56 protein-coding genes and 1 rRNA gene are annotated in these 57671 nt (G+C 50.3%); 40 read left to right on the forward strand and 17 right to left on the reverse strand.

The features are described 5' to 3' along the window. The first annotated feature begins 7 nt into the window (after nt 1-7). The 5 genes from rrf (at nt 8) to tsaD (ending at nt 2780) form a co-directional block, all read left to right on the forward strand. Nucleotides 8-122 (forward strand): 5S ribosomal RNA (gene rrf, locus LLU09_RS09215). A 107-nt stretch (nt 123-229) separates the two neighbouring features. Next, complete coding sequence (tsaE, locus tag LLU09_RS09220; protein WP_228311489.1) at nt 230-697, forward strand: tRNA (adenosine(37)-N6)-threonylcarbamoyltransferase complex ATPase subunit type 1 TsaE; 468 nt, start codon at nt 230-232, stop codon at nt 695-697. Continuing rightward, nucleotides 678-1334, forward strand: coding sequence for a tRNA (adenosine(37)-N6)-threonylcarbamoyltransferase complex dimerization subunit type 1 TsaB (gene tsaB / locus LLU09_RS09225; RefSeq protein ID WP_228311490.1), 657 nt, complete (start codon nt 678-680; stop codon nt 1332-1334). Before tsaE ends, tsaB begins: the two co-directional genes overlap by 20 nt. 5 nt (nt 1335-1339) lie before the next feature. Beyond that, entirely contained in the window at nt 1340-1765 is a 426-nt protein-coding gene (rimI, locus tag LLU09_RS09230) for a ribosomal protein S18-alanine N-acetyltransferase (RefSeq protein WP_228311491.1), read from the forward strand. Next, entirely contained in the window at nt 1758-2780 is a 1023-nt protein-coding gene (gene tsaD, locus LLU09_RS09235; RefSeq protein WP_228311492.1) for a tRNA (adenosine(37)-N6)-threonylcarbamoyltransferase complex transferase subunit TsaD, read from the forward strand. Before rimI ends, tsaD begins: the two co-directional genes overlap by 8 nt. A 293-nt stretch (nt 2781-3073) precedes the next feature. Here tsaD and LLU09_RS09240 read toward each other — a convergent pair whose 3' ends face one another. Then, nucleotides 3074-4987 carry an ABC-F family ATP-binding cassette domain-containing protein gene (locus tag LLU09_RS09240; protein ID WP_228311493.1) on the reverse strand — a complete coding sequence of 638 codons (1914 nt, stop codon included), beginning with the start codon at nt 4985-4987 and terminating at the stop codon, nt 3074-3076. Nucleotides 4988-5124: 137 nt separating this feature from the next. On the opposite strand from LLU09_RS09240, the gene LLU09_RS09245 reads away from it, so the two are divergent. The 6 genes from LLU09_RS09245 (at nt 5125) to LLU09_RS09270 (ending at nt 10849) form a co-directional block, all read left to right on the forward strand. After that, the gene (locus LLU09_RS09245; RefSeq protein ID WP_228311494.1) at nt 5125-5757 is read left to right on the forward strand and encodes a redox-sensing transcriptional repressor Rex; all 633 of its coding nucleotides are present in this window, start codon (nt 5125-5127) and stop codon (nt 5755-5757) included. A 40-nt stretch (nt 5758-5797) separates the two neighbouring features. Beyond that, a complete protein-coding gene (locus LLU09_RS09250) occupies nt 5798-6031 on the forward strand; it encodes a twin-arginine translocase TatA/TatE family subunit (RefSeq protein ID WP_228311755.1) in 234 nt (77 codons plus the stop codon). Nucleotides 6032-6090: 59 nt separating this feature from the next. Then, nucleotides 6091-6852 (forward strand): twin-arginine translocase subunit TatC, encoded by a 762-nt coding sequence (tatC, locus tag LLU09_RS09255; RefSeq protein WP_222999399.1) that lies wholly within the window; start codon nt 6091-6093, stop codon nt 6850-6852. Between the two features lie 13 nt (nt 6853-6865). Beyond that, on the forward strand, nt 6866-8341 hold the full coding sequence (locus tag LLU09_RS09260; protein ID WP_228311495.1) for a glycoside hydrolase family 32 protein: 1476 nt from the start codon (nt 6866-6868) through the stop codon (nt 8339-8341). A 113-nt stretch (nt 8342-8454) separates the two neighbouring features. Then, on the forward strand, nt 8455-9291 hold the full coding sequence (locus tag LLU09_RS09265; protein ID WP_228311496.1) for a MurR/RpiR family transcriptional regulator: 837 nt from the start codon (nt 8455-8457) through the stop codon (nt 9289-9291). Between the two features lie 211 nt (nt 9292-9502). After that, complete coding sequence (locus LLU09_RS09270; protein WP_228311497.1) at nt 9503-10849, forward strand: hypothetical protein; 1347 nt, start codon at nt 9503-9505, stop codon at nt 10847-10849. Nucleotides 10850-10883: 34 nt separating this feature from the next. Here the strand turns inward: LLU09_RS09270 and LLU09_RS09275 are convergent, their stop codons facing one another. Beyond that, complete coding sequence (locus LLU09_RS09275) at nt 10884-12584, reverse strand: M3 family oligoendopeptidase (protein ID WP_228311498.1); 1701 nt, start codon at nt 12582-12584, stop codon at nt 10884-10886. A 134-nt stretch (nt 12585-12718) separates the two neighbouring features. On the opposite strand from LLU09_RS09275, the gene LLU09_RS09280 reads away from it, so the two are divergent. Together LLU09_RS09280 and LLU09_RS09290 are read left to right on the forward strand one after the other, a co-directional pair. Further along, nucleotides 12719-14149, forward strand: coding sequence for a phosphate--AMP phosphotransferase (locus LLU09_RS09280; RefSeq protein WP_228311499.1), 1431 nt, complete (start codon nt 12719-12721; stop codon nt 14147-14149). A 138-nt stretch (nt 14150-14287) separates the two neighbouring features. Then, the gene (locus LLU09_RS09290; protein WP_304612938.1) at nt 14288-17920 is read left to right on the forward strand and encodes a S8 family serine peptidase; all 3633 of its coding nucleotides are present in this window, start codon (nt 14288-14290) and stop codon (nt 17918-17920) included. A 338-nt stretch (nt 17921-18258) separates the two neighbouring features. Here the strand turns inward: LLU09_RS09290 and LLU09_RS09295 are convergent, their stop codons facing one another. Beyond that, complete coding sequence (locus tag LLU09_RS09295; RefSeq protein ID WP_228311500.1) at nt 18259-19011, reverse strand: CPBP family intramembrane glutamic endopeptidase; 753 nt, start codon at nt 19009-19011, stop codon at nt 18259-18261. Between the two features lie 174 nt (nt 19012-19185). Between LLU09_RS09295 and groES the strand changes: the two genes are divergently transcribed. From groES to LLU09_RS09315, 4 genes are all read left to right on the forward strand, one after another. Beyond that, nucleotides 19186-19470 (forward strand): co-chaperone GroES, encoded by a 285-nt coding sequence (gene groES, locus LLU09_RS09300; RefSeq protein ID WP_094907359.1) that lies wholly within the window; start codon nt 19186-19188, stop codon nt 19468-19470. Between the two features lie 61 nt (nt 19471-19531). After that, nucleotides 19532-21157 (forward strand): chaperonin GroEL, encoded by a 1626-nt coding sequence (gene groL / locus LLU09_RS09305; protein WP_228311501.1) that lies wholly within the window; start codon nt 19532-19534, stop codon nt 21155-21157. A 311-nt stretch (nt 21158-21468) separates the two neighbouring features. Continuing rightward, nucleotides 21469-23097: a sodium:solute symporter family protein gene (locus tag LLU09_RS09310; protein ID WP_228311502.1), complete on the forward strand. Its 1629-nt coding sequence runs from the start codon at nt 21469-21471 to the stop codon at nt 23095-23097. Nucleotides 23098-23128: 31 nt separating this feature from the next. Continuing rightward, the gene (locus tag LLU09_RS09315; protein ID WP_094906973.1) at nt 23129-23554 is read left to right on the forward strand and encodes an OsmC family protein; all 426 of its coding nucleotides are present in this window, start codon (nt 23129-23131) and stop codon (nt 23552-23554) included. A gap of 67 nt (nt 23555-23621) precedes the next feature. On the opposite strand, the gene LLU09_RS09320 is transcribed toward LLU09_RS09315, so the two are convergent. Both LLU09_RS09320 and LLU09_RS09325 read right to left on the reverse strand, forming a co-directional pair. Next, on the reverse strand, nt 23622-23861 hold the full coding sequence (locus LLU09_RS09320; RefSeq protein ID WP_040105771.1) for a ferredoxin family protein: 240 nt from the start codon (nt 23859-23861) through the stop codon (nt 23622-23624). A 225-nt stretch (nt 23862-24086) separates the two neighbouring features. Further along, nucleotides 24087-24848 carry an NRDE family protein gene (locus tag LLU09_RS09325; protein WP_094906955.1) on the reverse strand — a complete coding sequence of 254 codons (762 nt, stop codon included), beginning with the start codon at nt 24846-24848 and terminating at the stop codon, nt 24087-24089. A 126-nt stretch (nt 24849-24974) separates the two neighbouring features. On the opposite strand from LLU09_RS09325, the gene LLU09_RS09330 reads away from it, so the two are divergent. The 3 genes from LLU09_RS09330 (at nt 24975) to LLU09_RS09340 (ending at nt 29252) form a co-directional block, all read left to right on the forward strand. After that, nucleotides 24975-26972, forward strand: a complete 1998-nt coding sequence (locus LLU09_RS09330) for a penicillin-binding transpeptidase domain-containing protein (protein ID WP_228311503.1) — start codon at nt 24975-24977, stop codon at nt 26970-26972. A gap of 172 nt (nt 26973-27144) precedes the next feature. Next, the gene (proB, locus tag LLU09_RS09335; RefSeq protein WP_228311504.1) at nt 27145-27981 is read left to right on the forward strand and encodes a glutamate 5-kinase; all 837 of its coding nucleotides are present in this window, start codon (nt 27145-27147) and stop codon (nt 27979-27981) included. Continuing rightward, nucleotides 27981-29252 carry a glutamate-5-semialdehyde dehydrogenase gene (locus LLU09_RS09340; RefSeq protein WP_304612939.1) on the forward strand — a complete coding sequence of 424 codons (1272 nt, stop codon included), beginning with the start codon at nt 27981-27983 and terminating at the stop codon, nt 29250-29252. Before proB ends, LLU09_RS09340 begins: the two co-directional genes overlap by 1 nt. Nucleotides 29253-29413: 161 nt before the next feature. Here LLU09_RS09340 and LLU09_RS09345 read toward each other — a convergent pair whose 3' ends face one another. Together LLU09_RS09345 and LLU09_RS09350 are read right to left on the reverse strand one after the other, a co-directional pair. Beyond that, entirely contained in the window at nt 29414-29614 is a 201-nt protein-coding gene (locus tag LLU09_RS09345; RefSeq protein ID WP_031546097.1) for a cold-shock protein, read from the reverse strand. Nucleotides 29615-29863: 249 nt separating this feature from the next. Next, complete coding sequence (locus tag LLU09_RS09350; protein WP_228311505.1) at nt 29864-30754, reverse strand: fructose bisphosphate aldolase; 891 nt, start codon at nt 30752-30754, stop codon at nt 29864-29866. Between the two features lie 245 nt (nt 30755-30999). Here LLU09_RS09350 and LLU09_RS09355 point away from each other — a divergent pair, with 245 nt between their 5' ends. From LLU09_RS09355 to LLU09_RS09390, 8 genes are all read left to right on the forward strand, one after another. Next, nucleotides 31000-32004, forward strand: a complete 1005-nt coding sequence (locus LLU09_RS09355; protein WP_228311506.1) for a LacI family DNA-binding transcriptional regulator — start codon at nt 31000-31002, stop codon at nt 32002-32004. After that, nucleotides 31991-32539: a 6-phospho-3-hexuloisomerase gene (hxlB, locus tag LLU09_RS09360; RefSeq protein ID WP_040105776.1), complete on the forward strand. Its 549-nt coding sequence runs from the start codon at nt 31991-31993 to the stop codon at nt 32537-32539. The genes LLU09_RS09355 and hxlB overlap by 14 nt, the downstream gene beginning before the upstream one ends. Nucleotides 32540-32552: 13 nt before the next feature. Continuing rightward, nucleotides 32553-33572, forward strand: a complete 1020-nt coding sequence (locus tag LLU09_RS09365; protein WP_228311507.1) for a TRAP transporter substrate-binding protein — start codon at nt 32553-32555, stop codon at nt 33570-33572. 27 nt (nt 33573-33599) lie between these two features. Then, a complete protein-coding gene (locus LLU09_RS09370; RefSeq protein ID WP_228311508.1) occupies nt 33600-34094 on the forward strand; it encodes a TRAP transporter small permease in 495 nt (164 codons plus the stop codon). Then, a complete protein-coding gene (locus LLU09_RS09375) occupies nt 34094-35377 on the forward strand; it encodes a TRAP transporter large permease (RefSeq protein ID WP_040105779.1) in 1284 nt (427 codons plus the stop codon). Before LLU09_RS09370 ends, LLU09_RS09375 begins: the two co-directional genes overlap by 1 nt. A gap of 7 nt (nt 35378-35384) precedes the next feature. Next, on the forward strand, nt 35385-36050 hold the full coding sequence (gene rpiA / locus LLU09_RS09380; RefSeq protein ID WP_228311509.1) for a ribose 5-phosphate isomerase A: 666 nt from the start codon (nt 35385-35387) through the stop codon (nt 36048-36050). 10 nt (nt 36051-36060) lie between these two features. Beyond that, nucleotides 36061-36678: a 3-hexulose-6-phosphate synthase gene (gene hxlA / locus LLU09_RS09385; RefSeq protein ID WP_228311510.1), complete on the forward strand. Its 618-nt coding sequence runs from the start codon at nt 36061-36063 to the stop codon at nt 36676-36678. A gap of 283 nt (nt 36679-36961) precedes the next feature. Next, nucleotides 36962-37729 (forward strand): glycerophosphodiester phosphodiesterase, encoded by a 768-nt coding sequence (locus tag LLU09_RS09390; protein WP_228311511.1) that lies wholly within the window; start codon nt 36962-36964, stop codon nt 37727-37729. A gap of 7 nt (nt 37730-37736) precedes the next feature. Here LLU09_RS09390 and LLU09_RS09395 read toward each other — a convergent pair whose 3' ends face one another. Next, a complete protein-coding gene (locus LLU09_RS09395) occupies nt 37737-38087 on the reverse strand; it encodes a DoxX family protein (RefSeq protein ID WP_200887922.1) in 351 nt (116 codons plus the stop codon). Between the two features lie 121 nt (nt 38088-38208). Between LLU09_RS09395 and LLU09_RS09400 the strand changes: the two genes are divergently transcribed. Then, the gene (locus LLU09_RS09400) at nt 38209-38616 is read left to right on the forward strand and encodes a DUF805 domain-containing protein (RefSeq protein WP_228311512.1); all 408 of its coding nucleotides are present in this window, start codon (nt 38209-38211) and stop codon (nt 38614-38616) included. 226 nt (nt 38617-38842) lie between these two features. On the opposite strand, the gene LLU09_RS09405 is transcribed toward LLU09_RS09400, so the two are convergent. Then, nucleotides 38843-39763, reverse strand: a complete 921-nt coding sequence (locus tag LLU09_RS09405) for a DMT family transporter (protein ID WP_228311513.1) — start codon at nt 39761-39763, stop codon at nt 38843-38845. 119 nt (nt 39764-39882) lie between these two features. Between LLU09_RS09405 and LLU09_RS09410 the strand changes: the two genes are divergently transcribed. The 3 genes from LLU09_RS09410 to LLU09_RS09420 all read left to right on the forward strand — a co-directional run bounded on the left by LLU09_RS09410 (nt 39883) and on the right by LLU09_RS09420 (nt 43901). Next, nucleotides 39883-40461 carry a nitroreductase family protein gene (locus LLU09_RS09410; protein ID WP_228311514.1) on the forward strand — a complete coding sequence of 193 codons (579 nt, stop codon included), beginning with the start codon at nt 39883-39885 and terminating at the stop codon, nt 40459-40461. 187 nt (nt 40462-40648) lie between these two features. Then, nucleotides 40649-40804, forward strand: a complete 156-nt coding sequence (locus LLU09_RS09415; protein ID WP_228311515.1) for a hypothetical protein — start codon at nt 40649-40651, stop codon at nt 40802-40804. An 85-nt stretch (nt 40805-40889) separates the two neighbouring features. After that, nucleotides 40890-43901 (forward strand): efflux RND transporter permease subunit, encoded by a 3012-nt coding sequence (locus LLU09_RS09420; protein WP_228311516.1) that lies wholly within the window; start codon nt 40890-40892, stop codon nt 43899-43901. 40 nt (nt 43902-43941) lie between these two features. Here the strand turns inward: LLU09_RS09420 and LLU09_RS09425 are convergent, their stop codons facing one another. Beyond that, nucleotides 43942-44838, reverse strand: coding sequence for a cation diffusion facilitator family transporter (locus LLU09_RS09425; RefSeq protein ID WP_228311517.1), 897 nt, complete (start codon nt 44836-44838; stop codon nt 43942-43944). Between the two features lie 57 nt (nt 44839-44895). After that, on the reverse strand, nt 44896-45747 hold the full coding sequence (locus LLU09_RS09430; protein WP_228311518.1) for a prephenate dehydratase: 852 nt from the start codon (nt 45745-45747) through the stop codon (nt 44896-44898). A gap of 454 nt (nt 45748-46201) precedes the next feature. Here LLU09_RS09430 and LLU09_RS09435 point away from each other — a divergent pair, with 454 nt between their 5' ends. Then, nucleotides 46202-47263: a D-alanine--D-alanine ligase family protein gene (locus LLU09_RS09435; RefSeq protein WP_228311519.1), complete on the forward strand. Its 1062-nt coding sequence runs from the start codon at nt 46202-46204 to the stop codon at nt 47261-47263. 21 nt (nt 47264-47284) lie between these two features. Further along, on the forward strand, nt 47285-47797 hold the full coding sequence (locus tag LLU09_RS09440; RefSeq protein WP_228311520.1) for a GNAT family N-acetyltransferase: 513 nt from the start codon (nt 47285-47287) through the stop codon (nt 47795-47797). A gap of 47 nt (nt 47798-47844) precedes the next feature. Here the strand turns inward: LLU09_RS09440 and LLU09_RS09445 are convergent, their stop codons facing one another. Then, the gene (locus LLU09_RS09445; RefSeq protein WP_228311521.1) at nt 47845-48891 is read right to left on the reverse strand and encodes an LLM class flavin-dependent oxidoreductase; all 1047 of its coding nucleotides are present in this window, start codon (nt 48889-48891) and stop codon (nt 47845-47847) included. 111 nt (nt 48892-49002) lie between these two features. Here LLU09_RS09445 and pepT point away from each other — a divergent pair, with 111 nt between their 5' ends. Next, a complete protein-coding gene (gene pepT, locus LLU09_RS09450; protein WP_228311522.1) occupies nt 49003-50229 on the forward strand; it encodes a peptidase T in 1227 nt (408 codons plus the stop codon). A 92-nt stretch (nt 50230-50321) separates the two neighbouring features. Continuing rightward, nucleotides 50322-51719 carry a DHA2 family efflux MFS transporter permease subunit gene (locus tag LLU09_RS09455; RefSeq protein WP_228311523.1) on the forward strand — a complete coding sequence of 466 codons (1398 nt, stop codon included), beginning with the start codon at nt 50322-50324 and terminating at the stop codon, nt 51717-51719. Nucleotides 51720-51756: 37 nt separating this feature from the next. Here the strand turns inward: LLU09_RS09455 and LLU09_RS09460 are convergent, their stop codons facing one another. Both LLU09_RS09460 and LLU09_RS09465 read right to left on the reverse strand, forming a co-directional pair. Then, nucleotides 51757-53226: a DHA2 family efflux MFS transporter permease subunit gene (locus LLU09_RS09460; RefSeq protein ID WP_228311524.1), complete on the reverse strand. Its 1470-nt coding sequence runs from the start codon at nt 53224-53226 to the stop codon at nt 51757-51759. Between the two features lie 80 nt (nt 53227-53306). Then, nucleotides 53307-53480 (reverse strand): hypothetical protein, encoded by a 174-nt coding sequence (locus LLU09_RS09465; RefSeq protein WP_170156411.1) that lies wholly within the window; start codon nt 53478-53480, stop codon nt 53307-53309. A 153-nt stretch (nt 53481-53633) separates the two neighbouring features. On the opposite strand from LLU09_RS09465, the gene LLU09_RS09470 reads away from it, so the two are divergent. Beyond that, nucleotides 53634-54095: a DinB family protein gene (locus LLU09_RS09470; RefSeq protein WP_228311525.1), complete on the forward strand. Its 462-nt coding sequence runs from the start codon at nt 53634-53636 to the stop codon at nt 54093-54095. Nucleotides 54096-54218: 123 nt separating this feature from the next. On the opposite strand, the gene LLU09_RS09475 is transcribed toward LLU09_RS09470, so the two are convergent. Next, nucleotides 54219-54884 carry a type 1 glutamine amidotransferase domain-containing protein gene (locus LLU09_RS09475; RefSeq protein ID WP_094906937.1) on the reverse strand — a complete coding sequence of 222 codons (666 nt, stop codon included), beginning with the start codon at nt 54882-54884 and terminating at the stop codon, nt 54219-54221. Nucleotides 54885-55009: 125 nt separating this feature from the next. On the opposite strand from LLU09_RS09475, the gene LLU09_RS09480 reads away from it, so the two are divergent. From LLU09_RS09480 to LLU09_RS09490, 3 genes are all read left to right on the forward strand, one after another. Further along, the gene (locus LLU09_RS09480; RefSeq protein WP_228311526.1) at nt 55010-55810 is read left to right on the forward strand and encodes a class I SAM-dependent methyltransferase; all 801 of its coding nucleotides are present in this window, start codon (nt 55010-55012) and stop codon (nt 55808-55810) included. A 127-nt stretch (nt 55811-55937) separates the two neighbouring features. Then, complete coding sequence (locus LLU09_RS09485; protein ID WP_228311527.1) at nt 55938-56576, forward strand: FMN-dependent NADH-azoreductase; 639 nt, start codon at nt 55938-55940, stop codon at nt 56574-56576. Between the two features lie 76 nt (nt 56577-56652). Then, entirely contained in the window at nt 56653-57084 is a 432-nt protein-coding gene (locus tag LLU09_RS09490; RefSeq protein ID WP_228311528.1) for a GNAT family N-acetyltransferase, read from the forward strand. Between the two features lie 14 nt (nt 57085-57098). Here the strand turns inward: LLU09_RS09490 and LLU09_RS09495 are convergent, their stop codons facing one another. Together LLU09_RS09495 and LLU09_RS09500 are read right to left on the reverse strand one after the other, a co-directional pair. After that, entirely contained in the window at nt 57099-57368 is a 270-nt protein-coding gene (locus LLU09_RS09495; protein WP_228311529.1) for a hypothetical protein, read from the reverse strand. Nucleotides 57369-57444: 76 nt separating this feature from the next. Then, complete coding sequence (locus LLU09_RS09500; protein ID WP_228311530.1) at nt 57445-57651, reverse strand: hypothetical protein; 207 nt, start codon at nt 57649-57651, stop codon at nt 57445-57447. Nucleotides 57652-57671: the final 20 nt, after the last annotated feature.

Genomic DNA, 57671 nt, shown 5'->3' on the forward strand with positions numbered 1-57671 from the left:
AATATTGTCCGGTGGCAATGGCGGAGAGGCCCCACCTGTTCCCATGCCGAACACAGCAGTTAAGCTCTCCAGCGCCGATGGTAGTTGGACTGACGTCCCGTGAGAGTAGGACGCCGCCGGGCAGTATCAATACATAATAAAATTATGGATGCGATGAGCCGCATTGAGACCTTTACAGGTCTCTTTTTTTGTATAATGGCATTATAAATGTAATGAAGGTGGTTGGAACATGAAATACAGTATTGAAGTCACCGGCCTATCTGAGACGGAAAGACTTGCGAATGCATTGGAAAAGAATATTGAACCGGGTACTGTCATTCTGCTTTCCGGAGATCTTGGTGCAGGAAAGACGACCTTCACCCAATTTTTAGGGAGGGCTCTTGGAGTCAAACGCAGGATGAGTTCCCCCACCTTCAATATCATCAAGAGCTATTCCGGCAAGTATACGATCCATCATATGGATTGTTATCGACTTGAGGAAAGTGACGAGGACCTTGGATTCGACGAGTATTTCAATGAAGACGATATATCGATTGTGGAATGGCCGATCTATATAGAGGAATTTCTACCGGAGGAGCATCTGGCCATTCAGATAGAAACGCTTGATGATGAAAGACGCTGTTTCAGCTTTGCTGCAAAGGGGACCGCATACACTAGAATACTGGAGGCTCTTGAAAATGATTTCCCTTCTGATTGATACTTCCAACAGGCCATTATCCGTCGCAATCAACAAGGATGGGTATTGCCAGGCAGAAATTAATACCGCTGTGAAAAAGACCCATTCTGCTACATTGATGGTATACATCAATGAACTATTTAAAATGACGGACTACAAGCGTGAGGACATTGACCGCATCATCGTTGCGCGGGGGCCAGGCTCCTACACGGGGGTGCGTATCGGTGTAACCATCGCCAAGACGCTGGCACATTCATTGAATATACCCCTTTATTCCGTTTCTTCTCTTGCTGTCATAGCAGCTTCATCAGGCAGGGAAGGAATCACGGCACCAATGTTTGATGGCCGGAGGGGCAATGTCTACACAGCAATCTATCAACTGGAAGGCAGCACATTGGAAGAAGTGATGGATGCAGGGTATATGAAGCTTGAAACGGTGCTTGATTCATTGAAGGCACATGATGGGGGCGTCGTACTTGCAGATGCCGATGAGAAGTTCAGCAGCGGCCTTGAGACATTTACACACGCCGTCCCACGCATCAGTTCTGTAGAGAAGTACACATCCATTCTACGCCAGGAGGATGTACATCAGATGGTGCCTGAATATTTAAAAGTATCGGAGGCTGAGAAAAATTGGATGGAGCGCACACAGTCATAAGAAGAATGGAAGTTGATGATCTGGAAGCTGTATATGAAATCGAATCAGCCTCATTTCCGAATACATCATGGAACATCGAATCTTTTCTCAGGGAACTGACAGCAAATCAGTTTGCCTATTATTTCGTCCTCGAAAAGGAAGGCAGGATAGTGGGCTACTGTGGCGTATGGCTCGTCATAGATCAGAGTCAGATCACCACAATTGCCGTGGACAGAAGAGAACAGGGCAATGGCTATGGCCGTCAGCTTCTTCAGCATGCAAAGGAATATGCGGGTGAATCTGCAGATATACTTTCATTGGAAGTGAGCATAGACAATCATAGGGCCATGAAGCTGTATGAAAAGGAAGGATTCCTCTATGGGGGAATACGGAAGGACTATTATGGACCGGGAAAGGATGCACATGTCATGTGGGTGAGCCTGAATGAATGAAGAAGTGATCATACTGAGCATTGAGACGAGCTGTGATGAAACAGCGTGCAGCATCGTGAAAAATGGGAATGAAATACTGTCGAATGTGGTCGTCAGCCAGATAGAAAGCCATAAGCGTTTCGGTGGTGTGGTACCGGAAGTGGCTTCAAGGCACCATGTTGAAACCATCACAGTAGTGATTGAGCAGGCGTTGGAGGAAGCAGAACTCCTCCCGTCAGACCTTTCCGCCGTAGCAGTAACGGAAGGGCCGGGATTGATCGGCGCATTGCTGGTCGGCATCAATGCCGCCAAGGCATTCAGTTTTGCACATGACCTGCCCCTCATTCCCGTACATCATATCGCAGGCCACATATATGCAAACCAGTTGGAGGAGGAACTTGAATTTCCCCTCATCTCCCTCATTGTTTCTGGAGGGCATACGGAGCTGATTTATATGAAGGATCACATGTCTTTCGAGGTCATCGGGGAAACAAGGGACGATGCAGTGGGTGAAGCATATGACAAGGTAGCGAGAGTCATCGGTCTGCCTTATCCTGGCGGCCCCCATATCGACCGTCTGAGCAGGGAAGGGGAAGATACTTTCAACTTTCCAAGACCCTACCTGGAACCGGACAGCTATGATTTCAGTTTCAGCGGACTGAAGTCCTCAGTCATCAACACACTTCACAATTACAGGCAGAAGGAACTTGCCATAGACAAGGCGGATGTGGCGAGAAGCTTCCAGGAGAGCGTCGTTGATGTGCTGACGAAAAAGACCATGATGGCTGTTGGAAACTACGGAGTGGACCACCTGATCATTGCAGGAGGCGTCGCCGCCAACAGTGGATTGAGGTCCCGCTTTGAAATGCTCTGCCAGGAGCAGGGAATAAAGCTCAGCATACCCCAGCTGAAGTATTGTACCGACAATGCAGCGATGATCGGCGCTGCAGCCTATCATCTCTATAATAATAATGCCTTCGGTACACTCGATCTGAATGGCAGGAACTTCATCGATATAGAAGAATACAGTATATAGAAAGCCATGTCCCTTGATTTTGGGACATGGCTTTCTTGTATCATCCTTGATTGTCAATACGGAACATTTGTTTTAAACAGCTTGTGGATAACTTGTTGATAAAAATGCGAAAAGCTGTTTAAACGTCGCGGGTACTGGGGATATAAATGTGCACAACTATGTGTATAACTTATTCCTCCTGTGGATGGACCGCTGCATTATGCAGTGCTGTGCACTTTCAGATGTGAATAAAAATGTGGTTAAGTCCATTTCCCGTCATCTCCATTAAAATGGAACCTGTGTTCGCAATAGGTTTATATCTCTTCCAGCTGTTCCTCCAATGCAGCCCATTCGATCATCAGTTCATCGAGCTGTGCCTTCTGGGCATTCAGCTGCTCATTGTACTCTGAAGCCTTCTCATAGTCCCCGTAAACTTCAGGTTCGGCAAGTTTTTGTTCGGTCGCTGCAATTTCCTCTTCGAGCGCCTGGATGCGTTCTTCCATCCTGCTTGTGCTGCGCTTCAGCTTCTGCATCTCGTTCCTTTTCTGCTTCTGCTGTTCATAATCCGTGCCGTTCGGCCCTTTGTCCTCCTGCTTCTCCACTTGGATTGCGAGGGAAGCCTGTTCTTCCTTCTTATGACGATAGTAGCTATAGTCCCCGTTGTAGGTCTGGAGATGCTGAAGATCCATCTCCACTATCTTGGTGGCGATGCGGTCGATGAAATACCGATCATGGGAGACGAATAGTATGGTGCCGGGGAAGTTCTGGAGCGCCTCCTCCAGCACTTCCTTGCTGTCGATGTCCAGGTGGTTGGTGGGCTCGTCAAGAATGAGCAGGTTATTCTTCTCAAGCATCAGTTTAGCCAGCTGGATGCGGGCTTTTTCCCCACCGCTCAGATCGTTGACACTCTTCATCACTTCATCCTGCGTAAACAGGAAACGCCCCAGCACTTTGCGGACATCACTTTCATTCATGTTCGGATATTCATGCCACAGTTCTTCGAGGACATTCCTGTTGGAGGTGAATTCGGCCTGCTTCTGGTCATAGTAGCCGATGGAGACATTCGTGCCGTAGATGATTTCTCCCGCATGACGGGGCAGTTTCTTCGCAATGGTTTTGACGAGCGTGGATTTTCCGATACCATTCGGACCGATGATCGCCAGACGGTCCCCCTTATCGACGTTCAGGGTGATGCCGCTGTTCAGCGTCTCTTCATATCCGATGTCGAGGCTCTTGATACGGAGGACATCGTTTCCACTCTCCCTTTTTATATCGAAGGAGAAACGTGCACTTTTTCTGTCGATCTGCGGCGTATCCATCCGGTCCATCTGCTCAAGCTTCTTGCGGCGGCTTTTTGCCATATTGCTCGTCGAAGCCCGTGCGATGTTCTTTTCGACGAAGGTTTCGAGCTGTTTGATCTCCTTCTGCTGATGTTCGTAGGCTTTCATGCGAAGGCTGTAGTTCTTTTCCTTTTCCTTCACGTACTTTGTATAGTTCGAGTGATAGAGTGTCCCACGGTTCATCTCCACTTCAAAGATCTTATCGACCGTGCGGTCGAGGAAGTAGCGGTCATGGCTGATGATTGCGATTGCACCTGTAAAACTGTTCAGGTACTGTTCAAGCCAAGCCACGGTGTCCATGTCCAGGTGGTTGGTCGGTTCATCGAGAAGGAGCAGGTCCGGCTTTGACAGCAGCATCTGGCCCAGGGCGAGGCGTGTCTTCTGGCCGCCCGAGAATGCATCGACGTTGCGGTCGAGGTCGTCCTTGGTGAAATTGAGTCCGGTGATGACCGTCTTGATCTGTGCATCGATCGTGTACCCTCCCTGGGACTCGAATGAATTCTGCAGGGTATCATAACGTTCCACCTGCTCGCTGTAGGCAGGATCGTCGTAGTCATGTTCTGCCAGCCAAGTCGTTACTTTCTGCATCTCCTCCTGGATGTGGAGCAGGTGCGAGAACGGCCGCATCATTTCATCCTGCACAGTCTGGGAGGATTCCAGTGTCATCTGCTGGGTCAGGTAGCCGATGGAGATGCCTTTCGGAGTGGTGATCTGCCCCTCATCAAGCCCAAGTTCGCCTGCCATCATTTTCATGAGCGTGGTCTTTCCGGCACCGTTCTTCCCCACGATGCCGACGGTTTCGCCCTTTTTTATTTCAAGATTTATATTTTCAAAAATCATGTCTGTACCGAATGATTTCTTTACATTTCCCAACTGCATCACTATCATATTCATTACCTCACTTTCTTCAAGTCTACAATAAATAAATAAAAAAAACGATGAAATTAAACGACGTTGACTACACTATGAAAATCGAGATATGCTATAATATATCAACAGAGTGTAATAAACGAGGTGTGGGACATTTGAACAGTAAAAAGAAAATCCCAAATGCAACTATGAAACGTCTCCCTTTATACTATAGATTTTTTAAGAACGCTGAAAAATCCGGTGTGGACAGAGTCTCATCCAGAGAGATCAGTGAGGCATTGGATATTGACTCTGCCACTATAAGGCGAGACTTCTCCTATTTTGGGGAGCTTGGTAGAAAAGGGTACGGCTACAATGTCAAAAGCCTTCTGAACTTCTTCATGGAACACATCCAGGGGAATGAAGTGAAGAATGTTGCGATCATTGGTGCCGGCAATCTGGGCAGCGCGTTATTAAACTACAAATTCAGTAATATAAATGATAGAATGAACGTAGTTGCCGCCTTTGACAGCAATGATGAAATTGTTGGAACATCCATCAACGATACATTAGTATATCATCCAGATGAACTTGAAGATATGGTCAGTAGACATAACATAGACGTTGCGATACTCACCCTGCCGGCAGAGGTCAGCCAGGCGATGGCTGAACGGCTTGTAGATGCGGGCATCAAGGGTATACTCAACTTCACGCCTATCAGATTGGACGTAAATGATGGAATCTATGTACACAATATAGATTTGAGTGTTGAATTGCAGGCGCTATTCTTTTATATGAAACATATCTAGGAGGGGTAATATGCTTGAAATGTTTATGCCGGGGACACTTATGGCAGTAGGGCCGACAAGTATGATTGTAATCGCTGTGGTAGCATTGATCATATTCGGACCCAAGAAGCTTCCTCAGTTCGGACGCGCAATGGGCTCCACTTTAAAGGAATTTAAAGACGCAACCAAGGGCCTTGCTACGGATGATGATGACGAAGAAGAACTCGAGAGAAAAAAGCAGCCGAAGAAAATTGAAGCGGTTGAAGTTGAAAAAGCTGAAGAAACAAAAGTATAAAGATTTGGAGGTGGCGAAAGCCACCTTTTTTTAAAGAGTTTAAAGAGGTGAAAAGTAAGATGACAGACTCGGAAAAAAAAGAATTTACCGAGCACCTGGAAGAGTTGAGGAAGCGTCTGCTCATTGTCATGTATTTCTTTGTCGGCGCGTTGATTATAGGGTTTTTCCTCTCCAAGCCACTGATATACCAGATGCAGAATGCCCCATGGGCAGAGTCGATCCAAATGCACGCATTCCAGGTCACGGACCCGTTGAAGATCTATCTGCTCGTGATCGTCATAATCGGTCTTGTAGTGGTGTTGCCGGTCATCATGTATCAGCTTTGGGCATTTGTGGCACCGGGGTTGTATGGCAATGAACGGAAGTTGACGCTGAGCTACATCCCGATCGTCATGATCCTCATGCTGATCGGCATGGCTTTCGGCTACTTCGTTCTCGTACCCTATATCATCCAGTTCACTTTCGATCTTTCGGAAGACATGGGGATCGAGACGACCATCGGCATCAACCAGTATTTCGGGTTCCTCTTCAGGACGGTCCTGCCATTCGGCGTCATCTTCCAGATGCCGATCCTGGTGCTTTTCCTGACACAGCTTGGCCTGTTGACGCCGATGTTCCTCAAGAAGAACAGAAAGTATGCCTATTTCATCCTTCTGGTGATTGCGGCGCTCATTGCCCCGCCAGATCTGATGACGCATATCATGCTGACGATACCAATGATCGTACTATACGAAATCAGCATATACATCTCAAAAATCGGCTATCGGAGGCATTTGAAGGCAGAACAGAAGGCAATAGAAGAATCTTTGGATTCCGACTAGGGAGGTATTCAGGGTGAAATTCGATTCGAACACTGAAGCGTTTAAAACGTTGGGAGAAGCGGACAATGACTCATTGAATGAACGGCTTGAACAGGCACAGGATGACCAGTGGAGGCAGAAATACCATGTACAGCCCATTGCCGGCAGCATGAATTCGATTGCCGGATTCGTCCACCACGAGGGTATGTACCATATCTTCTATCAATGGTCCCCCTTTGCCGACAAAAGAACGAGATGCCTATATCATGTGACTTCGGGTGACCTTGTTTATTTTGAGAACAGGGGAATAGTAAAGATGTTGTCGGACGGAGCCTATTCAGGCTCCGCTTTTGTAATGGAAGAAGATATCCACCTCTACCACACTGAAGTGCGTTCGAACACGGTGTATCAGCAATATACCCCCTTAAAGATACAGGCGGGCATCCTCCATCCGGACAGGGCCGTACCCATCATCAAAGGCGTACCGCCCGAGTACGGCTGGTTGATGAAGGACCCGAAAGTCTGGTACGAGAATGGCAGGTGTTTCATGCTGCTCGGGGCGACTTCATCAGAAGAGTACGGGCGCCTCCTCGTCTTTGCCGGGGAAACACCTTCAGCATTCGAGTACAGGGGGGAATTGAAGACAGAACTCGACCAGTTCGGCTTCATGTGGGAAGCACCGGATTATTTTGAATTGGATGGCCACCAGGTATTCATGTTCTGTCCCCAGGGGCTCGACAAGTACAGGAACAGCTATTGGAACATATATCAGTCGGGATATATCATCGGGGAGTCGGATTGTGAAGCATTGACGCTCGACCATGGTTCGTTCCATGAATTGGACCATGGATTCGATTTCTATGCACCGCAGACGGTCCTCAACGGGGATGGGGAACGGCTGATGATCGGCTGGATGGGGATGAAGGAGACGGTTTATCCAACTGGGGATGCCTGGTCGCACTGCCTGACGCTTCCCCGCGAACTGTCTATTGAGGCGGGGCGGTTGAAGCAGAGGCCGGCTGCGTCACTCAGGAAACTGAGGGAAGCGGAGATGACGGCTGAAGGGTATTTCAACCACCGTCCAAAAAAAGTGAGGGATTTCTATGGGGACAACTACGAACTCGTCATGGATATCCTTGAGAATGACGCGACCCGCATCCATATCGACCTGAGGGTGAGCAGGAGGGAGCAGACGAGCCTGATCTATGAAACGGATACTCAGACGCTTATTCTGGATACTGCCTTCAGCGGTGCAATGCCCGAGAATGTGGATGGAACAGAGAGGAAGGTTGTACTTGATGCTCCGCTTACAAGCCTTCATATATTCGTTGATGTCTCAAGCATCGAAATCTTCGCCAATGACGGGGAAGCGGTAATGACAGCACGCATCTTCCCCTCCGATAGGGCGACGGGCATGGAGGTCTCCACGGAAATCGGCAGCTGTCATGTCAAGATGACCAGATACAGTTTGAAGCAGCTATCTTCGAAACAGGTACTCGATCAAGGGTAGAGTAAACGTAATTTCAATATTCAAACATAGATTAATTTCAATTCTGCTTATAATTGATTGATTATTTTGTTATTATTAATCTACACAAGCTAGGGTGAGAGGAGAGGGAAGACATGTTTTCGGTATTGAGCCAGATTCGTAAACGTTTTGAATATATGACCCCAGTGGAGCAGCGCATTGCAAATTTCATGCTGGACAACCCCACGAAAGTGATCAACATGCCGGTGAAGGATATTGCGAGGAACAGCGACACCAGTGACGCGGCCATCGTCAGGTTTTCCAAGAGGATCGGACTTGCAGGCATCAAGGAATTGAAGGTGGAGCTTGCGAAGGAACTCCATACACTTGAGAAGGAGAACATATCCAGGGTCATCGATCTTGAACAGGATACACACAAGGATATTTTTGATAAAGTATTCAAAAATACCATTCAGGCACTCTATAATACTGAAAAGATCGTCAACAGGAAGGCGATGAAGGAGGCCGCCCATCTTTTCGCCAAATCGGACAACACCTTCATATTCGGGGTGGGGGATTCGGCGAATGTTGGAAATGAACTCGAACAGAAGCTACATAGGGTCAATATAAACGCCTTCTTCACCGCTGATAAGTACCTGTGCATGACGCGGTTGTCCAATGCGAAAGAGAATGATGTGCTCTTCCTCATCACTTTATCAGGCAAGACGAAAGAAGTAGTGGAAGTTGTGAAACTGGCCAAGAAGCTCGGGGTTAAAACGATCATCCTGACGCAGAATCACGCTTCCATTGCAAAAAGGAACGCTGATATCGCGATAGAAATCACTGAGGAAGAGACGAACATACAATATATGAACATGACAAGCCGCATCGCGCAGCTGGTCATCTGTGATGTGCTGTTCTTCTATATCTGCCGGGAACTCGGCGCCTCTGCATATGATACGATCATCAAGACATACGACGTCACCCACTGATCATTCCCCTTCAATTATGAAGGGGTTTTTTAATGTGGTGGAAATGCCACTTCAGCCTTTACCATATTGAAACATTATTGAAATATTCATCCCGAATCCCGTCCCTATATTAAGGTTATGTAACAAGATGGAAAATTGGTGGATACCTCTGCTGCCTTCAAATATAATGGGGATATTGTTAAATGGTGGCATAGCCGATGGGGGAATTATTTTGAAAGAAAAACTGATGAAATCAAGTATCGCATCCCTTCTGATTGCATCTGCAATATTCACATATAATATGGATTCAGTAATAGAAGCTGATGAAACAGATGCTGTTTCGAACACAGAGGAAAGTACAGAAGCATCTGCAGAATCGGTTTCCAATGAAGAAAATGCCGAAGCAGTCACTGAAGAAGCAGCAGAGCAGGAACTGCTGGTAGAATCGTCGCCGGAGAGTGCCCCCGAAAGGGAAGTCCAGCAGCAGGCCATCTCAGAGTACAACACTGAAGAAGCAACGGGTGAGACATCATCTGCGGATGAAAGCCAGACAGCAGAGCCTGCTTCTGAGGAGAGTGGCACTCTCGAACCTGCCCCAGAACAAACATTGGAGGAAACTTCTGAAGTACCAGCGGAAGAACCAACTCAGGAGGAGACGGTCCAGGAACCGACGACTGAAGCACCGATGGAGACGACTGAGTCTTCCACGGAAGCATCAGCAGAAGAGGAGTCGGTGGAGTCTGAAGAGGCACCGGTCTCAGAACCGACGGGAGAACCAACTCAGGAAGAGACTGTACAGGAGCCGACGGCTGAAGTACCGATGGAGACGACTGAACCTTCCACGGAAGCATCAGCAGAAGAGGAATCGGTGGAGGTGGAAGAGGCACCGGCCTCAGAACCAACTCAGGAAGAGACTGTGCAGGAGCCGACGGCTGAAGCACCGATGGAGACGACTGAGCCTTCCACGGAAACGCCAGCAGAAGAGCCGACAGCGGAGCTTACTCCTGAAGAGACGGTCCAGCAACCTGCTGAGACAGTGACATCTGAAGATGCGACTGCAGAACCTTCGGATGAAATGGATGATACCAGGAAAGAAGTGACACCCGAGCCATCTGCTGAAACGTCAGTCGCGAATCCAGCCGGTGAAGATGCAGAGTATGGGAAGAACGCATCTTCAGATGAACAGCAGCGCTCTGGAGAGCCTGAAGCAACGACGCAGGTTCCTGATGATCGAAGTGGGAGTGTCCAAAAGTACTATCGTTATGATCATGGCAATATTCTGGAAGGCATTTCGCTCAACCCAGGTGCTTCTGAGGAGCAGTTGAACCTCCTTGATAAGAGGGTCAATCGTCTAATGTCATCGAAAATCATGCCTGAAGAAGATGTAGATGAATCGGACATCATTGAAATTGAAGAGGAAATCAAAAATGAAGAGGGTGTGACGGCCTCGACAGACCGCACATCACTCCCGGATACGGGAGAGACGGACTATACCATCCTGTATGGCACGACGCTTCTGATAGCAGGAGCGATACTGCTCTTCATTACAAGAAGACCAAACAGCAAAAAATGCAAATAACAGAAAATCCCCATTCCTCAGAATGGGGATTTTTCTATAGTGCTTTATCGTCTATGGAATTCAAGTAGTCTTTAACTTCACCGACGACGGATTCAAGGCAGCCGTCGTCGAATGGGGAGGTCAGGTTCGCAGATCTTGCGAGCGCGTTGAATGGCAGTGAGCCTCCCAATTTACACAGCTCAACATAGTCAGCCCAGGCTGCTCCAAAGTCTTCATTCGCACGCTTCCAGAACTGCAGGGCACAGACCTGGGCAAGTGTATAGTCGATATAATAGAATGGAACGCCGAAGACATGACCCTGGCGGTGCCAGAATGACCCGCTGGAGAGGGGTTCTATGCCATCATAATCGCGGTGGGGCAGGTATTTATCCTCAAGCTTCTTCCACTCCTGACGCCGCTCTTCAGGAGTCAGTTCCGGATTCTCATAGACGATGTGCTGGAATTCATCGATGGCCACACCGTAGGGGAGGAAGGATATGTTGTCCGCCATATGTGTGAACTTGAATTTGTCCGTATCCTCCTTGAAGAAGAGTTCCATCCAAGGATAGGTGAAGTACTCCATGCTCATCGAATGGATTTCAGCCGCTTCAAGCGTCGGGAACTGGTATTCCGGTACTTCGAATCCCCGGGACATGTAACTCTGGAAAGCATGCCCGGCTTCATGTGTAAGTACGGTGACATCATCCAGTGTGCCGTTGAAGTTCGAGAAGATGAACGGGGATGCATGCTCGGGAATGAACGTGCAGTATCCGCCGCCTTCCTTGCCCTTCTTCGCTTCGACATCAAACAGGTCGCGTTCCCTCATGAATGTATAGAACTCATCCGTTTCGGGAGAAAGTTCCCTGTACATCTTTTCACCATTTTTGAGGATTTCTTCCGTCCCGCCTTTTGGCGTGGCATTACCGGTGATGAAGTCGAAGGATTCATCATACGACTTAAGTTCGGAAAGGCCGATCCTTTTGCGCTGCCGTTCCTTGAGTTCCGTCACAAGCGGTACGACATGCTCCGCCACCTGGCGCCTGAAATTCTCGACCATATCCCGATCATAATCGATGCGGTTCATCCGGATGTACCCGAGTTCTACGAAATCCTTGTACCCGAGTTCCCGGGCAATCTCATGACGGGTCTTGACGAGGTCGTCGAATATTTGGTCTATCTTCTCCAGGTGCTTACCCATGAAGCCCTGGACCGCTTCGGTGGCCCCTTTTCTCATGTCCCGGTCGGTATGCTGCGCGTATGGTCCGAATTCCGAGAGGTTGAGCACCTTGCCATCGAATTCGATTTCTGCAGAAGCCAACAGTTTGGAGTATTCGGAGTCGAGCCTGTTCTCCTTCTGGAGGAGGGACTTCACTTTTGGATCGAACCCTTTGATGGCATTCTCGGCAAGGGCGAACAGCTGTTTCCCATAGCGTTCTTCAAGTGCTTCTTTGTATGGGCTTGAGGAGATCGCCTCATAGTATTTATGGTCGATCTCCTGTATTGCAGGGCCATATTCGTCGAAGAAATCCCTTTCCTTATCATAGAATGCATCCTTTGTATCAATGGATGCCCGTATGTAGGCAAGCGTGCTCATCGTGGAAAGGTGATTGAAATGCTTATTCAGTTCATCGATGACCTTTCCCTGCTCTTCAGCAGTTGTCTTTGTCTTGAAATCGTTGAGCAGGTCGTCCACCTCGGAAGAGATTTTATCGAGGTCGGGTCTTTCATATTTATAATCCTTAAAAGTAAGTGCCATTATACATCCCCCTAAACATTTGTTCAGTTATATTTTACCACATGGGATAAATGGACAGCCAAATTTTTAATATGTTCAGATTATTTGATTTATGGGTAGTGTAGGATAAAGAAGGATAAAAAGGAGAGAATTGTATGGTAGATGTGGATGAAGCATTGGAAACAAGAATTGGGGAGATGGCCAGGAAAACGAAGGAGATGGGCATCCCCCTCATGATAGTGATCGAAGGGCCGCCGGCTTCCGGGAAATCACGACTGTCAAACGCCCTCTATATGGCACTGGACGCCAAATATACAGACTTCATGGCGACCCGTCCCCCAAGGGACATCGACCTGAGGTATCCTTTCCTGCAAAGATATTGGAACCACCTGCCGAAAAATGGGGATATCAATATCCATTTCAGAAGCTGGTATGCCCAATACATCGATTATAAGACACGGAATATACAGGAAAATGTCAGGACGGAGTATGTCGACATCAAGCAGGATATCGACAACTTTGAAGAAATGCTGATGAACAATGGCTATGAGATCATCAAGTTCTACGTGCATACGAGTGAGGAAGTGAGGCGCCGGCATATCGAAAAGCTCAAGAGCAATCCGATACTGAAGTGGAAGGCGGAGGAGTTCGAAGAACAGCTCGATGAGACGGACTATGAAAATGAAATGAAGCATTTCCTTGACGCGCCGACCGGGTGCCCATGGACCGTGATCGACTTTGAAGACAAGGGAGAAGCGATCAATACTTTATACTCGACCATCATAGATCGCCTGGAAGCGCGTGTAGAGGATGAGGAGCAGGCAGATGAACCTGAGGTGGATGGTGCCTTCTCCGAGGACTATGAAGCTGAATTCTTCGACTTCGATTTTGAAAAGGAGAAGATAAAGAAGAAGGAATACAAGAAGATACTCCCCGGGCTCCAGGAAAGGATGCGCGAGATACAGTTCCAGCTCTATGAGAAAAAGATCCCTCTGGTGATCGTCTATGAAGGCATGGATGCTGCCGGAAAGGGCGGCAACATCAAGCGGATCAGGGAAAAGCTTGACCCGACGGGCTATACGGTCAATGCGACGGGGGCGCCGACGGACATTGAACTGGCGCATCACTATCTTTGGCGCTTCGCAACCGACGTGCCAAGAAGCGGTCACATCGGCTTCTATGACCGGAGCTGGTATGGCAGGGTGCTCGTGGAGCGCATCGAAGGATTTGCATCCAATAAGGAATGGAACCAGGCATATGAAGAGATAAACGATTTTGAGAAATCCCTGTACAACTCCGGAGCAATCATCCTGAAGTTCTTCCTTTCCCTGGACAAGGATGAGCAGCTTGAACGTTTCGAAGACCGTCAGGAAGACCCGGACAAGCAGTGGAAGCTGACAGATGAAGACTGGCGGAACCGGGAGAAGTGGGACTTGTATGTCGAAGCGAGTGAAGATATGATACGCAGGACGCACACTGCCCATGCACCATGGCACGTCGTGGCGGGCAACAATAAGAAATACGCCAGAATCACCGCGCTCAAGAAAGTCATCGAAGCGTGCGAAGCGCGTCTGGAAAAGGAATAGAAACCGGCTTCGGCCGGTTTTTTTTTACGGAATTCGAAATAATTCTTGCAGCTTTCCCCGAAAATGTATATCCTATAAATGGCAACTATTTATTTTTGAATATTTTAAATAGTTGAAAACATAAAGGGGGAAGAATAGATGCAGTCAGCCAAACGGATATTTCTTCTGTTTGCCGTCATGCTCATGATATTCAGTACTTTTAGTTCCGAAGTGCTTGCAAATGAGCTCGGTAAACCGCAGCGGTCGCCATCATTGGATGAATCGCACCTGGAGAAATATGAGAATGTAGAGGCCCAGATGGAAGTATTGACCGGGCCAGCCCAACTTGGGGAAAGCCTGAGGGACAAGTCGGGGAACGTGAATGTCATTGTACATTTCAGGGAACCTTCCGTCGGACTCCAAAAAGGCATTGTCCAGTCGCAGGGGAAGAAATGGTCCAACCTTGATACTGGAAAGATCAAGGAGAAGATAGAGAAGCAGCAGCAGCAGGCAGAACACAGCATGAGAAATAAGAACATCAACTTTTCCAAAGGGAGTACATATAATACTGTGCTGAATGCCCAGTCCATGACTGTTGCAGCAGAAGATCTCGACAAGCTGCTTGAAGTTGAGGAAGTGGCACTCGTCGAAGAGGACTTCTATGTCCAGCTGGATCCTGAGACGGGAAATGGACATGGTGAGGACATAGAAGGCCTTACGGATGTGTCGGATGAAGATATATCACCAAACTATATCAAAGGCATCACACATCTCGGCATTCCAAAGGTGTGGGAACTCGGCAACAGGGGGCAGGGCGTCAAAGTCGGTGTCATCGATACGGGCATAGACTATAACCACCCTGACCTTGCCGGTGTATACAAGGGCGGCAGGAACTATGTAAACGGCCCGGACTACAATACGGAGCGTCCCGCAGATGACCCGTATGAAACAAAACCGGAGGAGCGCCCGGAAGGATTGCCTGAATATAACCAGAATGGCAGCTCCTACTGGACGACCCATGGGACGCACGTCGCGGGTACGATCGCAGCTCAGGGCAACAACGACTATGGCATGATCGGTGTGGCACCTGCCGTCGATCTGTATGCTTATCGCGTGCTCGGCGCATACGGCAGCGGCTATACATCATGGATCGTCGGGGGTGTCGAAGGTGCAGTGGAGGATGGCATGGATGTCATCAACCTCTCACTCGGTAATACGCTGAGCGACGAAAGCCAGGCGAACTCATTTGCATTGAACAATGCGATGATGCTTGGCACCGTGTCCCTTGCCGCGACAGGGAACTCCGGTCCTGAGCGTTCGACGGTCGGTGGACCGGCGACAAGTACAATGGCGATCAGCGTCGGCAATACGACATTGCCTGAACAGCGTGTCGCTTCCAATGTCACGCTTGAAGCGGAAGGGTTTACAGAGACGCTCGATGCCAACTTCATGGCATTCATGATGGGTACACACCCTGAAACGCAGCTCGACACAGCGATGGAAGTGGTCAATGTACCGGGCATCGGCGCACCTGAAGACTTTGAAGGTGTGGATGTCGAAGGCAGGATTGCGCTGATCCAGCGCGGGGAGATCGCATTTGTCGACAAGATATGGAATGCGCGTGATAATGGCGCCCGAGGTGTCATCATCTACAACTCGGCAGATGGCTCAAATGCACCGGGGCCGGTGGATATATTCCTCGGTACGGCATTCGACTATATCCCGACATTGGATATCTCACATACAGTCGGCGCTGAATTTGCCGCTGCATTGGAATCCGGAAACGGGCAGGTTACGTTCAACAGCTTCGAGGATACAATGACAGCAGGAGATCAGGTGAATGCATCCTCTTCAAGGGGACCATCGACACCAAACTTCGACATCAAGCCGGACATCGCAGCACCTGGAACGAACATCCTTTCAACGGTTCCGGAGTTTGCATCTTCCGGAGATGGCTATGAGAAAGCATACGCCCAGTACACGGGTACTTCAATGGCGACACCACATGCTGCCGGAATTGCAGCGCTGATACTGGAACTGAATCCTGAGTGGGGTCCATTCGATGTCAAATCCGCAATGAGCAACACGGCAAAAGTGCTGGACACTTCAGCATTCGATGTGTTTGCCCAAGGGGCCGGACTTGTCCAGCCATACGCGGCAGCAACGACGGATACACTGATCAAAGTGCCGCATGAATCCACGATGGATGGCACGACGCATGCCCATACTCGGGGTACGATGTCATTCGGATATGAAAGTCCCGGAGATGCTGCCAGGACGGTGACGAAGGATCTGATCATCGAGAGCGGGTCCGGAGGCACATACAGTTTTGAAGTCGTTACGACCAAGGCACCGACAGGCGCCATGGCAGGTGCTACCCTGACACCGAGCATGAACTCGGTGACGGTGAACGGCAGCCAGACTGTGGAATTCACACTGGATATCCCTGCAGGAACAGCAGAGCCGGGTAATGAATTCCTGGGCTACATCAACGTCTCCAGCGGATCCGGTACGTATTCCGTACCATTTGCTGTCGGATTCGGGGAACCGCTGAAGCAAGGATTTGCAGAGTTCGCACTGAATGACTACCATATGTCACCAAATGGGGACGGCGTACAGGATGAAACATCCGTATATGCCGCATTCCACAACCCGCAGGAAATGACACAGTTCAGCTGGTTCGATCTGCTGAATCCGTCAGCCGGTCCTGCAGCTGACGGCTATATCGGGGACTTCGCCTTCGAAACGGGTATCCAGTCCGACATCACGGTCCCGATCGACGGTACGATGTACAATATCGAAAATGACGAGTATGTCTATTCCGACGTGCCGGACGGCGTCTACACCATCGATGCCATTTCACTGCATGAGGGCGGCATAGAACTCGAGTATGACGGCCCGCTGTTCGTCAAACGTGAAGCCACACAAGTTGCAGAGCCGGCAGTTGCATCCGGAATCATCACTGCGGATGTCACAGACCTGTATATCGAAGCATTGCCTTCATTGCAGGAGATGTACGGCATGAGCTATCATCCGAACGACATGATCAACGCAACCTACTTGCTTTCAAATGGCACGGCGGAAGAGGAAGGAGCAGTGGAACTCAATGCCGATGGAAGTCTGGCAATGGACTTCACAGGCTATACCGGCACATATCATCTGACGCTTGAATTCGCAGATGCTGCCGGAAACAGTGCTTCCTATCCTTACACGGTCGATTTTGACGCAGGTGTGATCACTGAAGGCCAGGACGAGCTTCCAGGAGGAGAGACGCCTGTTGAAGCCTATGCAGTCACTGAAGCGGATATCGGGGACGGCATCACAAGGAATGACATTAAGGATATCCATGTGAACATACCGGAAGCATACGTGGATGAAGGCTCAGCAACCATCAGTCTTTCCAATACACTGATTTCCCAGTTTGCTGAAATGCGTCCGAACAAGACGGTTGTGCTCAATGTCGACGGTTCCGCCGTCCAGCTGACAGTCGGAAACTTCCAGCAGTTTGCCCAATACGACAGTGTGGAAGTTACGCTAATGCGTTCCAAGTCATCCGAACCGAATCATGTCAGCGACATCCATGAAGTCATACTGACGGGCATCAGTGGAGAAGCAGAAGAAACCATCACGCAGCTCGATTCTGCGATGAGCGTCATGATCGAAGCACCAGGTAGACACTTTGATGTGTATGATATTGCGGCAGAAACAGTCGTCAAATCAAAATACAACAAGAAGCAGCAGGTGATAGAGACGACGGTGCCATCATCATATGTAGTGGTTGAACAGAACTGAAGGTATTGAAAAACGGATTCCATGGGATATGCTTCATGGAATCCGTTTTATTTTGAAGAGGTGGCTGTTAATTCACCGTCGCAGACGAAACGATGGCAAGTTGGCGGTCTAATTCACCATCGCAGGCGAAACGACGGCGAGTTGGAGGCTTAATTCACCATCGCAGGCGAAACGACGGCGAGTTGGAGGCTTAATTCACCGTCGCAGGCAAAACGACTGCAAGTTGGCGGTCCAATTCACAGTCGCAGGCGAAACGACGGCAAGTTGAACCCCCATTTACACAATAAAGCAAAAAAACGAACGGGTGCAGGAGCACTCCGTTCGTTATGCGTGTATAACTACATCAGCAGTCGGATGATCACGCCAAGGCCATTCTGTATATCTTCCATCTGCTCGATATAATCCTGGAACATCAGCTGCAGCAATACGACCAGCCCGTTCATGAGCATATGAACCATAATCGGTACGAGCAGCCTGCCGGTGATGACGTACAGGAAGCTGAACGTATAGGCCATGACGACATATATGAGGATGTGCGTGAAGTCCCAATGGGCGACGGCGAAGATGAGTCCGCTGACGAGTCCGGCGACAAGAAAGGCAACGACTTTCGGTCCGGGCACGACTTCATATATCTCCCCGAATATGGCACGGCGGAATACGTATTCCTCCAGGATGGGACCGAGCAATGCAACGACAAGTATCATGAATGGGGCGGATTGTATCATATCTATGATTCCAGCAGTATTTTCACTTTCCATCGGATTGCCAAGTACATAGACGTTCACCAGTCCGGCAATCACTTGCGTAGCATAGGCGAGGACGACACCGCCGACAATCCATGCGATTGTTACGGGAATGTCCGCCTGACGCCCGCGCTCGATCCGGTTCTTGTTCTTGTGCAGCTGTCCGATTATGATGACTGCTATCACTCCGATGGCGAAGGCGATTGCCTGATATGGCAACACCTGATCAAGAAGCTGATCTTCGGTGATAGAAGGATTGACTGCAGCCATGATGATGGAAACCGGCACGACGGCAAATTGTACTGCTAAAAAAATTACGATGATCAATGCACTATATAACTGTCTCAAGATAAACCCTCCATTTTCCAATACAGCTATTCTACCCTAAAAATTTATGGTGATAAAGCAAAGAGAAAATACTTGCAATATTGACCAACTTTGATTATTATTTAATTGTTAGCACTTCGAATGCATGAGTGCTAAATCTAATGATGTTTGTACTATATAAAGGAGGGCTTTCACGTGTTGAAACCATTAGGCAACAGAGTCGTCATCGATTTGACTCAAAAGGAAGAAACTACAAAAAGCGGTATCATTCTGACTGAATCCGCCAAGGAGAAACCACAGGAGGGTACAGTGGTTGCAGTAGGTCCAGGAAGAGTATTGGATAACGGAACCCGCGTCGAGCTTGAAGTCAAAGAGGGAGATCGCGTCGTCTATTCCAAGTTTGCTGGTACTGAACTGAAACACGATGATAAAGACTATCTCGTCCTTGCCGATACTGACATTCTTGCAGTCATCGAATAGGCATCCAAAAATTAAAGCGCAAAGCATTAGATTTAGATTCGTATAGGAGGAATGATTGATAATGGCTAAAGAACTGAAATTCTCTGAAGATGCACGCCAGTCCATGCTCGCTGGTGTAGATAAATTGGCAAATGCTGTGAAAGTCACGCTTGGACCAAAGGGACGTAATGTTGTTCTTGATAAGTCCTTCACTTCACCGCTCATCACAAATGACGGCGTGACGATTGCAAAGGAAATCGAACTCGAAGATGCATATGAAAACATGGGTGCAAAGCTTGTCGCAGAAGTGGCGAACCAGACGAACGAAATCGCTGGTGACGGTACGACGACTGCAACGGTACTTGCACAGGCAATGATCCAGGAAGGCCTCAAGAACGTGACAAGCGGTGCCAACCCTGTAGGCATCAGATCTGGTATCTCCAAAGCGGTGGAAGTTGCGGTGGAAGAGCTGCAGAACATTTCCCGTCCTGTACAGGACAAGGAATCCATTGCACAGGTCGGTGCAATTTCAGCAGACGATCCGGAAGTTGGGGAATACATTTCCGAAGCAATGGAGAAGGTCGGAAACGACGGTGTCATCACAATTGAAGAATCCCGCGGGTTCAAGACTGAACTCGAAGTCGTGGAAGGTATGCAGTTCGACCGTGGCTATACTTCACCTTACATGGTGACGGATTCCGAGAAGATGGTAGCGGATCTCGATAACCCTTATATTCTTATCACGGATAAGAAGATTTCCAACTTCCAGGATGTACTGCCACTGCTCGAGCAGATCGTGCAGCAGTCCCGTCCGATCCTCATCATCGCTGATGATGTCGAAGGCGACGCAATGGCGAACATGGTACTCAACAAACTGCGCGGTACATTCACTGCAATCGCAGTCAAAGCACCTGGATTCGGCGACCGCCGCAAAGCGATGCTCGAAGATATCGCAGTACTGACAGGTGGCCAGGTCATCACTGAAGACCTCGGACTCGACCTGAAAGACGCGACTGTCGACATGCTCGGTACAGCGTCCAAAGTCAATGTGACAAAAGACGATACGACAATCGTTGAAGGTGCTGGAGAGAAGAACAACATCGAAGCACGCATCGGCCAGATCAAATCCCAGATCGAAGAGACTTCTTCAAGCTTCGACAAGGAAAAACTTCAGGAGCGTCTTGCGAAACTTTCCGGTGGTGTTGCAGTCATCAAAGTCGGTGCAGCAACTGAAACGGAAATGAAAGAGCGTAAGCTCCGCATCGAAGATGCACTCAACTCCACACGCGCTGCCGTGGAAGAAGGCATCGTAGCCGGTGGGGGAACTGCACTGGTCAACATCTTCAACAAAGTTTCCGAAATCGAAGCCGAAGGCGATGTGAAGACAGGCATCAACATCGTACTGAAGGCACTCGAAGCACCAATCCGTCAGATTGTGGAAAACGCTGGTCTTGAAGGTTCCGTTATCGTGGAACGCCTCAAGACACAGGATGTTGGCATCGGGTACAATGCGGCAACTGACGAATGGGTGAACATGATCGATGCAGGTATCGTGGACCCTACAAAAGTTACACGTTCTGCACTGCAGAATGCTGGATCCGTTGCAGCAATGTTCCTCACTACAGAAGCGGTAGTTGCTGACATTCCGGAAGAGAATGGCGGCGGAGATCCAGGCGGCGGCATGGGTGGCATGCCAGGAATGATGTAATAGAGGCTTCTCTCACACGTGAGGCTGTCTGTATTGAAAAATTTGAAGACTACCTCCTGAAATATTTCAGGAGGTAGTTTTTTTGTATTCCAACTTAAACATTCCCGTTTAGTTCTTCATCAGTGGCTATAGCCTAAAACTATAATTGGAGATAGATATTAAGTGTTACTTCATATCCATTTTCCTATGCTATACTTATTCCCATCAAAAAAGTAAGATATCCCACACAATCTTTCGATAGGAGCTAAGGTGTGGAATATTGGATCTGCAGACATAAGAATCATAAATAAATTGACGGGGAGGCGACAGCCATGAATGAATACGGCATATGGATATTGGCATTGGCAGTGGGCTATACACTGATACTGATAGGTGCCGGGCAGCTGGCACAACGTAAATTAAGCAGCAAGGACAGCTACTTTGTAGCAGGAAGGAACTTCAATAAATGGATTGTGGCTTTCTGCATCACGGGTCTCTTCTCTGGTTCGACATACATATCCATTCTGGAATTATCCTATCTGACAGGCGTTTCCGCAATCTGGTACGGTGTGGCGGAAATGGTGCAGATCTTCATCATCGCCTTTCTGATCATCCGTTCATTCAGGAAAAAGATGATGGTGACGGTGACGGGGATGATTGGGGAGAAATTCGGACGGAAAGCCCTCGGTATATCGAGTCTGATTACAGCCTTTGCTTTCCCGATGTGGTCGGTCGCGACGGCGATTGCGTTCGCTTCAGCGATCCACGTATTTACAGGCATCTCATTGACGCTTTCGGTTGCCATAACGGCACTGCTCCTTTTCGTCTATCTGCAGGGGGGCGGCATGTGGTCGGTTGCATTCACACAGACGATCAATATGGTGCTCTTTGCAGCGATGTTCATCATCGGTCTCATCGCCTTCTTCATCAATCCTGGCGTTGAAGGTCTTGTGGCCTATGCTACAGAAAGGCCGGTGATGATGGACTTCGGCGGTGTCGGAATTCAGGTGATCGTGGCCTGGTTCGGTACATTCCTGGTTAACGTCATACTTGCGCAGGCGGCATTCCAGATGGCGCTTTCCTCACAGACGCCCGAGGAGGGACAGAAGGGGATGGTTCTGGCGGGATTCATGGCAATTCCCTTCATCGTCTGTGGGGTATTGTTCGGTATTGCGACTGCAGTGGTCATTCCGAATGCACAGGCAGGATTGATCGCGATTCCGCAGTATTTGATGGAAGTATTGCCGGCGCCACTGGTCGGCATCTTCTTCCTTGGTGTATGGGCATGTGCGCTTGGCTGGGGAGCCCCATGCCAGTTCTCGGGCGCAACAAGCCTCGGACGCGACTTTGGCCGGGCCGTCCGTCCACTGGCGACAGAGGCGCAACTCGTGAAGTATACGAAATACTCACTGCTGCTGCTGACATTCCTGATGATCGGGTTCGGCATGCTGCGTACAGAACAGTCTGCATGGTGGAACGTGCTGGCCTGGACGATCAGGAACAGCGCCACCTTCGCTCCGGTATTGGCAGCCCTTTTCTGGCCGGTGGTGACGAATAAGGCAGTCGTTGCTTCACTGCTGTCAGGGTTCTCAAGCGGTCTGCTATGGTACTACCTTGGAGATTGGCAGCCGGGCGCGTTCTATCTGGAGGTACACCCTGTATGGGTAGGGAGCTCCATCAACCTGTTGACGATCGTTTTCGTCACATTATTGGACAGGAAGGCTGAATGGTTCATTCAGACGGGACAAGCTGCGCGATATGGCTACGCTGCTTTGGGAGCAGGAGTCATATTGACCGGCGTGAATATCATCTTCTTCGAAGGGCTTCATCAGAGTGGGCTGATCGGCCTGTTCGGCTTTGCAGCGATCATTTCCTATTTCATAGCGGTCATTCAACTGTTCAGACCGCTTGAGGAAAAGGCACAATGGACTACGAAGGAGACCCTTCAGCAGCAATCATGATTGGATTAAGGAAATTGAAAGGGTGGAATATATGGAAACAGAATTGAGTTGGACGGGGAGCGTCGGCTTTTCTGGTATCGCCTCGTCTGGTCATGATATCAGAATAGACGGTGCTGAAGAGATCGGCGGAAAGAATGGTGGGGTAAGGCCCATGGAACTGCTCCTCCATTCCGTCGCCGGGTGCAGTGGGATAAATGTTATCTGGATTCTGGAAAAGATGCGTCTGGAACCCGATGCATTCCGGATGGAGCTGAAGGCAGATCGTTCAGACACGCCGCCGAAGCAGTTCACGCACATCCACATCCACTATGCATTTGAAGGGGATTTGCCTGAACAGAAGGTGGGGCGGGCGATAGATCTCGCCAATGACAAATACTGTTCCGTTACGCATTCCCTGAATGCAGAGCTTACTGTAAGCTATTCGGTCAATGGTGTCGATGGTGCACCTCCCGCCTAGAATATAGTAGGAGGACAAAATAAAAAACCTTTCCTGAGTCCATGTGGGCTCAGGAAAGGTTTTAATTTTATTTATTTCCGAAAAACTTCTCTGCTTTTTCCAGGAATGGTTCATCTTCCGGGTTCATTTCGTACTCTTCGACAATTGCGTCTACAGGACAGACAGCAACGCATGCGCCGCAGTCGATGCAGATGTCTGGATCGATGTAGAACTGATCCGGACCTTCTTCGATGCAATCTACCGGGCAAACCTCAACACAATCTCCGGACTTCTCAGCCATACACGGTTGAAGGATAACATATGCCATGGGACGACCTCCTCACTTATATAAAGATATCATTCTGTTGCAACTCCTGATGATACAGGAAACTTATGTGGAAACCTGAAAATGTAAATCATTCTTCAGATGAATGCTATTTTCAGACAGCTTATTATATTTCAATGATAAGGCAAATTTGGGCTGAGGTCAATTTACCAAGTGATTCTTTAAAATAAAAAATTTCAAATCGATCGGTTGGAAAGAAACGCTTCTCTATTCGATTTTGAAACAATAGCTGTTTTCATCGGTCAGAACACCTTTGGAGAAGGTACGTTCGATGAATGTTGCATTGTCATCATGGTCGACGAGAACGACAGTTGAGGACCGGGTGCCATACTCTGGAGTGCTGATGAATGGGGAGGAGAGTTGCCTCTCGAGCGATTCGGGCAGGCCGGTATCGGGCAGATTGTCCTCCGCCTCTTCGGAATCGGCTAGGATGTCGAAGAGAACGTCAACGTCTATTGATTCTGCACTCTGGAGATAATCTTCAAGCCTGCTTCTTCCTTTGACGACTTTCGGCCAAGGTGTATTGAGATGATGGTTGCTGAGGCCGTGCGTATCATCAGGCACGCCTTCAGGGCCGATGCCGTCATTATTCAGGTAGTACATGTCATTCTGATTGCCTACGAGAAGGTTGAAGCCAGAGTACTCATCCTTTTCTGCTTCCAGGGATTGAAGGTACTGTTCTGCGGGCATGTCACCGGTAAGGTAATTGCTCACAAGGGCACCCCGGGATTTCTTGTCGGCGCCATCCATCCCAGGCTTCCTGATGTTCGTCACGGCAGCGAACCGCCCGCTCTTCGTGAGACCGAGCCAGGTGCCGCCTTTGCTCAAGTCCCGGCCGGCGAGGACTTCAGGGTGGTCCTGCCAGAAGTCGGCGGAAGCAGTCGGACGCTCGTAGAATTCATCACGGTTTGCCGCCACGATGAGCTTATAATTCGGATGGTTATTTTTTTGAAAGATTATCAGACACATATGCATCCCCTCGAAATTTAATGTTAGCTTCATCCTACCACGCAGTGGGTAACGAGGCACGTTTGCGGTTTCATGACATATGCATGATTGATATAATGGGGGAAACGAATGTTTGGAGAGGTGACAATGAAGAAATTTTTATGGGTGATACCGATAGTGCTGATCCTTGGTGTGGGGCTCTATTTCCTGATGACTTCGGGACTCTTCCAGAAATCGGAGGAGGAGACGCTCGACCGGTTCACGGAATCCTATCAGAATGAAGATTATGAAGATATATATCCCCTTCTGAGCGCCTCTGCGAAGGAGGAGTATCCTGAGGAGGAAGTTGTGGACCGCAACAGGAGCCTGTACGAATCCCTCGGTGTGGAGACCGCAAAGCTTGAGGACATCGAAGGAGCGGAATCGAATGAGGAGAACGACCAGGAGAAGCGGTATAGCGGAGACTTGGTGCTGGATACCCGATATGGGGAGATGAGCAGGGAATACACGATCGACCTGTCGTACAATGAAGAGGAGAATGACTGGTTCATCGAATGGACGCCGGATATGATCATTCCAGGTCTGGCCGATAACGAATTGAGGATTGATGTCTCCAAAGGACAGCGGGGAGAAATCCTGGACCGTAACGGAGACAAGCTCGCCTTCAACGGCACGAAGGAAACTGTAGGCTACATAGCCGGCCGCTTGGATGAATCTGGGCTGCTTGAAGCAGCGGAAGCACTCGATATGGGGGAAGAGAGTCTCCAGAATATATTCAATGAAGCCTGGATCGAGGACGGCATGTTCGTCCCTGTGAAGGATGCCCACCGCTTTGATGAAGAGACACGGGAAGAATTCCAGGATCTCGGCCTGACGATACAGGAATCACCGGCAAGGGAGTATGCGCTTGAGGACGCCGGATTCCACCTGCTTGGATACATCGGACCGATAACAGCTGAAGAAATGGAGGAGCGTGACGGCTACACCTCCGGTGATATGATCGGAAAAAGGGGGGCCGAACGGCTGTATGAAGACCGTCTGCGCCCTGAAGGAGGACATACCGTCTCGATCGTCGATGAATCCGGCAATACAGTGGAGGAATTGATGAAAGCAGAACCACAGGACGGGGAAGACATTCAGCTGACCATCGATGGCTCCCTCCAGTCGACGATCTACTCCCATCTTGAAGAAGATGCTGGAGCGAGTGTTGCGATGGATCCGGGTAACGGAGAGATGCTCGCGACCGTCAGCTATCCGAGCCCGAGTCCTTATGACTTCATGTTCGGCATCAATCAGGAGGACTATGAGGCGCTTGAAACGGATGAGGACAGCCCGCTGCTGAACAAGTTCAACCGGGCGACATCGCCTGGATCGACGCAGAAGATCCTCACCTCGATCATCGCGATGAACTCGGAAGACTTCGACAAGAACGAGACGATGGAGATTACAGGCAAAGGATGGCAGCAGGATGACTCATGGGGCGGCTATGAGGTGAACCGCTATCATGTGATGGATGAGTCATTCGACCTGAAGAAGGCCCTCACCTATTCCGACAATATCTATTTTGCCCGGACGGCACTTGAACTGGGTGCCGAGGAGTTCACAAGCGGCATGGAAGCACTCGGCATCGGTCAGGAATACGATACGGACTATCCGATCTATACGAGCCAGGTGTCCAATGAGGGTACGATAGAAAGTGATATCCTCCTTGCAGACACTGCTTACGGTCAAGGGGAGCTGATGATCTCACCAATCCAGATCACTGCGATATATGGTGCAGTGTTGAATGGCGGAGATATCTATGAGCCGCATATCCTGGCGGAGTCGGAAGAGAATGTGCAGATCGAAGACATTACAAGCCAGGAAAATCTGGATTATCTTGAAGAAGCCATGCGGGATGTCGTCAGGCTGAACCATCCCGATGATGTTGAACGCCCGTATGCACAGTTCGCCGGCAAGACAGGAACGAGCGAAAACAAGACTTCCCAGGACACCCGGGGCGAAGAGACCGGGTGGTTCATCGGATATGATCAGAATAATAAGGACATGATCATGAGCCTGTACGTGGAAGATGTGGAGGATCGCGGCATGAGCGAGTACTCTGCCAAAAAGTTTGCAGACATCCACGACGAACTGAACGAATAGAAGAAAGTAAAATACCCGGAACTTTTTTAGTTCCGGGTATTTTTGATGAAAACTAAGAGAAAACGTTTTCATTGTAATATTTCCAAATATTCTGGTAAAAAGGGTGGATTTATATGCATTATTATGTATAATTAATAGATATTATCATTCAAACACTTACAGGAGGGGTTAGATGGATAGAGATTTTCTAAAAGACAGCAAACGCGTAGTAATTAAAATTGGCACAAATTCCATTATGAAGACGACTGACGAAATTGATTACCACAAGTTGGACAGACTATCCTTCGTCTGTTCGGCACTCCAGCAGCAGGGCAAAGAAGTGATACTTGTGACTTCAGGCGCTGTCGGTGTGGGTGCATGCACATTGAACATGAAGGAATACCCTGAAAAAACCTCAGATCTACAGGCGTTGGCTTCAGTCGGGCAGGGCGCCCTGATGAACCTCTACAGCCGCTTCTTCCAGCATTACGACCAATATGTTGGACAAATACTGATGACCCGAGACATCATCGACTTCCCAATTTCCTACACAAACTGCAAATCCGCAATCAATTCACTCCTGGAGAGAAAAATCATACCGGTCATCAACGAAAATGATGCGATATCGGTGGATGAAAAGACATACAATAGAAGATTCGGCGAGAATGATACACTGGCTGCGATCGTCACTGAACTCGTGGATGCAGATCTGCTGATCATCCTGAGCGATGTGGATGGTCTCTATGATGAAAATCCTCATACGAACGAATTCGCAAAACTGATTCCAGCTGTCGGCCAGGTGGATACGGATATACTGAGCATGGCCAACGGTACAGGTTCACTGTTCTCTACAGGCGGCATGGAAACGAAGCTTAAAGCGGCCAAATACTTAATAGAAAACAATAAGAGCATGATTATCACAAGCGCGGAAAACCCTGCCCTGATATTCAACATACTCGAAGGTGACGAAATAGGCACGCTATTTAAGAAAAACATACTTGAGACGGCATTGCAAGGGGAGGAGATATGATGGCCCAGACGACAGCGGATATGAACGTCATCCTAAAAGACATGGGAAAAGCTGCGAAATCAGCGGCAAAAGCATTGCGTAAGAGCAGCACCGATGCTAAGAACGAAGCACTCCTGGCCATGGCGGAAGCATTGGAAGAGAACAAATCATTCATCCTTGAAGAAAACAAGAAGGATATGATGCACAGCAAGGAGGCCGGATACCAGGATGCAATGATCGAGCGCCTGGCATTGAACGAAGCACGTATAGAAGGCATGAAGGACGGCCTCAAGCAGATGGCTGCCCTGGCTGATCCGATTGCGAAGACCCAGGACCAGTGGGTGAACAAGGACGGCCTCAGAATCAGCAAGAGGAGTGTGCCGCTCGGTGTCATCGGCATCATCTATGAATCCCGTCCGAATGTGACGGTCGACGCTACAGGCCTATGTCTGAAGGCGGGCAACAGCGTCATCCTGAGGGGCGGAAAGGAAGCGGTCAACAGCAACAAGGCGCTCGTGAAAGTGCTTCAGGAAGGCCTCTCCAAATCATCCATCCCGGCCGACAGCATCCAGCTGATCACCGATCCGTCGAGGGAGCTGGCTGCGGTATTCATGAAGTTCAATGAAGGGCTGGACTGCCTCATCCCGCGCGGTGGAGCGAACCTGATCCAGTCGGTGCTCAAGAATGCCACTGTGCCGGTCATCGAGACGGGTACGGGGAACTGCCATCTTTATGTCCATGAGCAGGCCGACTTTGAAATGGCGGAATCGATCCTGGTCAATGGCAAGACGCAGAGGCCATCCGTCTGTAATGCACTCGAGACGCTCCTGATCGACAGGAGCATAGCCAAAGAAGCGCTGCCGGCGCTCACTGATGCTCTGGTGCAGAAAGGCGTCATCATCCATGGGGATGAGACGGTCTGCAGCATCACCGACGAAGCGGTAGCGGCAGAGAAAGAGGATTATGAGAAGGAATACCTCGGCAATGAAATCGCCGTGAAAGTGGTGGAGGACTATGAAGGAGCGATTGCGCATATCGAAAAGTATTCTTCCGGACACTCTGATGCCATCATTACAGGAAGCTACGAACATGCCCAGAGCTTCCTGAATGATGTGGATTCCGCTGCGGTATATGTCAACGCATCAACACGCTTCACGGATGGTGCAGAATTCGGCTTCGGTGGAGAGATCGGCATCAGTACGCAGAAGCTCCATGCAAGGGGACCAATGGGTCTCGAAGCCTTGACCAGCTACAAGTATGTCGTGGAAGGCATGGGGCAGACGAAGGGGTAGAACGACAGGAGCCAAAAAGGGCCGCGGGATCAGATCCCGCGGCTTTTTTAGTATGTGCAGTAATGGACCGGGACATGAAATTGCATATAAAAAAACCTCCTCTCAAAAGAGAGGAGGTTTTCCATTAACATAAACTTACTAAAATATTATCTAAAATATTATTAGAGTTTAACGATGTTAACAGCTTGTGGTCCACGCTGACCTTCTTCAACGCTGAATTCTACAGCTTGACCTTCGTCAAGAGTCTTGTAGCCTTCGCCTTCGATGTTGGAGAAGTGAGCGAATACGTCGTCTCCGCCTTCAACTTCGATGAAACCGAAACCTTTGTCTGCATTGAACCATTTAACTGTACCTTGTGTCATATAAATGACCTCCAAAAATAAATTTAATAATATCTTAAGCGCACTAACACATAAAAAAATTCACACGTTACAAAAAGTACCGGCCAAATCACGATTACTCTTTGTAACATGTGAATTAGATACTGCTTTGCATTACTTAAAAATCTTATTACAGTTACTATACATCATCCTGAGCATCCTGTCTACCATTAGTGCTAAATAAGTTGAAAAGAATTACGCCGCCTTCTTCAGAAAGGCGGCGCAACAGTATTATTCCTTATTGACGGAAGCATCGTAGATCGTATCTACAGCCTCCTTCAATTTCTGGTCGAACTCCTGATCCGACTGGTTGACGTTCAGATCTGAAGCGAGTGCACGGGAGAAGCTGGCGATGAGGCCATCGTTCTTCTTGAGTTTTTCATTCGCTTCGTCTCTTGAGTAGCCGCCGGAGAGGGCGACGACCCGGAGGACCCTTGGATGCTCGATGAGTGATTTGTACTCATTGGCATTCGTTGGGATTGAGAGTTTCAGCATGACCTGCTGGTCATCCGTGAGCTGGTCAAGATGCTTTTCAATCTCTTCTTTAAGGATCTGCTCGGATTTCTCCTTGTTGTCGCTGTAGACGTTGACTTCAGGTTCGATGATCGGCATGAGGCCTGCTGCCAAAATCTGTTTGCCGACTTCAAACTGCTGATCTACGACTTCCTTGATGCCTTTTTCATTCGGTTCAAGGATGTTGGAACGCATCTTCGTACCGAATACGCCTCTTTCGTTCGCACGCTCAAGCAGCTTGTCGAGTTCCGGAATCGGCTTCATGAGCTGTACGCCGTCCTTTTCGTCGGCAAGTCCCTTGTCGACTTTAAGGAAAGGCACGATGCCTTTGTCTGCAAGGTACTCGGAAGTGTACTTGCCTTCGATCTCCCTGTCCATCGTCTGTTCGAACAGGATGGCCCCAAGAATCTGATCCGAATTGAATGAAGGGGAAGTGATGATGCGTGTGCGCATCTCATGTACAAGGTCGAACATTTCGTCCTCGCTTGAATAGGCATCCTCCTGGACACCATATGCGAGCAGTGCCTTTGGTGTACTGCCGCCACTCTGGTCGAGGGCTGCGATGAAGCCTTTTCCATTCTTGACTTTGTCGAATTGTTCCTGATTCATGAATTCCACTCCTTTGGTATATTGATCCATCAATCTCTCTATTCCCTGAATTGCACGTCGTATAACAGGATTGCACCCTTTTATTATGTCACTACTGCACCGGAAAACTCAACAGATATGCAGGCATACGACAGAAAATGAATTTTCAGATTTTATCCGATTCATGGTTGTAAAACGCTTTCATGTCATTTATACTTTAGTAAATCGTTTTAGTGAAACGGTTTACTAAATCGAAGGAGTGTTACATGAAAAACGTGACGATCAATGATGTCGCCCACGAAGCGAATGTTTCCAAGAGCACCGTATCCCATTATCTGAACGGTCATTTTACGAAGATGGGCCCGGAGACCAGGGAGAGGATTGCGCGGGCGGTCCGCAAGCTGGACTACAGTCCGAATCATATAGCGAAATCCCTCAAAAACAAACGGACGATGACGATCGGGGTGATCGTCGCCAATATTCTGCATAACTTCTCGACGCGGGTGATCAGGAGCATTGAGGATTTTGCACATGGACATGGATATCATGTCATCGTCTGCAACACGGACAACAGTTCCGATAAGGAGGCAGATTACATCCGCATGCTGATGGCCAAGCAGGTCGATGGGCTGGTGGTGATTCCCACCGCCAAAAATGAAGCGCTTTTTATGGAACTTGCCGAAAAGGGATATCCCGTCGTATTCGTCGACCGGTATATAGAAAACGTCCCGATCCAGGCCCATATGCTGGATAACAGGGTGTCGGTCATGATGGCGTTCGACCATCTGTCGGAGAGGGGACACCGGGAAATCGGTTTTCTTACCGAGCCTGTCGAAGCCATCGTCGCAAGGCAGGAGCGGTATGATGCATATCTTGAGCTCTGCGGTTCATACGGCATCCGCCCGATACCCATCCAGGTGAAGAAGGAGGGGATGGTGCCGGCACTGGATCAATCGGCTGCACAGGGCAGCCTGCCTGAGTCCCTGATCGTCGCCAATGACCTGGCGCTGTTCGAACTGCTGAAGATGGCAAAGCAGAGGGATATTCTGGTTCCCGAGGAACTGTCCATCATCAGCATCGATGACATCGAATTTGCGGATTTTTTCAATCCGGGCATCACCGTCATCGCCCAGCCGGCAGTGGAAATCGGTACCGCCGCCGTCAGTGCGCTATTTGAAATGATGAACGGCAGCAAAAATGCATCCGGAATAGAAAGGTTCCAACCATATCTGATAGAAAGGGAATCGGTGAAACAATATGAAGGTCAATGAAATTCTCTCAACAGTATCCAAAGAAGCAATGGAGGTAATCAGCAGGGTGAGCAGCACAGAGCTTGAGCAGCTTGCACAGGAAGTGGAAAAAGCGGAGAGCATATTCATCTACGGCAACGGCCGCAGCGGACTCGTCGGGAAGATGATTGCCATGCGCCTGATGCACAGCGGTTATCGGGTCCATGTCGTCGGAGAGACGACAACCCCGGCACTTGAAGCAGGAGATCTGCTGATTGTGCTCAGTGGTTCGGGGAAAGGCCAGACAGTCGGAAGCATGACGGACAAGGTGGCTGATATCGGTGGCAGAAGTGCAATCGTTACAGCATCCCCGGACGAGGCACTGAAGGCGCAGTTCGACAGTGTGCTGTTCATTGAAGCGAGTACCAAGAACAACGACATACCAACGATCCAGCCGCTCGGCAACCAGTTCGACCAGTCGATGCATCTGATTTTGGATGCGATGGTCATCCACCTCAATACTGCATCAGGCAAAAGCAGTGAAACGCTGAAATCGAAACATTTCAATCTGGAATAGGGGAGTGTATTGAATGAAAAGAACAATCATCACATCAGTACTGCTTGCCATAGTGGTCATACTTGCCGGGTGCAGCGGTGGAAGCGCACCGGATGCAGGGGCAGGGGAACCGATCAAGATCATTGCTGCACACAACCAGACATCAACGGAGAACCCATATCACGATGGGCTGCTGAAGTTCAAGGAAGTCGCAGAAGAGGAGTCGGACGGAAGGATCACTGTGGAAGTCCATGCAGGCACCATCGGTACAGCAGAATCGGAATTGGTGGAGAAGCTGGTGATCGGAGCAGCCGATGTCGTCCTGGTTTCACCGGGGTTCATGACCCAGACGGGCATCCCGGAGTTCGACTTCTTCGCACTGCCCTACCTCTTCGACAGCTATGAGCATTGGGAGCGGGTGGTGGATGGACCGGTCGGTGCGGATATTGCAGAGATGGTCAACGAGAAATCGAACAATGATTTCAAAATGCTCGGCTACTGGTCCGCAGGTGCAAGGCACTATTACGGCAAGAAGCCGCTTGAGGAGATGTCCGATCTGAAGGGCATGACCATACGGACGCAGGCTTCCGGCGTAGTGGCCGATTTCTGGCAGCAGGCCGGTGCAATCCCGACTTCCGTTGCGTGGGGTGAGCTGTATCAGGCGCTTCAGCAGAACGTCGTGGACGCCTCCGAGAACGCCTATCCATATTTCGTCCAGCAGAACCACCACACGACGCGGAACGGACAATATATCACCGAAACGGCCCATGACTACACGACGCGCTTCCTGCTGGCCAATGGTGAACGGTTCGACAAGTATCCTGAGGATATCCAGCAGATTCTGCTTGAGGCTTCAGAGGCTTCCGTCGAAGCCGAAAGGGAGTCACTGATGGCCCAGGAAGAAGAGTACAAGGAAATCGCTTTGGAAGCAGGCGCTGAGGTCAACCAGATCGACACGGAGCCGTTCAAGGAGATTGCAGCGCCAATCCAGGACGGGCTTGCAGAGGAACTGGACATGGAAGAGACGCTTGAGGAAGTCAGAAGCCTCGAATAAATAATATGGGTAGTGGAAGGTGGAAAAATGAAAACAATCATACAATCGGTTGAAAAAGTGCAGATTGGACTCGGGATATTCTTTTTGCTCGTCTTCTTTCTTGCGACACTGCTCCAAATCCTGACCCGCTTCATGGGCTGGTCGGTCATCTGGACGGAGGAGCTCGCGAACTACAGCTTCATATGGGCCATATTCATGGGAGCTGCTGTAATGGTGAACCGGAAGGAGCATTTTACGTTCGATTTCCTTCAGGTGAAGCTGCCGCGGAAAATGAAGCTCTATCTGGATATCTTCATAGACGTCCTGCTGCTGGCATTCAACATTGTGCTGCTGGTATATGGCGTAGTCATCCTCAGCCACTTCTGGCACTACACGTGGGAGACGCTGCCGTTCCTCAAAAAAGGATATGTGTGGCTGTCGCTGCCGATAATGTCGGCGACGATGCTGCTGTATTCGGTTGGACATATCGGCAGGGCCTGCGGCTACTTGAGGAATCTGAATGGAAAGGGGTTGGATAGCTAGTGGGCTATATACTTGTTGCCGTCTTCATACTGCTATTGGTGATCGGTGTACCGATCGCCTTCGTCATCGGCATTACGGCTCTGCTCGGCATCATGACGATTCCCGACATTCCGGGGCTCATCGTGCCGATGAAGATGCTGAACGGACTGGATTCATTCGTCCTGTTGGCCGTACCACTGTTCATTCTGGCCGCAAACTTGATGAATTCCGGGAAGATATCAGAAAAGATGATCGATCTTGCACTGGCGGTCGTCGGTCCGCTCAAAGGTGGACTTGCACAGGCAAACGTGCTCGTATCGATGATGTTTGCGGGTGTGTCGGGTGCTGCCCAGGCGGATACCGCGGGTACAGGGAAGGTCCTCATACCAAGTATGATCAGGAACGGGTATGACCGTGAGACTGCCGTCGGCGTAACGGCGGCATCCTCCACAATCGGTGTGGTCATTCCGCCGAGCATCCCCATGATCATATTCGCCGGCATCGCTAATGCATCCGTCGGCGCACTGTTTCTCGGGGGCATCATCCCCGGCATCCTGATTGGTCTCGGCATGATGATATTCATATATTTCATCTCCGTCAAAAAGGGGTATCCGACATTCAAGCGGGTACCATTCAAGGCGCTGATGAAAAAATTCTTCGTCGCATTTCCCGCCCTGCTGACGATCGTCATCATCATCGGCGGCATCACGACAGGGATCTTCACCGCTACGGAGTCGGCGGCCATCGCTTCGATCTATGCGCTCCTGATCAGCATGTTCTACTACAGGACGCTCCGTCTCAAGGATCTGCCGAAGATCATATTTGATACACTGTCACTCAGTGCGCTCTCGCTGTTTGCACTGGCCACGGCGAGTGCACTTGGTGAACTGCTCAGCTACTACCGACTCGGCACGCTGGCACAGGAATTCTTCACTGAAAACATCGGGGCGAAATGGCTCTTCCTGCTGCTGATCATCGTGTTCTTCCTGCTAGTGGGTACATTCATGGATGCGATACCGGCCATGATCCTGTTCGTTCCGATCGTATTGCCGGCAGCAGAAGCATTCAGCATAGACCCGGTACACCTCGGCATCATCGTGGTGCTGACACTGGCGGTCGGACTGGCGACACCGCCGTATGGCCTGTGCCTGCTGATTGCCAGCAAGATCGGAGGGCTGACGGTGGAACGGTCATTTGCCGCCGTCATCCCATATCTTCTGATCATACTGGTCGTATTGCTGCTCGTCGCTTTCGTACCTGCTATAGTATTCATTATTCCAGACATGTTTGCTGAAGGAGGCTGAATGAAAGATGAATGAAGTTTATGATGCATTGAATACATTTCTCGTAGACGAAAGCGTAGTGGGGATGGGATCCGGATCGACGATCGAAGGATATATCCCTTATATGAAGGAACACGTCGACAGGTACAGCCTGGATGTGGCCTTCATCCCCACCTCGAAAAAGACTGAAGACCAACTGAAACGCCATGGGCTCGCCGTCGTCCACCATGCAGATCGGATGCCCGTCACGATAGACGGGGCGGATCAGTTCAATGAGACGCGCATGGTGATAAAAGGGGGTGGCGGCTCACTGCTCAGGGAGAAGCAGGTCGGATACTTCTCGGATCAGATCGTCATCATCGCCCATCAGGACAAGAAGGTGGAGGATTTCAGCGGCACTGCGATTCCGGTTGAGATCAACACCTATCTGTATGAAATGACGGTCGGGACGATCGAGGAAAACTTTGGTGCGGAGACTGAAATGCGCACCAGGGAGGATGGCCTGTTCATTACGGATAATGGGAACTACATTGTGGACTGCCATTTCAGTGACCCGCAGGATATGGACCAACTTCATAATGACCTTGTGGCCATCCCGGGTGTTGTAGAGACGGGGATCTTCAACAGGAAGATCAGGCACATATTCAGTTTTGATGACCAGGGCGCCTATCAGGAATATGCAAAAGACCGGTAAGGAGGATATCATGGAACTTCAGATTGCGCTCGATAGAATGAGTTATGATGAATGTTTTGAAACGTTGGAGGAAGTGTCGGACCATGTCGATATCATCGAGGTGGGCACAGGCGTCATCAAGGAGTACGGCCTCGGCATCGTCCGCGACATAAAGGATAAATATAAGGATAAAAAAGTGCTCGCCGACATTAAAATATGTGATGCCGGCAGAAGTGAAAGTGAAGTCGCTTTCTCATACGGAGCGGATATCATCACGGTCATGTCGTTTGCCGACAGGAAGACAATTATGGACTGTTTGGAAGTGGCGTCAGGAGAGGACAGGGAAGTGGTTGTGGACCTTCTGAACCATTCCGGTCCGAAGGTGCTTGAAATGCTCAAATCAATCGGCGCCGCTTCGGTCAGTGCCCATATCGGCAAGGACCAGCAGGGCGAAGCGGCGATGTCGGAGCAGCGTTTTGCCGGCCTTGAATCCTCCGGCTTCAGGATCTATGTGGCAGGGGGCATCAATGAGGACAACCTGACAGATTATATGCCGCTCGATCCTGCTGTCGTGATCGTGGGCAGCGGCATTACGAAGGCGGCGGACAAAAAAGGAAAGGCTGCACGCATCAGATCGCTCATGGAGTGATGCGTGCGGCGGGGACGGGCAGAGATGCCCGTCCTTTTTGTATGGAAAGAATGGTTAAAGACAGGTAAATATTCTTTAAGATTATGTAAATTTCCATTATAAGATGTATTGATGTGATTAAATGGAGTATGAGGAGACGGAGAGCTGCAGAATCCAGTACGTTTAAGTGGGGAAGGGCATCTTCCGGGGTATGTGTATGGTAGAGATGCATGAACACCCCGGAGCAGCGGAAGAATGGGGACATGGAAGTCCCGGACGAATACACTGGTCGGGAGGAAGACGGATGCATACAAAAGTCTATGGTCATAGAGGCGCTATGGGGGAATATCCCGAAAACACGATGCTGGCATTCCAAAAGGCAGTGGACGCCGGAGTGGACGGCCTGGAGATAGATGTCCATCTGACGCGGGATGGGGAAGTGGTCGTCATCCACGATGAGCATGTCGACCGTACAACCGATGGAAGCGGCGCAGTCAAGGACATGAGTTTCCATACCTTGAGGAGGTTGAGTGCCGGGTGCAGTTTCGGCACTTTTGAGAAGTATGATCCTGTGATGTGGGGGCAGGAGCGCATTCCAACGCTTGAGGAAGTGATGGAGCTGGTCGCCCATAATGATATCGATCTGAATATAGAGCTGAAGACCAATGTCTACGAATACGAAGGCATCGAAGAGAAGGTTCGTGATATAGTGCGTGAATACGGCTATTCGGACAAGGTCATCTACTCTTCATTCCATCTTCCGAGCCTTCTGCGGATGCAGGCGATCGACCCGGAAGCACGGATTGCATGGCTGACGAGCAAGGTCCCATTATGGCCGATCGATCAGATGGAGGAACTGTCGCTTGAAGCGCTCCATGTCGGCTACCGATCCATACTGAAGCACCCCGGACGGATCACCGGCATTGAGGACCGGATCCGGGTATGGACGGTCAATGAAGTGTGGGAGGCGGAAAAACTGCTCGATCATGGTGTGCAGACGCTCATGACGAACTACCCGGAAAAGATGATGTCCCTTGTGGAGCGGGAAAAGAAAAAGATAGGCCACGTGTAGCTGTGGCCTATCTTTTCATGTCTTCAAGCGTATCGGACATGACCTTCTGAAGGGGGAGCCTGCCGAGAAGCGCCCAGTCCGGCAGATGGGAAATGCCAAGTTTGTCCTGATGCGTATACATGTATATGTTGGCGGGGAAGACCGCCCAAAGGAACTTCTGCATGGCCCCGAGCTGCCAGTTCGTCACTTTCCGGGTCAGCAGAAGCATGCCGAACAACAGTTCAACCACACCGGTGAAGTATGCGATGAATGTCCTGAATGGAAGGAAACGTGGTGTGATATTGGCGAACTTTTCCGGTTTCAGGAAATGCGCAACGCCGGCGATGATGAAGATGGTGCCCATAATTATCCTTTTCATTTTCATATCCTTCTTCCTATAGCTTTGTACCCTTCCATATCCCCGCGATCCGCGCAATGGAAACATGACCGGCCGCTGATGTATAATCGGGGAGGAATCCAACCAGAAGGAGCGGAAGCACATGTTCAAATATTTCATAAGATTTTTCAAGAAAGCATTCCAGTTCAGGGGCAGGGCGACCCGCAGGGAGTACTGGATACCGAATCTCATCCTCGCAGGAGTCGGTGCACTGGTGGGCCGAAAAGGCGGAGAAGAGAACCCGCTGGAGGGGGCATTTACGGCAGTCGTCATGATCCCATCATTAAGTGTGACGGCACGGCGTTATCAGGACGCCGGCATCACAGGCTGGTATCAGGTGCCGCAGGCACTGTCCTTCCTGCTCCTCCCGGTCGTCTTCGTGAAGCCCGCAAAAAAGTGGATGAAGACAGCTGCCATCGCCGTCATTGCAGGCGTAAACATCCTTGGCCTCGTATTCTCATTGATGCCGAGTGATGGGGACAACAAATATGGCAGGAAGCCGATCCGATAAAAATTTTAGGAATATAAAAATTTCCTAGTGAAAACACTTTCATCCTGTGCTATAATTCGCTTAACATTTTTAGAAGGGGAGACGGAGATGGAAGCGAATCTGACAGAATTTCTGCTGCAATTCATTGCTTTGGCAACAGCGGGCGGCTTTGGCTACTGTGTTTATAAAATGAATAACGATACGTCAAAAGACAGGGAAGTGGAGTAGGCATACTCCACTTGTTTTTTTATATCTGCAGCAGCATGATGCCCGTAAGGATCAGCACGCCGCCTAAGATCCGTCTTGTATCCACGGGATGGCGGTGTGTGCCGAAAAGACCGAAATGATCGATGGCAAGCCCGATCAGCATCTGCCCGAATATCACGCTCATCAGTGTCAGTGTTGCACCCAGGTGGGGCATCAGTATGATATTGGTTGTGACATAGACGGCGCCGAGCGGCCCGCCGGCAAGGTGCCACCATTTCAGCTGTCCTGCCCCTTCAACGAAAAACGAGAGGCTCAGCCGGCGTGCGCTGATGAGGGACAGGATGAGCAGTGCCAGTGTACCGACCGAGAAGGAGATCAGCGAAGCGAGGAAGAAGGATGAAACTTCGTACCTGAGCGCACTGTTGATTGCCGTCTGTATCGGGGGCAGGGCACCGGTGAACAGGCCGAGCAGGAGCCATCCGTTCGAACGGTTCCCGGCAACACGGGCGCTCCGCTTCTTATAGTTCATGAAGATGATGCCCCCGATCATTACGATGATGCCGATGATGCGGTAGGCGTTGAGCGGCTGTACGGGTGCTTCAAACCAGCCGAACGTATCGATGAAGAGCCCGATGACCATCTGGCCGGCCACCGTCATGATGACGGTGAGCGCAGCGCCGATGCGGGGCAGCAGTATCATATTTCCCGTCAGGTAGACGACGCCGAGCAGGCCGCCGGTGAACCATATGTAAGAGAAGTCACCGGACAGCAGGAAGTCCGGCGCCAATTTTCCAGGATTCACGATAAGGTTGATGAGCACCAGCAGAAGCGTTCCTGTGAGGAAGGAGTAGAAAGAGGCGAGTATCAGCGATTTCGTGAATAGGGAAAGGCGGCTGTTCACTGAAGTCTGTAGAGGGACGAGCATGCCGGCAAAGATGCCGAGGATCAGCAGGAATATCAATGTGGAACCTCCTTCCGGAAAATGTAGTTGATAATTATTGTCATTTGCTTTGTAAAGCATCATCAAAGTTTGGTAACCTATAATTAGTCATTATAATACATAGTATAGGAGCAATGGAAATGGAAGTCTTTGAAGCAATAAAGAACCGTCGCAGCATTCCCAAACTGAAGGACACCCCGGTGGAGCGGGACAAGATTGAAAGGATACTCGAGGCGGCTACATGGGCGCCGAACCATCATCATACGGAGCCGTGGAAATTCTTCGTGCTCAGCGGGGAAGGACGGAATCCGCTGTCCCGTGTATTGAAGGAAGTGGCACATGGCCGTGTCGAGGACCCGGAATCCGAGACGGGGATGAAGCGGATCGAAAAGATCAGCAGGAAACCTTTTGCTGCACCGACAGTCATTGTGGTCGCACTTTCACCTGACGACAATCCGAAAGCCATCTATACCGAAGATGTCTGTGCAGTAGCAGCAGCGACACAGAATATGCTCCTTGCTGCACATGAGATGGGCCTCGGCTCCATATGGAGGAGCGGACCGATCTACAACACACCGAAGGTCAAGGCGTATTTCAACCTGGGGGAACAGGAAGAGATACTGGGTCTCGTGTTCCTCGGCGAACCTGATGTGGTGAAGGATAATGCAAAGCGCACACCGTTCCAGGAAAAGACGACATGGCTTGAAGCGGATGAGTAAACTGAGCTATGGGCGCTATCACCACCAAAATCCGGGTATAATGTACTAATTGCGTACCTGGAGGAGGTAGAGTATGAGAAATATCATCTATATCGTTGTAGTCGTCCTGATCGTGCTGTTCATACTGGCACTCATACTATAGTGGCGGCATCAGGCCGGACGGTACAGCGGATTTGGAGGATTGGAAATGAAATATGCTGCGGCTATATGCTATCTGCTGGGTTTCCTGACCATGGTCGGCCTGCAGACGGTCATACCGGATCAATATGCAGTGCTTGGCTATGCGGCAGTTTTCCTGTTGTTCGTAACAGGGGTCTACTTCAGCTACAGCAGTGAATTATAATGAAGCCTGTCTTCTGGCAGGCTTCATTTTTAAGGTGTATTATGGGGTATAATGAAATATAAATGTTCAGGAAAGAGGGAAGTGGATGAAAAAGCTATTCGGGATGATCATGGAGCGCAGCCTTTTGTTCATCATCTTGGTATTTGCGGTTTCAGTATTTGGAATCTATACATTTTTGACGATCGAGCAGCGTGAAATACCAGAGACGGAAGTCAATCTGATCAACGTAACGACTCCATGGCCTGGGGCGGACAAGAGTGATGTCGAATCGAACATAACGGAAATTATAGAAGCGGAAATATTCAGTGTGGACGGGGTCGATAGCGTGTCATCCGTTTCCCAGGATGATGTTTCCGTGCTGACGCTGGAGATTGCCAATTCGGTCGAGACGAAGGATGTCCTAAATGAAGTGAATAATCTCCTCGGTGGACTTTCCGGAGAACTCCCCGAGAATGCGGCCGATCCGGAAGTGCAGTCCGTCAGCAATACATTCCCGATTTTGAGCTATCAGTTCCATGCTGAAGAGCGTGGGGAACTGGATGAGATAAGGGGCGACCTGGAGACGCTTGAAAGGGAAGTGTCCCAGATGGAAGGCATCAGCGGTGTCACGGTCAAGGGCTATACTGACCAGGAGTATGAAATCAACCTCGACCGGGACGCTATGGCTGAAGCCCAGGTCAACCCGAACGAAATACTCGGTGAGATAGAAACCGCGCTGAATCCAGTCATCCTTGGCCAGGAAGAGGATGATGGCAATATCATCCGTCTGTCTTTCCAGGATGAAACGCCGCTTTCCGTACTGGAACAGGTGCGGGTGGGTCAGGGCAGTACGCCGCTCCCGGATATCGCAGAAATGGAGGAGGTAACATCTACTCCTGAAGATATCGTCGAATACGAAGGGGAGCCGGCCATTTCATTCACCGTCTTCCTCTCAAGCGGTGAAGATGTCCCTTCAGTCTCAGAAGATGTGGAAGCGGTCATGGATGATGGCATATCGGGTCTGCCCGATTCGATTGATGTCACTACACTTTCTTCCGAACGGGAAAATGTAGAGGATATATTCGTCGGGCTGTACATGTCATTGGCGATTGCCCTGATTGCCGTCATCATCAGTGCCTCACTCGGGCTGTCGCTCTTCGGATCGATCACTGTAATGACGACTGTGGTGCTGTCCGTCATCATCGGCCTCATACCGGTGCCGTGGTTCGGTGTCGATCTGAACCAGATATCAGTCATCGGCCTGATCATCGCACTTGGTATACTGGTGGATGATTCGATCGTGGTCAACGACAACATCGAAAGAAGATTCACTTTAGGGGACGACCGTCTTGACGGTGTCTACAATGGTGTGAAGGAAGTGGCACCTTCCGTCATCGCCTCAACATTGGCGATCGTATTCACCTTCTCTCCGCTGCTGCTGCTCTCCGGAGCGAACGGGGACTTCATCAAGGCGCTGCCGAGCATACTGATCACGACGATGGTCGTATCGACTGTGCTGGCGCTGACATTCGTCCCGGCAGCGCGATATCTGCTCAAACGCAAGAAAGTGCCTGAGCATCCGGGATTGATCGGCAAGCTGTTCACGAAGGGCAGCGACTTCTATGCGGACAGGGTGCTTCCTGCAATCATCAGGCGCCCACTCATCACATTCCTTACGGTGCTGGTCATCGGTGTGCTGTCGCTTGGACTCATCCGGTTCACGCCATTCGAGTTCTTCCCGGAAGCGGACCGCTCGGAAGTTACGGTCGATCTGATCTTCGCTGAAGACCAGACGATAGACCAGACGCATGAAGATGCGAACGCAGTACTCGACTACATGCTCGATGAAATGCCGCATGTGGAAGGGGCCTCCCTGTTTACAGGCACGGGGCTCCCGAATCTCTTCGGCGCATCACTCGATCAGGCGGGCTCCAATACTGCACAGATTGCACTTCAGATCGATAAGGAAGAGATCAGTGCTTCAGAAACAATCAACCAGTTTGAAGAACCCGTGCGGGAGGCCTTCCCGGAAGCAACCATATTCATGGAGACGATCATCCAGGGGCCTCCAGCCGGGGCGCCGATAACAGTGGAGCTTTATGAATCCGACCTCGAGCAGTTAAATGAACAGGCAAACAGCCTGCAGAGAACACTTGAAGACGAGGGTGCACTGGTGACGACGAATATTGGAGACCTGGTGCCTACGATCAACTACAGCATCGACTATGATGCACTTGAAGAGAATGGCGTCTCCATCTCCCAAGTGAAGAATGAGCTGAACATGCTTTCTGAAGGCATACCGATCCAGGGCATCATCGTCGATGGTGAAAACCGGGAGACGACCTTGAAATATTCCAATGACTACAGCGTAGAAGATGTGGAGATCATCAAGATGACCGGTGAACAGCCGGAGACATTCCCACTCACCGACTTTGTCGAAGAGACCGAGACGGAAAGTTCCAAGTACATCCATCATACAAACGGAGACCGTATGGTGGAGCTCAAGGTATATGCAGATGATGAAGCAGCTGCAGAAGAGAAGATCGAAGCATTCCGTGGCGAAATGCCTGAGACCAGCGAAATGATCATCGGTGGGGAGACTTCCGATCAGACGGACTTCTTTGTCGAGATCAGTATACTTTTCGGAATCATACTCGTCCTTGTATATCTGGTCATAGCGATAGAGTTCAACTCCATCGTCATGCCGCTGATCATCGTCTTCAGCATCTTCCTTGCCATCAGTGGCGGCATCATCGGCCTGTTCGTCACCCAGACGCCGATCAGTTTCCTCGGCGTCATGGGGATGGTTTCACTATCCGGTATCGTCGTCAGGAATGCCATCGTCCTCCTCGACTTCATCGAAGCCCGGAGGAAGAGCGATGCATTCGATATACACGAAGCGATATATGACAGCGGACGTGCACGCTTCAAGCCGATCCTGCTGACCACCATCACGAGCATCATCGCTCTGACACCGGTGGCCTTCAGCGGCGACGTCCTGTTCGTGCCGCTTGCAGTGACCGTCATTGCGGGTATTGCATTCTCCACGATACTCTCCATGATTGCCACACCGAGCCTTTACTACCTCTACTATAAGGTGAGGTACAGGAACAACTAGAATAAAGTGAAAAATCCCGATGACACTGTCATCGGGATTTTTACTGTTGCTGTCTTTCATGCGTAAACACAACAGTGGTCCAGGGATCGAGGGTGAGGCTCTGGAGACGCTGCTTCAGGTCCTGGCGGATCCTGTCCTGTTCGTATATGGTGAGGTCATCCTCGATGGGGACGATGAAGTCGACTTCGATGTAGAGTTTGGTGCCCATCTTCTGCAGCCTGAGTGCGTGATCTTGGAAACCATGAAACTTACGGATATGGAGGACCTGCGTCTCGACCGCTTCGGCGATGGGACGTTCAGGTGCCATTTCCAGCAGTTCCCTGAGTGATGCATACAGCTCGGACAGGGGGACTTTGATGAAGTACCCGGCAACGAGGATCACCATGACCGGGTCGATGAAAGGGACTATCGGCTCCATGAAGGTCAGGCTCAGGAGCCATCCGATTAGGAAGCCAGCCAGTACACCGATGCTGAGCAGGGCATCCATGCGCCACTGGTTCATCTCGGCAGTGATGAGTGCGTCACCTTGTCCCCTGGATTTGAAATAGGCGTAGGCGGCATAGCACCCGACGGCGGATATGAGGGCATAGAGCACGCCCGATCCCATCGACATGGCATTGCCGCCCGAGAACAGGGCGATGAAGGCCTGGACGAGGGAAATCAGGATGAGGACCAGTATGCCGAAGTATTTGATGACGATGGTCAAAGGGATGAAACTTTCCTTGCCGAAGGGGAAGCGTTCAGGGTCCTCCTTCGAGATGAAGCGGAGTGCCATCATCGAGATCATGGACAGCAGGACGCTGATGAATGAGTAGTAGCCGTCGAACTGGATCATCTGGCTGTCGGCATAAAGGCCCCAGATGATGCCGAGTGCTGCAAATGCAAGGGCGCCTACAATGGAGGCCATGATCATTTTTTGGGCAGTGTTTTCGTTCATATTTAAACCCTCTCCTGTGTAGTTGAGTCCATTATACACAAGAAAGGGCAGGGATTCCTATTCGTTTACGAGGGCGCCTTCGTAGGAGGGGATCTTGCCCTTATGGTAGGTGCCGAGGATATTGATGTACTTGCTGACTTCCCCTATGTCTTCGAGTGCCCCGCTCAACGTCTCGTCGGCACCCTTTTCGACATCGATGAAGAATCCGTAGGAGAATGGTTTGTGCTGTATCGGCCGTGAAGTCAGGTTCAGCAGGTTGATGCCGTGACTGCTGAAAATGTTGAGTATTTCATTCAGTGAGCCTGTGCTGTGGTCGGTCTCGATGTAGAGTGATGTCTTGTTCGTGTTCTTCAGCCGTGGCTTCTCCGCCTTTCTGAAGAAGAGGAACCGTGTGGTGTTGTATGGATTGTCGCTGATGTTCTCCCGTGCCACATGCATGCCGTACATCTCGGCGGCATGGCTGCCGGCGATGGCTGCGACTGTATGGTCGTCGGAAGCCTTGACCATCCTGACCGCATCGGCCGTGTCCGAATATTCACGGACCGTGAGGTGCGGATGGCCGCTCAGGTAGCCGTAGCATTGTTCGAGCGCTTCCGGATGGGAATAGACTTCGGTCAGTTCGTCGAGCGGGACCGGCCCTTTGGTGATGAGTGCATGGTCGATCTTGACATAGATCTCCTCCACCGCATCCACTTCGAGGTATTTCATCAGGTCGATCGTCCGTGTGATCGGACCGCTCGTGGAGTTCTCGACCGGGAGGGCGATGTAATCGACCCGGTCCCGCATCAAGTCGTCGACTAGCGCCTTGAATGTGGGGTACCCCTTCATTTCATATGCTCCGTCCTCTGCGAAAGTCCCGCACGCCATTTCACTATATGATCCTTCTACACCTTGATATCCGATCAGCATCTTTACCACTCCCAATCATAAAATAAAAGACCACCTGGACTACTCTTTTCAAAAGAGAAACCCAAATGGTCCATAAAAATAAAAATCCCAGCCATTTAGATTCCTTAAATGGCCAAGAATGAAAATTCTCATTCAAATCAGCCATCATAGATACAGTCCGCCTATATCCACGATGGAATATAGACGCTATCTAAAATAGCTGAAGAAAAAGGTATTCAATTGAGTTCCATAATATGTGCTGTCCATATGAATCACCCAATTCCTTTAAGTTGTGTCCAATCCTATCAATTAAATTTTGAATTGTCAATATATTTAGTCATATAATTCAATTTTTTTATCATGCTGTACATTTTATTGAGGGAAGTGCAAGGTGCTCTGTGATAATATAGGAGTACCATTCCATTGGTGCATGAAGACTTGCAAACAATGAAAATCTCGATCTGGGAGTGTTAACATGGAAAAATTGAATTTGGGAATATTATACGGTGGACAGTCGACTGAGCATGAGGTGTCCATGCGCTCTGCCGAAAGTGTACTGGGTGCACTCGACAGGAAAAAGTACACCATCCACCTGATCTATATATCAAAGCAGGGGGAGTGGCTGCTGGCGGACCAGTCGGAACGGATTGAAGCGGTGGTGGACAAGGAGAACGGCCACCGCCTTTCCATCCTGCCATCCCAGCAGTTCGTCTCCGAAGGCGGGATGCACCATTTTGATGCCATACTGCCGATCCTTCATGGGACGGCCGGGGAGGATGGCATCGTCCAGGGTGTGCTTGAAATGGTCGGCGTCCCATACGCCGGCTGCAACGTGAGAAGCTCAGCAGTATGCATGGACAAGGATATGGCGAAGCGCCTGCTGAAGCTTGAAGGCATAAACGTGGCGGACTGGATGGTCTTCCGGCATGAGGACAGGGACCAGGTCGATTACAGCGCAGTGGAGGCGGAACTCGGCCTGCCGATGTTCGTCAAACCGGTGAACCAGGGGTCTTCCGTCGGGGTATCGAAAGTGACGGATGAACAGTCGTTCCATGAGGCGATTGCGCTGGCATTCGAATTCGACACGAAGGTGATGGTCGAAAGTGCCGTACAGGGCCGCGAAATAGAAGTTTCGGTCCTCGGCAATACGGATCTGACCGTCTCCGTACCTGGTGAAATCGTTGCGAACACCGATTTCTACTCCTACGAATCGAAATACATCGATGAGAGCGGTGCGGCACTGGAGATCCCGGCAAGGCTCGAACAGCCGGTCGCCGAAAAGATACGCCAGACTGCGTATGATGTCTATAGGGCCCTCGACTGTGAAGGCATGGCGCGGGTGGATGTCTTCCTGGCAGAGGACGGCGCAGTCATCGTCAACGAGGTCAATACACTTCCGGGCTTCACCAGCATCAGCATGTATCCGAAACTGCTTGAAGCGTCAGGCATCAGCTATCCTGAATTGCTGGACCGTCTGGTTGAGCTGGCGGTCGAGCGCCATCAGCTGAACACCCAATTGAAGACGGATCTGCTGTAAAATCCAAAGGGGGATGGACATATGAAATTCAATCTGAGAAAAGCAGATGCCGTTGATGCATCTGCCATCGCGAAAGTGCAGGTCGACAGCTGGCGGACGACCTATAGCGGCATCATAGATGAAGACTATCTGGAGAATTTGAGCTATGGGGACCGGGAGAACATATGGACCCGTGCCATCGAGGAGAACCCGATATTCCTGCTTGAGGATGGGCGAGAAGTCGTCGGCTTCGCGATCGGCGGCCCCGAGCGTTCCGGGGAATACATCGGATATGATGGTGAACTCTATGCCATCTATCTCTATGAATCAGCCCAGCAGAACGGTGGGGGCAGGCAGCTGGTTGAGGCGGTGGCCGGCGACCTTCTGGACCGCGGTTTTGAAAAGATGGTCATAGCGGTACTTGAAGAGAATCCGGCATGCGGGTTCTATGAAAAGCTTGGTGGGCATAAGATCGGCAAGGAAGAGACGACGATCGGCAGCACCGTCCATGCAGAACTGGTATATGGCTTTGATGATCTCAGGCAACTCATATGATATATGAAAAATGCGCCGCCTCGTCACGAGGTGGCGCATTTTTCAGTCTATCTGCCTTCCCACTGTGCAATTTCATCCCTCACGATGGGGGCGACCTCTTCTCCGAACAGGCGGATGGATTTCATGACCTGGTCGTGGGGCATCGTGCCGAGCGGGGTGTGCAACAGGAACCGCTTGATGCCGACATTCTTCCTCAAGTCGATGATCTTCCTGGCAACCGTCTCCGGACTGCCACAGTAGAGCGCACCATTTTCCGAGCGCGCAATATCGAAGCTTCGTCTCGTATAGTTCCCCCAGCCGCGTTCAGAACCGATCTTGTTCATTCCCTGCTGGGTCGATGGGAAGAACAGGTCTGCGGCCTCTTCATCCGTGTCCCACACGAAGCCATGGCTGTGGGAGGCGATGCCGAGGGATTCGATGCGGTGCCCTGCATGTGCTGCCGTCTGCTTGTGCAGTTCGACAAGCGGGGCGAAATTCCGGGGGCTGCCGCCAATGATGGCGAGGGCAATCGGGAGTCCGAGTTTTCCTGCTCTTACAGTGGAATCCGGGGTGCCTCCGCTTGCGATCCATATTGGCATCTCCGTCTGTTCAGGCCTTGGGAATACTTCGAGGCCATTGATCGGCGCCCGGTGTTTCCCCTCCCAATGGATGGGCCCACCCTTCTGGAGCTGGAGCAGCAGTTCGAGCTTCTCTTCGAACAGTTCATCATAATCATTCAGATCGTATCCGAACAGAGGGAATGATTCGATGAAGGACCCTCTGCCTGCCATGATCTCCGCCCGGCCGCCGGAGATGCCATCCAGCATCGCAAACCTCTCGTGGACCCTCACCGGATCATCGGATGAGAGGACAGTCACTGCACTGGATAGCCTGATGCTGCTGGTGCGTGCGGCGCCCGCCGCCAGTATGACTTCAGGGGCGGAGACGGCATAATCTGAGCGGTGGTGCTCCCCGACGGCATAGACATCGAGGCCCACCTTATCCGCCATCTCCATCTCCTCGATGATGTCCCGAAGTCTTTCAGCGTGGGTGATCGTCTCGCCTGTATGGGGGTCCGGCAATGTTTCTGCAAAAGTACTGATTCCAAGTTCCATAAGATTCCTCCCTTATCATATTGCCTCCATTCTACCATTGAATCTTTTTTACTTCTGAAGAACCGCCCGGGGATATGGTAAAATAAAGAAAAAACATAGGAGATGAATGAATTGCGCACTCAACTGATCGAAAGACTTGCAAGATATGCCAAAATCGATACCCAATCCGACGCTTCAAGCGAAGCCGTCCCTTCTACATACAAGCAGTGGGATCTGATCCGTCTGCTCGAAGAAGAATTGAAGGCGCTCGGGATGGAGGAAGTGGAGACGGATGAGAACGGCTATCTGATGGCGACCCTCCCTGCGAATGCCGAAGATGCACCGGTCATCGGCTTCCTCGCCCATGTCGATACCGCCACGGATTTTACGGGCAAGAATGTCAATCCACAGGTAATCGACTATGATGGTGGAGAAATCGTACTCAATGAAGCACTCGGCGTCATACTTACTCCGGAACAGTTCCCGGAACTTGGAGGCTACAGCGGGCATACACTCATGACTACGGATGGTACCACGCTTCTCGGGGCCGACAATAAGGCCGGCATCGCTGAAATCATGACGGCGATGGAATATCTCATCGACCACCCCGAAGTGAAGCATGGGAAGATAAGGGTGGCCTTCACTCCGGATGAGGAAATCGGACGGGGGCCGCACCACTTCGATGTCGAGCGCTTCGGGGCCGATTTCGCCTATACGGTGGATGGAGGCCCGCTCGGCGAACTCCAGTATGAGAGTTTCAATGCAGCAGCTGCGAAAGTGACCTTCATCGGCAACAGTGTCCACCCCGGCACGGCCAAGAACAAGATGGTGAATGCAGGAAGGATGGCCGCCGAATTCATCACCCGCTTCGATGCCGCGGATACCCCCGAGCATACGGAAGGGTATGAAGGGTTCTTCCATCTGATCAACATCAACGGGGACGTGGAGAAGACGGAAGTGAATTTCATCATCAGGGATTTCGACAAGTCGGCATTCGAGGACCGGAAAGACCAGATGGCCGCCCATGCCGATGCACTGAAGGCGCAGTACGGAGAAGACCGGGTGATACTGGAAATGAATGACCAATACTACAACATGCGTGATCGGATCGAACCCCGCATGGAAATAGTCGAGTATGCCAAGCAGGCGATGGAAGCCCTCGATATCACACCGGTGATCATACCGGTCAGGGGCGGCACGGACGGTTCCCAGCTCTCCTACAAAGGACTCCCGACCCCAAACATATTTACAGGCGGCGAAAATTTCCACGGGAAGTTCGAATACATTTCCATAGACAATATGGAGAAGGCGGTCAAAGTCATCACTGAAATTTCCCGCAATGCAGCCGAGCGGAAGTAGTTGATATTTATCTTCCGTTGAGGCAATATTGTATATGCTGTTTTTGGAAATATAATATTGTTTCGTTTTATATATAGAAAGAAGGATTTTTTATGTCAGCTAGTGAACAGCAGTCCCCATCAACCGTCAAAAGATTACCGTTGATGGCTGTCCTTATATCCGGTGCATTCGCAGCCATCCTGAACCAGACGCTGCTGGCTACAGCCATACCACCGATCATGGAGGATCTGGAGATTGAAGCGGATGTAGCCCAGTGGCTCCAATCGGTATTCATGCTGGTCAACGGCATCATGATTCCGATTACCGCATTCCTGATAGGGAAGTTTACGACGCGGTCACTATTCTTTACGGCGATGGGCCTTTTCGGGTTCGGTACACTCGTCTGCGGGCTCGCACCAGGCTTTGAGATCCTGTTGGTCGGAAGGATACTCCAGGCCTCGGGGGCAGGCATAATCATGCCGCTGATGCAGACGATCATCTTCCTGATCTATCCGCTTGAGAAGCGGGGGACGGCGATGGGCATGTTCGGTTTGGTCATCGGTTTCGCGCCGGCCATCGGCCCGACATTGTCCGGCTGGTTCGTCGAGAGCTACCCTTGGAGAGGCCTCTTCTTCATCATCATACCGATCGTCATCATCGACCTGATCGTCGCCTATTTCATACTTAGGAATGTGACGGAGCGTACGAATCCGAAGCTCGACATTCCATCGATCATCCTGTCCACCTTCGGGTTCGGTGGACTGCTCTATGGCTTCAGCGTCGCAGGCAGCAGCGGCTGGCTGAGTACACCGGTGCTTGGTTCACTCGCACTGGGTGCAGTGACCCTGTTCCTGTTCATCATGCGCCAGCAGAAGCTCGAACAGCCGATCCTCGAATTCAAGGTCTTCCAGGACAAGATATTCGCGCTGACGACGGGCCTCGGCATGGTCGTCTTCATGTCCATGATCGGCGGGGCTGTCATCCTGCCGATCCTGATGCAGGATATGATGGGATTCTCGCCGCTTGAATCCGGACTGATGCTGCTGCCGGGGGCATTGGTCATGGGTTCGATGAGCCCGGTGACCGGAAAGCTCTTCGACATGTTCGGGGCAAGATGGCTCGCAATCATCGGCCTCAGCCTCGTGACGATTACGACATACTTGTTCACGATGATTACAGTGGACACCAGCTTCACCTATCTGGCGACCGTCAATGTCTTCAGAATGCTCGGTGTGGCGATGGTGATGATGCCGGTGACGACAGCCGGATTGAACCAGCTGTCTCCAAAGCTCGTACCGCACGGTACAGCCATGAACAATACGATGCGCCAGATTGCAGGGGCGGTCGGCACAGCCCTGCTCGTATCGATCATGACCCATACCGCCAATCCATCAGAAGGGATGCAGGGCATGATCAATGGGGTGAACACGGCCTTCCTTGCAGCGGCCATCATTTCACTCATCGGCCTGCTGCTTTCATTAACACTGAGGAAGCCGGTATCACACGACTAAAAAAATCGCTGATCCATAAAATGGATCAGCGATTTTTTCATTTCTCTTCTGCAGGTTCTATCGGCCGTGCTTTCGTCATCGAGTCCCCGAGGACTTCATCGGTCGTGACGCGTTTCAGGAAGAATGACAGGCCGAGGGCGACAGCAAGCAGCAGGGTGGCTATCAGGAAGGCGAAGTTGATGCCGTCGAGCATCGCCTGGTCCATCATCATCGCATCCGGCTGGGAGACGCCTGCGAGCCTTGCATTCATCGTGTTCTGCATGATGGTGATCAGGAGTGCCGTGCCGATGGCGCCGGACACCTGGTTCAGCATGCTGTTGATGGAAGAGCCGTGTGGTGTCAGCTTCGGCGTCAACTGATTCATGCCGTTCGTCATCACAGGTGTCATGACGAGCGTCATGCCGAATGCACGGATCGAATAGAGCATGATTAGGAATGTATAGCTCGTATCAAAGGTGAGCCGGCTGAAGAAGAATGTCGTCGAGACGGTCAGGACGAGTCCGACTATGGCGAGGTTCCTCGGGCCGAATATGTCGAAGAGCTTTCCGGAGACCGGACTCATGAACCCCATGATCAGCGCCCCCGGCAGAAGTAGGAGACCCGTTTCGAGCGGGGAGATTCCTTGGATATCCTGGAGGTATATCGGCATGAGGATCATCCCGGAGAAAAGGGCCATGTTCATTGTGCCGATCAGCAGGGAGGACAGTGTGAACATGGGGAACTTGTATACCGAAAAATCGAGCATCGGTTCACGCATGCGCGTCTGCTTCCGGATATAGAAAAATACGGCGATGAAACCGACGAGCAGGGCGAATATGACATCCGCCCTCAGCCACCCGCTGTTCCCTGCGGAACTGAAGCCGTACAGAATGCCGCCGAAGCCGAAGGTGGACAGTATGACGGATGGAATGTCGATTCTGGTGGAATACCCGGTGTCCGTCTCAGGCAGCTTGAACCATCCGATGCTGAGCACGACAAGAAGTACGGGTACCATGATGAAGAACAGGTAATTCCAGGAGTAGCTCTGCACGATGAATCCGGAGAGGGTTGGACCGATGGCTGGCGCAAAGAACATGACCAGGCTGAACAGTCCCATCGCTGTGCCCCGTCGTTCCGGGGGGAAGCTTGTAATCATGACATTCATCAGCAGCGGCATGAGGATGGCCGATCCGGATGCCTGGACCATGCGGCCCAGGATCAGCACTGGGAAGGTCGGTGAAAAACCTGCGATCAGTGTACCGGAGAGGAAGAGCAGCATCGCTGCCAGGAAAAGTTTCCTGGCACTGAATCTCTGCATCAGGAAGGCGGTGGTCGGTATGACGATGCCGCTGATGAGCATATATGCTGTGGAGACCCACTGGACGGTGGAAGTGGTGATGCCGAAGTCATCCTTGATGGATGGCAGGGCGACATTCAGGAACGTATTGGAGAGCAGTGCGACAAAGGCGCCGGAGAGCAATATGACGATAAGACGGTAGTCCGGCGCAGATTTTTCGGTTGTTTCCATGCAGATACCTCTGTTTCTTTAAAATCAATATTACTATTATATTCCGATTTTCGAAACAATCAAGGATTTTGCACTTTATATCATCCGATCCTATTGTCTATTGTGATGTAGATGAAGAATCCGAGCGTGATGCCGAGAAGTAGTGAGATCGGGATGGCGTAGGTGCCCATCGTCGGCACGAATGCAGTGATGAGCCAGTAGATTGCGAGCGTGATGATGCCCATGAGCACCAGGTTCAGCAGTAGGCGTGTCATAATTTTACCTCCATTGTTTATTATGTCGAATATAACTTTCCGAAGGGGCGGATGTCCATCAAAGCGGACTGCACTTCACGGACCGTCTGATGAATGAAATGCTGAAATCAGGGTACAGGGATAATGGATTAAAATTACGGAGGGAGATTGTTTATGAGTAAGGAACTTCTGTTATTTGAACTTGAAAAGACAAGAGGATGGACATTGGATCTGTTCGAGGGAATGGAAGAGGAAGACATGCATATCATCCCTGAAGGATTTCCGAACAGCATCCACTGGCAGCTTGGACATATTGCAGGAATGATGGAGATGGTGACCGCTGCATTGACCGACAAGAACACTGATACGTCCAAGCGTTATCAGAAATATTTTGGATTCGGTACGAGTCCCGACGATTTTGACGGTGAGACACCAGCGACCGATGAAATTGAAGCGCTGCTGAAAGGGCAGCCGGAGCGTCTTGAAGATCTGGATGAAGCAGTGCTGGATGAGGATCTGCCCCGGGAATTCATGGGAATGACGACCCGCAGGGAGCAGTTCGCTTTCATGATCATCCATGAAGCCATGCATGTCGGGAAAGTACAGGAAATGAAACGGGTACTGGAGAACCAATAAGGAGCATCGCAAGATGCTCTTTTTTGATGGGTAAATTATGATGTTCATTTTGAATTGGATTTATAGTATCTTTAAGGTAAGACTTATGTATGAAAAAACCCCCGGCTCAACCGGGGGAGTGATCTACTGCAATCTGTTGACGACAGCTCTCGCTGCGGCCTCTGCAGAGGCTGGATTCTGGCCGGTGATGAAGTTTCCATCTGTAACGATGTGCTCTTCCATCGCTTCTCCGACGACGAAGCCTGCGCCATTGGATTCGAGTTTCGACTGCAAGGCAAATGGCATATCATCAAGGAGTCCCATGGACTTTTCCTCTTCGTTCGTGAAACCGGTCAATTTGACTCCGTCCACGACATATTTGCCATCTTTGGTCTTGGCATCTGCGAAAGCAGCCGGGCCGTGGCATACAGCACTGATGATGCGGCCGTCATCCTTGAAGAATGCCAGGATGTTCTGGATGTCCGCCTGGCCTGGGAAATCGTACATCGTTCCGTGCCCTCCGGCGAAGAAGATGGCGTCATATCCTTCATATACCATATCCTTTATACGTTTGGTGTTTTGGAGGAGCTTGATGATCTCATTGTCGCCTTCCGCTTCTTCACCATCCAAAGAGTTTGGGTCCAGGGGAACTGAACCGCCTTTCGGTGATGCGATGTCGACCTTGAAGCCTGCGCTCTGGAAGACATGATACGGCTCTGCCGCCTCGCTGAGCCACAGGCCTGTAGGCTTGTCTTCATCGTTGTTGATCTTGTCGTGATTGGTCACTATAAGTAGTACGGATTTAGTCATATTGATATCCACTCTCCTTTCTTTATGGTTTACCCCGGGTGGATTGTAATTAATCTTTTTTAAGGAATCTTAATTTGCAGAATGGCCAAAGAATCAAAAATCATCCATATCATGGAGGGAAAGCAATGAATGTAAACTTTGGGAATGTCGCTGAAAATTATTTGAAGTATAGGGATGACATCCCTGACAGTCTGATCAAAGGGCTGGAGATGCGTGGGGTGGCGATCGCAGGCAGCAAGGTGGCCGATCTCGGTGCAGGGCCTGGGCTTCTCAGCAAAATGCTGAGTGACAGGGGTGCCATCGTCGATGCCGTGGAACCTTCTTCCGAACTGGTTGAAGTGGGGAAGACGCATATCGGCAATGACCAGAGGATCAATTTTACACAGCGGTATGCAGAGGATACCGGCTTGGCGACGAACAGTTATGACATCGTCATGGTGATGCGCGCATGGCACTGGTTCGACCGTGAGGGCACAATCGATGAAGTGAAGCGTATCCTGAAGCCGGGCGGACACCTGGTCATCATGGATTCCGGTTTCACCTCGGCTTCCAAGATCGTCAAGGAATCGATGAAGATCATCCAGTCCTATTCGACGGACAAGCAGATCAGGCCAGCGGGGACGAAGGACATGGCCACACAGATGATCAACAGCTTCCCTGTAGAATGGTTCGACGAATGGAAATACGCGAAGTTAGATCTGATGGAGCTGTACAAGATGGACTACGAGGTCAAGTTCACCAATGAAGAATGGGTCGGACGGCTGTCCTCGGTATCATGGCTTGCTGCTTTCAAGGAAAAGCAGAGGAAGAATACATTGAGCCGGATCAGCGCCTACCTTGAAGATAATTTCCCGGACGGCAGTCATAAGATTCCGCATATTCTGAGTGTGGCAATCCTGCAGAACAAGAATAATCTGCAGCCCTGAGCTGATAAGTTCCCTTCAAATGAAGATAATTTGTGATTCTTGAGCATTTATATTCACAAGTCACTTACTTATTGTTATTATATTTGTTATGTGATAACACAGATATTATCTTATTGGAGGATCATAAATGAAAAATGTACTTGTAGTAAAAGCAAACAACCGCCCGGACGGCATCTCCACAAAAATGTATGATGCGTTCATGGAAACGGTGGAAGACAATAAAAATATGAACATCAATGTATATGACATATTCGAGGAAGATATGCCATATATCGGACATGAACTCTTCAGCGCCCTCGGCAAGATCCAGAATGAAGAAGCACTGGACGCCGACGAGCAGCGTCTGATGGATGCGAAGCAGAAGGCGATGGACGCATTTGAAGCGGCCGATGTCATCGTGTTTGCATTCCCGCTGTGGAATCTTGCGATTCCTGCACGCCTGCAGACTTTCATCGATTACGTATACTCAGCAGGATTCACATTCAAATATAATGCAGACGGGTCAATGGCACAGCTCATGACCGACAAGAAGGTCATCCTCCTCAATGCACGCGGCGGCATGTACAGTGCACCTGAAATGGAAGGCATGGACATGTCCCACAACTACATGAAGAATGTCATCGGCGGCGTATTCGGAATGGAAATCATCGATGAAGTCATCATCGAAGGTCATAATGCGATGCCTCAGGAGGCAGCAAGGATCGTCGAGGAGGGCCTTGAAAGTGTGCGTGAATGTGCACGCGAACTTAACGCCCAATTTGCATAAGATACCAAAAAACCGACGCTCCGGCGTCGGTTTTTTTGTGCTATCATTTGAATATATTTGAATGGGAGGGTATTGGATGTGGCATATCAGAGCATTTGACGAACTGGATATCCTCACATTGGAGGAAATCTATAGACTCAGGACCGCCGTATTCGTGGTGGAGCAGGAATGCGCCTATCAGGAAGTCGATGGGGTGGATCCTGAATGTACACATATCTATAAGACGGATGATACGGGGATCATCGCCTATCTGAGGATTGTGCACGGCGACCCATTATCCATCGGACGGGTCATCGTCAGGGAAGACCGACGGGGCACCGGACTCGGACAGGAACTCATGAACCAGGCTATGGAATATGTACATACACACTTCAAGGGTGAACGGATCTATCTGCATGGTCAGGCGCACCTGGAGAAATTCTACAAGTCATTCGGCTTCAGGACGACTTCCGAAGTCCACCTTGAGGATGGCATACCGCATTTGGATATGGAATACAAAGAGGGATGAGCATGCTGGCATGCTCATCCCTCTTTGTTTTTCGTCTCATCAATAAGCCAGCGCCGATCCGCGTCCTTTTCATAGAGCTGCCGGTTTTCAATTCTGATCCGATCGAGTTCCTCCCTCATGGAATGGTTCTCAAGAAGGAAGTTCTCCTGTCTGAGACGTTCCAGTTCAATTTCGCGGTCGAGGACATCCAGGCGGATCTGTTCCATCTTTCGTTTATGCTTCAAGTAGTCGCTGCCGAAGCCCCCTGCAAAAACAATCAGAACAATTATAATGATCCACCACATGGGCAGTCTCTCCCTTCAATTTCAGCCCGGGTCTTGTCATGGCGAATATGAACTGCCGTGGTTGATGCCAAAAGTGTTAGTCGTCATCCTCATCTTCTTCTTCGTCCTGAAAATCTTCTTCCAGATCTTCAGCAGCCTCATCACGGTCTCCATCATCTTCTTCAGGATTGCCAGTATCTTCATCTTCACCAACTGGTGCATCTGTATCTCCAGTACCTTCGGGCGCACATGCACTTAAAATGAGCATCATGATCATTCCCATCGAAAACATCCATTTTTTCATAATCATCCGCCTGCCTTTCT

Source organism: Salinicoccus sp. RF5 (assembly GCF_020786625.1).
GTDB lineage: Bacteria > Bacillota > Bacilli > Staphylococcales > Salinicoccaceae > Salinicoccus.

What these genes read in the sequence shown, in the direction of transcription:
- tsaE (WP_228311489.1), top strand. Translation starts at nt 230, where the DNA reads ATGAAATACAGTATTGAAGTCACCGGCCTATCTGAGACGGAAAGACTT.
- tsaB (WP_228311490.1), top strand. Translation starts at nt 678, where the DNA reads ATGATTTCCCTTCTGATTGATACTTCCAACAGGCCATTATCCGTCGCA.
- rimI (WP_228311491.1), top strand. Translation starts at nt 1,340, where the DNA reads ATGGAAGTTGATGATCTGGAAGCTGTATATGAAATCGAATCAGCCTCA.
- tsaD (WP_228311492.1), top strand. Translation starts at nt 1,758, where the DNA reads ATGAATGAAGAAGTGATCATACTGAGCATTGAGACGAGCTGTGATGAA.
- LLU09_RS09240 (WP_228311493.1), bottom strand. Translation starts at nt 4,987, where the DNA reads ATGATAGTGATGCAGTTGGGAAATGTAAAGAAATCATTCGGTACAGAC.
- LLU09_RS09250 (WP_228311755.1), top strand. Translation starts at nt 5,798, where the DNA reads ATGGCAGTAGGGCCGACAAGTATGATTGTAATCGCTGTGGTAGCATTG.
- tatC (WP_222999399.1), top strand. Translation starts at nt 6,091, where the DNA reads ATGACAGACTCGGAAAAAAAAGAATTTACCGAGCACCTGGAAGAGTTG.
- LLU09_RS09265 (WP_228311496.1), top strand. Translation starts at nt 8,455, where the DNA reads ATGTTTTCGGTATTGAGCCAGATTCGTAAACGTTTTGAATATATGACC.
- LLU09_RS09275 (WP_228311498.1), bottom strand. Translation starts at nt 12,584, where the DNA reads ATGGCACTTACTTTTAAGGATTATAAATATGAAAGACCCGACCTCGAT.
- LLU09_RS09280 (WP_228311499.1), top strand. Translation starts at nt 12,719, where the DNA reads ATGGTAGATGTGGATGAAGCATTGGAAACAAGAATTGGGGAGATGGCC.
- LLU09_RS09290 (WP_304612938.1), top strand. Translation starts at nt 14,288, where the DNA reads ATGCAGTCAGCCAAACGGATATTTCTTCTGTTTGCCGTCATGCTCATG.
- groL (WP_228311501.1), top strand. Translation starts at nt 19,532, where the DNA reads ATGGCTAAAGAACTGAAATTCTCTGAAGATGCACGCCAGTCCATGCTC.
- LLU09_RS09310 (WP_228311502.1), top strand. Translation starts at nt 21,469, where the DNA reads ATGAATGAATACGGCATATGGATATTGGCATTGGCAGTGGGCTATACA.
- LLU09_RS09315 (WP_094906973.1), top strand. Translation starts at nt 23,129, where the DNA reads ATGGAAACAGAATTGAGTTGGACGGGGAGCGTCGGCTTTTCTGGTATC.
- LLU09_RS09320 (WP_040105771.1), bottom strand. Translation starts at nt 23,861, where the DNA reads ATGGCATATGTTATCCTTCAACCGTGTATGGCTGAGAAGTCCGGAGAT.
- LLU09_RS09325 (WP_094906955.1), bottom strand. Translation starts at nt 24,848, where the DNA reads ATGTGTCTGATAATCTTTCAAAAAAATAACCATCCGAATTATAAGCTC.
- LLU09_RS09330 (WP_228311503.1), top strand. Translation starts at nt 24,975, where the DNA reads ATGAAGAAATTTTTATGGGTGATACCGATAGTGCTGATCCTTGGTGTG.
- proB (WP_228311504.1), top strand. Translation starts at nt 27,145, where the DNA reads ATGGATAGAGATTTTCTAAAAGACAGCAAACGCGTAGTAATTAAAATT.
- LLU09_RS09340 (WP_304612939.1), top strand. Translation starts at nt 27,981, where the DNA reads ATGGCCCAGACGACAGCGGATATGAACGTCATCCTAAAAGACATGGGA.
- LLU09_RS09345 (WP_031546097.1), bottom strand. Translation starts at nt 29,614, where the DNA reads ATGACACAAGGTACAGTTAAATGGTTCAATGCAGACAAAGGTTTCGGT.
- LLU09_RS09350 (WP_228311505.1), bottom strand. Translation starts at nt 30,754, where the DNA reads ATGAATCAGGAACAATTCGACAAAGTCAAGAATGGAAAAGGCTTCATC.
- LLU09_RS09355 (WP_228311506.1), top strand. Translation starts at nt 31,000, where the DNA reads ATGAAAAACGTGACGATCAATGATGTCGCCCACGAAGCGAATGTTTCC.
- hxlB (WP_040105776.1), top strand. Translation starts at nt 31,991, where the DNA reads ATGAAGGTCAATGAAATTCTCTCAACAGTATCCAAAGAAGCAATGGAG.
- LLU09_RS09365 (WP_228311507.1), top strand. Translation starts at nt 32,553, where the DNA reads ATGAAAAGAACAATCATCACATCAGTACTGCTTGCCATAGTGGTCATA.
- LLU09_RS09370 (WP_228311508.1), top strand. Translation starts at nt 33,600, where the DNA reads ATGAAAACAATCATACAATCGGTTGAAAAAGTGCAGATTGGACTCGGG.
- rpiA (WP_228311509.1), top strand. Translation starts at nt 35,385, where the DNA reads ATGAATGAAGTTTATGATGCATTGAATACATTTCTCGTAGACGAAAGC.
- hxlA (WP_228311510.1), top strand. Translation starts at nt 36,061, where the DNA reads ATGGAACTTCAGATTGCGCTCGATAGAATGAGTTATGATGAATGTTTT.
- LLU09_RS09390 (WP_228311511.1), top strand. Translation starts at nt 36,962, where the DNA reads ATGCATACAAAAGTCTATGGTCATAGAGGCGCTATGGGGGAATATCCC.
- LLU09_RS09395 (WP_200887922.1), bottom strand. Translation starts at nt 38,087, where the DNA reads ATGAAAAGGATAATTATGGGCACCATCTTCATCATCGCCGGCGTTGCG.
- LLU09_RS09400 (WP_228311512.1), top strand. Translation starts at nt 38,209, where the DNA reads ATGTTCAAATATTTCATAAGATTTTTCAAGAAAGCATTCCAGTTCAGG.
- LLU09_RS09410 (WP_228311514.1), top strand. Translation starts at nt 39,883, where the DNA reads ATGGAAGTCTTTGAAGCAATAAAGAACCGTCGCAGCATTCCCAAACTG.
- LLU09_RS09415 (WP_228311515.1), top strand. Translation starts at nt 40,649, where the DNA reads ATGAAATATGCTGCGGCTATATGCTATCTGCTGGGTTTCCTGACCATG.
- LLU09_RS09420 (WP_228311516.1), top strand. Translation starts at nt 40,890, where the DNA reads ATGAAAAAGCTATTCGGGATGATCATGGAGCGCAGCCTTTTGTTCATC.
- LLU09_RS09425 (WP_228311517.1), bottom strand. Translation starts at nt 44,838, where the DNA reads ATGAACGAAAACACTGCCCAAAAAATGATCATGGCCTCCATTGTAGGC.
- LLU09_RS09430 (WP_228311518.1), bottom strand. Translation starts at nt 45,747, where the DNA reads ATGCTGATCGGATATCAAGGTGTAGAAGGATCATATAGTGAAATGGCG.
- LLU09_RS09435 (WP_228311519.1), top strand. Translation starts at nt 46,202, where the DNA reads ATGGAAAAATTGAATTTGGGAATATTATACGGTGGACAGTCGACTGAG.
- LLU09_RS09440 (WP_228311520.1), top strand. Translation starts at nt 47,285, where the DNA reads ATGAAATTCAATCTGAGAAAAGCAGATGCCGTTGATGCATCTGCCATC.
- LLU09_RS09445 (WP_228311521.1), bottom strand. Translation starts at nt 48,891, where the DNA reads ATGGAACTTGGAATCAGTACTTTTGCAGAAACATTGCCGGACCCCCAT.
- LLU09_RS09455 (WP_228311523.1), top strand. Translation starts at nt 50,322, where the DNA reads ATGTCAGCTAGTGAACAGCAGTCCCCATCAACCGTCAAAAGATTACCG.
- LLU09_RS09460 (WP_228311524.1), bottom strand. Translation starts at nt 53,226, where the DNA reads ATGGAAACAACCGAAAAATCTGCGCCGGACTACCGTCTTATCGTCATA.
- LLU09_RS09465 (WP_170156411.1), bottom strand. Translation starts at nt 53,480, where the DNA reads ATGACACGCCTACTGCTGAACCTGGTGCTCATGGGCATCATCACGCTC.
- LLU09_RS09470 (WP_228311525.1), top strand. Translation starts at nt 53,634, where the DNA reads ATGAGTAAGGAACTTCTGTTATTTGAACTTGAAAAGACAAGAGGATGG.
- LLU09_RS09475 (WP_094906937.1), bottom strand. Translation starts at nt 54,884, where the DNA reads ATGACTAAATCCGTACTACTTATAGTGACCAATCACGACAAGATCAAC.
- LLU09_RS09480 (WP_228311526.1), top strand. Translation starts at nt 55,010, where the DNA reads ATGAATGTAAACTTTGGGAATGTCGCTGAAAATTATTTGAAGTATAGG.
- LLU09_RS09485 (WP_228311527.1), top strand. Translation starts at nt 55,938, where the DNA reads ATGAAAAATGTACTTGTAGTAAAAGCAAACAACCGCCCGGACGGCATC.
- LLU09_RS09490 (WP_228311528.1), top strand. Translation starts at nt 56,653, where the DNA reads ATGTGGCATATCAGAGCATTTGACGAACTGGATATCCTCACATTGGAG.
- LLU09_RS09495 (WP_228311529.1), bottom strand. Translation starts at nt 57,368, where the DNA reads ATGTGGTGGATCATTATAATTGTTCTGATTGTTTTTGCAGGGGGCTTC.
- LLU09_RS09500 (WP_228311530.1), bottom strand. Translation starts at nt 57,651, where the DNA reads ATGAAAAAATGGATGTTTTCGATGGGAATGATCATGATGCTCATTTTA.